General features: G+C 74.7%; 38 protein-coding genes. 25 read left to right on the plus strand and 13 right to left on the minus strand.

What is annotated here, in order from left to right:
- From DT057_RS16495 to fhuB, 3 genes are all read left to right on the plus strand, one after another.
- On the plus strand, nucleotides 1-693 hold a 693-nt coding region (locus tag DT057_RS16495; RefSeq protein WP_203236296.1), incomplete at its 5' end, for an MFS transporter.
- Nucleotides 686-1,645 (plus strand): ABC transporter substrate-binding protein, encoded by a 960-nt coding sequence (locus tag DT057_RS16500; protein ID WP_128563197.1) that lies wholly within the window; start codon nucleotides 686-688, stop codon nucleotides 1,643-1,645. The genes DT057_RS16495 and DT057_RS16500, both read left to right, overlap by 8 nt.
- The gene (gene fhuB / locus DT057_RS16505) at nucleotides 1,638-3,638 is read left to right on the plus strand and encodes a Fe(3+)-hydroxamate ABC transporter permease FhuB (protein ID WP_128563198.1); all 2,001 of its coding nucleotides are present in this window, start codon (nucleotides 1,638-1,640) and stop codon (nucleotides 3,636-3,638) included. The genes DT057_RS16500 and fhuB overlap by 8 nt, the downstream gene beginning before the upstream one ends.
- Before the next feature lie 40 nt (nucleotides 3,639-3,678).
- Here the strand turns inward: fhuB and DT057_RS16510 are convergent, their stop codons facing one another.
- From DT057_RS16510 to DT057_RS16520, 3 genes are all read right to left on the minus strand, one after another.
- A complete protein-coding gene (locus DT057_RS16510) occupies nucleotides 3,679-4,464 on the minus strand; it encodes an ATP-binding cassette domain-containing protein (protein WP_128563199.1) in 786 nt (261 codons plus the stop codon).
- A gap of 114 nt (nucleotides 4,465-4,578) precedes the next feature.
- The gene (locus tag DT057_RS16515) at nucleotides 4,579-6,429 is read right to left on the minus strand and encodes a CHASE2 domain-containing protein (protein WP_128563200.1); all 1,851 of its coding nucleotides are present in this window, start codon (nucleotides 6,427-6,429) and stop codon (nucleotides 4,579-4,581) included.
- Nucleotides 6,429-6,974, minus strand: coding sequence for a FecR domain-containing protein (locus tag DT057_RS16520; RefSeq protein ID WP_128563201.1), 546 nt, complete (start codon nucleotides 6,972-6,974; stop codon nucleotides 6,429-6,431). Before DT057_RS16520 ends, DT057_RS16515 begins: the two co-directional genes overlap by 1 nt.
- A gap of 674 nt (nucleotides 6,975-7,648) precedes the next feature.
- Between DT057_RS16520 and repA the strand changes: the two genes are divergently transcribed.
- From repA to DT057_RS16540, 4 genes are all read left to right on the plus strand, one after another.
- On the plus strand, nucleotides 7,649-8,851 hold the full coding sequence (repA, locus tag DT057_RS16525; RefSeq protein ID WP_238314221.1) for a plasmid partitioning protein RepA: 1,203 nt from the start codon (nucleotides 7,649-7,651) through the stop codon (nucleotides 8,849-8,851).
- On the plus strand, nucleotides 8,851-9,903 hold the full coding sequence (gene repB, locus DT057_RS16530) for a plasmid partitioning protein RepB (RefSeq protein WP_128563203.1): 1,053 nt from the start codon (nucleotides 8,851-8,853) through the stop codon (nucleotides 9,901-9,903). Before repA ends, repB begins: the two co-directional genes overlap by 1 nt.
- Before the next feature lie 214 nt (nucleotides 9,904-10,117).
- Nucleotides 10,118-11,332 carry a plasmid replication protein RepC gene (gene repC / locus DT057_RS16535; protein ID WP_128563204.1) on the plus strand — a complete coding sequence of 405 codons (1,215 nt, stop codon included), beginning with the start codon at nucleotides 10,118-10,120 and terminating at the stop codon, nucleotides 11,330-11,332.
- A 155-nt stretch (nucleotides 11,333-11,487) separates the two neighbouring features.
- Nucleotides 11,488-12,420 carry a dihydrodipicolinate synthase family protein gene (locus tag DT057_RS16540; RefSeq protein ID WP_128563205.1) on the plus strand — a complete coding sequence of 311 codons (933 nt, stop codon included), beginning with the start codon at nucleotides 11,488-11,490 and terminating at the stop codon, nucleotides 12,418-12,420.
- 172 nt (nucleotides 12,421-12,592) lie between these two features.
- On the opposite strand, the gene DT057_RS16545 is transcribed toward DT057_RS16540, so the two are convergent.
- Nucleotides 12,593-13,162 carry a MarR family winged helix-turn-helix transcriptional regulator gene (locus DT057_RS16545; RefSeq protein WP_128563206.1) on the minus strand — a complete coding sequence of 190 codons (570 nt, stop codon included), beginning with the start codon at nucleotides 13,160-13,162 and terminating at the stop codon, nucleotides 12,593-12,595.
- 95 nt (nucleotides 13,163-13,257) lie between these two features.
- On the opposite strand from DT057_RS16545, the gene DT057_RS16550 reads away from it, so the two are divergent.
- From DT057_RS16550 to DT057_RS16560, 3 genes are all read left to right on the plus strand, one after another.
- Nucleotides 13,258-14,454: a cytochrome P450 gene (locus DT057_RS16550; protein ID WP_128563207.1), complete on the plus strand. Its 1,197-nt coding sequence runs from the start codon at nucleotides 13,258-13,260 to the stop codon at nucleotides 14,452-14,454.
- A gap of 139 nt (nucleotides 14,455-14,593) precedes the next feature.
- The gene (locus tag DT057_RS16555) at nucleotides 14,594-15,793 is read left to right on the plus strand and encodes an ABC transporter substrate-binding protein (protein WP_238314212.1); all 1,200 of its coding nucleotides are present in this window, start codon (nucleotides 14,594-14,596) and stop codon (nucleotides 15,791-15,793) included.
- Nucleotides 15,794-15,971: 178 nt separating this feature from the next.
- Nucleotides 15,972-16,613: an HD domain-containing protein gene (locus tag DT057_RS16560; protein WP_128563208.1), complete on the plus strand. Its 642-nt coding sequence runs from the start codon at nucleotides 15,972-15,974 to the stop codon at nucleotides 16,611-16,613.
- Here the strand turns inward: DT057_RS16560 and DT057_RS16565 are convergent.
- Nucleotides 16,585-17,595: a GlxA family transcriptional regulator gene (locus tag DT057_RS16565; protein ID WP_128563209.1), complete on the minus strand. Its 1,011-nt coding sequence runs from the start codon at nucleotides 17,593-17,595 to the stop codon at nucleotides 16,585-16,587. The two genes, DT057_RS16560 and DT057_RS16565, sit on opposite strands and share 29 nt — an antisense overlap.
- Before the next feature lie 31 nt (nucleotides 17,596-17,626).
- Nucleotides 17,627-18,349 carry a GntR family transcriptional regulator gene (locus tag DT057_RS16570; RefSeq protein ID WP_128563210.1) on the minus strand — a complete coding sequence of 241 codons (723 nt, stop codon included), beginning with the start codon at nucleotides 18,347-18,349 and terminating at the stop codon, nucleotides 17,627-17,629.
- A 149-nt stretch (nucleotides 18,350-18,498) separates the two neighbouring features.
- Between DT057_RS16570 and DT057_RS16575 the strand changes: the two genes are divergently transcribed.
- The 12 genes from DT057_RS16575 to DT057_RS16635 all read left to right on the plus strand — a co-directional run bounded on the left by DT057_RS16575 (nucleotide 18,499) and on the right by DT057_RS16635 (nucleotide 33,184).
- On the plus strand, nucleotides 18,499-19,518 hold the full coding sequence (locus DT057_RS16575) for a TRAP transporter substrate-binding protein (RefSeq protein WP_128563211.1): 1,020 nt from the start codon (nucleotides 18,499-18,501) through the stop codon (nucleotides 19,516-19,518).
- A gap of 45 nt (nucleotides 19,519-19,563) precedes the next feature.
- A complete protein-coding gene (locus DT057_RS16580) occupies nucleotides 19,564-21,132 on the plus strand; it encodes a class I adenylate-forming enzyme family protein (protein ID WP_128563212.1) in 1,569 nt (522 codons plus the stop codon).
- 60 nt (nucleotides 21,133-21,192) lie between these two features.
- Complete coding sequence (locus tag DT057_RS16585; protein WP_238314215.1) at nucleotides 21,193-22,932, plus strand: thiamine pyrophosphate-binding protein; 1,740 nt, start codon at nucleotides 21,193-21,195, stop codon at nucleotides 22,930-22,932.
- A gap of 469 nt (nucleotides 22,933-23,401) precedes the next feature.
- Nucleotides 23,402-24,343 carry a LysR substrate-binding domain-containing protein gene (locus DT057_RS16595; protein WP_162501425.1) on the plus strand — a complete coding sequence of 314 codons (942 nt, stop codon included), beginning with the start codon at nucleotides 23,402-23,404 and terminating at the stop codon, nucleotides 24,341-24,343.
- 256 nt (nucleotides 24,344-24,599) lie between these two features.
- Nucleotides 24,600-25,781 carry a CaiB/BaiF CoA transferase family protein gene (locus DT057_RS16600; protein WP_128563215.1) on the plus strand — a complete coding sequence of 394 codons (1,182 nt, stop codon included), beginning with the start codon at nucleotides 24,600-24,602 and terminating at the stop codon, nucleotides 25,779-25,781.
- The gene (locus DT057_RS16605; protein WP_128563216.1) at nucleotides 25,778-26,635 is read left to right on the plus strand and encodes an HpcH/HpaI aldolase/citrate lyase family protein; all 858 of its coding nucleotides are present in this window, start codon (nucleotides 25,778-25,780) and stop codon (nucleotides 26,633-26,635) included. Before DT057_RS16600 ends, DT057_RS16605 begins: the two co-directional genes overlap by 4 nt.
- 28 nt (nucleotides 26,636-26,663) lie before the next feature.
- A complete protein-coding gene (locus DT057_RS16610) occupies nucleotides 26,664-27,773 on the plus strand; it encodes a zinc-binding dehydrogenase (RefSeq protein ID WP_128563217.1) in 1,110 nt (369 codons plus the stop codon).
- 57 nt (nucleotides 27,774-27,830) lie between these two features.
- Entirely contained in the window at nucleotides 27,831-28,850 is a 1,020-nt protein-coding gene (locus tag DT057_RS16615) for a TRAP transporter substrate-binding protein (RefSeq protein WP_128563218.1), read from the plus strand.
- A complete protein-coding gene (locus tag DT057_RS16620) occupies nucleotides 28,850-30,118 on the plus strand; it encodes a ribulose-bisphosphate carboxylase large subunit family protein (RefSeq protein ID WP_128563219.1) in 1,269 nt (422 codons plus the stop codon). Before DT057_RS16615 ends, DT057_RS16620 begins: the two co-directional genes overlap by 1 nt.
- Entirely contained in the window at nucleotides 30,115-31,482 is a 1,368-nt protein-coding gene (locus DT057_RS16625) for a four-carbon acid sugar kinase family protein (RefSeq protein WP_128563220.1), read from the plus strand. The genes DT057_RS16620 and DT057_RS16625 overlap by 4 nt, the downstream gene beginning before the upstream one ends.
- A 35-nt stretch (nucleotides 31,483-31,517) precedes the next feature.
- Nucleotides 31,518-32,312 (plus strand): SDR family NAD(P)-dependent oxidoreductase, encoded by a 795-nt coding sequence (locus DT057_RS16630; RefSeq protein ID WP_128563221.1) that lies wholly within the window; start codon nucleotides 31,518-31,520, stop codon nucleotides 32,310-32,312.
- 74 nt (nucleotides 32,313-32,386) lie between these two features.
- Nucleotides 32,387-33,184 carry an SDR family NAD(P)-dependent oxidoreductase gene (locus DT057_RS16635; protein ID WP_128563222.1) on the plus strand — a complete coding sequence of 266 codons (798 nt, stop codon included), beginning with the start codon at nucleotides 32,387-32,389 and terminating at the stop codon, nucleotides 33,182-33,184.
- Between the two features lie 39 nt (nucleotides 33,185-33,223).
- Here the strand turns inward: DT057_RS16635 and DT057_RS16640 are convergent, their stop codons facing one another.
- The gene (locus DT057_RS16640) at nucleotides 33,224-34,030 is read right to left on the minus strand and encodes an enoyl-CoA hydratase/isomerase family protein (RefSeq protein WP_128563223.1); all 807 of its coding nucleotides are present in this window, start codon (nucleotides 34,028-34,030) and stop codon (nucleotides 33,224-33,226) included.
- A gap of 335 nt (nucleotides 34,031-34,365) precedes the next feature.
- On the opposite strand from DT057_RS16640, the gene DT057_RS16645 reads away from it, so the two are divergent.
- Nucleotides 34,366-34,929 (plus strand): DNA-3-methyladenine glycosylase, encoded by a 564-nt coding sequence (locus DT057_RS16645; RefSeq protein ID WP_128563224.1) that lies wholly within the window; start codon nucleotides 34,366-34,368, stop codon nucleotides 34,927-34,929.
- Nucleotides 34,930-35,261: 332 nt separating this feature from the next.
- On the opposite strand, the gene DT057_RS16650 is transcribed toward DT057_RS16645, so the two are convergent.
- The 4 genes from DT057_RS16650 to DT057_RS16665 all read right to left on the minus strand — a co-directional run bounded on the left by DT057_RS16650 (nucleotide 35,262) and on the right by DT057_RS16665 (nucleotide 40,190).
- Nucleotides 35,262-36,668, minus strand: a complete 1,407-nt coding sequence (locus DT057_RS16650) for an amidase (protein WP_128563225.1) — start codon at nucleotides 36,666-36,668, stop codon at nucleotides 35,262-35,264.
- Nucleotides 36,669-36,788: 120 nt separating this feature from the next.
- The gene (locus DT057_RS16655; protein WP_128563226.1) at nucleotides 36,789-38,387 is read right to left on the minus strand and encodes an ABC transporter substrate-binding protein; all 1,599 of its coding nucleotides are present in this window, start codon (nucleotides 38,385-38,387) and stop codon (nucleotides 36,789-36,791) included.
- Nucleotides 38,388-38,505: 118 nt separating this feature from the next.
- Entirely contained in the window at nucleotides 38,506-39,267 is a 762-nt protein-coding gene (locus DT057_RS16660; RefSeq protein WP_128563227.1) for an ABC transporter permease, read from the minus strand.
- Nucleotides 39,264-40,190, minus strand: a complete 927-nt coding sequence (locus DT057_RS16665) for an ABC transporter ATP-binding protein (protein ID WP_128563228.1) — start codon at nucleotides 40,188-40,190, stop codon at nucleotides 39,264-39,266. Before DT057_RS16665 ends, DT057_RS16660 begins: the two co-directional genes overlap by 4 nt.
- Nucleotides 40,191-40,597: 407 nt before the next feature.
- Between DT057_RS16665 and DT057_RS16670 the strand changes: the two genes are divergently transcribed.
- Both DT057_RS16670 and DT057_RS16675 read left to right on the plus strand, forming a co-directional pair.
- On the plus strand, nucleotides 40,598-42,361 hold the full coding sequence (locus tag DT057_RS16670; RefSeq protein ID WP_308220166.1) for a methyl-accepting chemotaxis protein: 1,764 nt from the start codon (nucleotides 40,598-40,600) through the stop codon (nucleotides 42,359-42,361).
- A gap of 119 nt (nucleotides 42,362-42,480) precedes the next feature.
- The gene (locus tag DT057_RS16675; protein ID WP_128563230.1) at nucleotides 42,481-44,325 is read left to right on the plus strand and encodes a methyl-accepting chemotaxis protein; all 1,845 of its coding nucleotides are present in this window, start codon (nucleotides 42,481-42,483) and stop codon (nucleotides 44,323-44,325) included.
- 12 nt (nucleotides 44,326-44,337) lie between these two features.
- On the opposite strand, the gene DT057_RS16680 is transcribed toward DT057_RS16675, so the two are convergent.
- Both DT057_RS16680 and gabD read right to left on the minus strand, forming a co-directional pair.
- On the minus strand, nucleotides 44,338-45,204 hold the full coding sequence (locus DT057_RS16680) for an NAD(P)-dependent oxidoreductase (RefSeq protein ID WP_162501426.1): 867 nt from the start codon (nucleotides 45,202-45,204) through the stop codon (nucleotides 44,338-44,340).
- A gap of 41 nt (nucleotides 45,205-45,245) precedes the next feature.
- Nucleotides 45,246-46,718, minus strand: coding sequence for an NADP-dependent succinate-semialdehyde dehydrogenase (gene gabD, locus DT057_RS16685; protein WP_128563234.1), 1,473 nt, complete (start codon nucleotides 46,716-46,718; stop codon nucleotides 45,246-45,248).
- Nucleotides 46,719-46,854: the final 136 nt, after the last annotated feature.

The following is a 46,854-nucleotide window of genomic DNA, read 5'->3' on the forward strand; positions in this document are numbered from 1 at the left end:
CTGCCGCCGCAGGCGCCGGCCGGCGCGCCCGGGGCGAGGGGCGCCGCGGCGGCGACTGGCGCCGCGGCGGCGACTGGCGCCGCCGGCACCCTGCGCTACCTCGCCCGCACGCCCCTGATCGCCGGGCTGCTCGTCGCCGACCTCGCCGCCATGATCCTCGCCCTGCCCTACGCGCTGCTGCCGGAATTCGGCACCCGCGACCTGCACGGCGACACCGCCACCGTGGGGCTCCTCTACGCCGCCCCCTCGGTCGGCGCCCTCGCGGTCGCCCTGGGGGCGAGCGCCGCCGGGGCGAGCCCCCGGGCCGGGCGCTACCTCGTCGGCAGCGTCGCGGTCTGGGGCGTCGCCGTGATGGGGCTCGGCGCCGCCTCCGGCCTGTGGTCGGCCCTGCTCTGCCTCGCGGCCATCGGGGGAGCCGGCGTCTTCGCCGAGATCCTGCGGGCCGCCCTGATCCAGTCGCACACCCCCGACGCCCTGCTCGGGCGGGTGTCGAGCCTGTGGGTGCTCCAGGCCACGGTCGGCCCGGCGCTCGGCGGCCTCCAGGCCGGCCTGCTCGCGCACCTGACCTCGCCCCGCACCGCCATGCTGGCGGGCGGCGCCGCGTGCCTCGTCGCCACGGCCTGCATCGCGCTGTCCGTGCCGGCCCTGGTGCGGGCGAGCCTCGCCGGGACGCGCGGGGCCGCGGATGCCTGAGGGCCCCCTCACCCGGCGGCGGGCCCTCGCGCTGCTGTGCCTCGCGGCGGCAGGGTCCGGGGCGGCAGATCCCGCGGCGGCGGATCCCGCGGCGGCAGAGCCCGCGGCCGAGCCTGCCGCGCCAGAGCCCGCGGGCGCCGGGGCGGCGCCGCGCCGGGTCGCGGTGCTCGACTGGGGCGCGACCGAGACTGTGCTGGCGCTCGGCGTGCGGCCGGTCGGCGTGCCCCAGCCGGCGGGGTATTCCCGCACCGTGGTGGCGCCGGCGCTGCCGCCCGACACCCTGGACCTCGGCCTCGTGGTCGAGCCGAACCTCGAGCTGCTCGACGCGGCGAGGCCCGACCTGATCGTCCTGAGCCCGCTCCAGGAGGCGGGCCTGTCCCCGCTCCTCGCCCGGATCGCCCCGACCGCGGTCTTCGCCGTCTACGGCCCGGGCGGGGCTCCCTACGAGCGGGCCGGCGGCGAGACCCTGCGCCTCGCCGCCCGCCTCGGCCGGGAGGCGGCGGGCCGGGCCCTCGCGGCCGAGACCGAGGCGCGCATCGGGCGGGCCGCCGCCCGCCTGTGCGGGCCGCGGCGGCCGGTCTACCTCGTCTGGATCGTCGACGAGCGCAACGTCGTGGTGTACGGCCGCGGCAGCCTGTTCCAGGCGGTGCTCGACCGCTTCCGCGTGGCGAATGCCTGGGGCGGGCCCGCGAACCTGTGGGGCTTCACCAGCGTCGGCGTCGAGGCGCTGACCGCCGAGCCCGAGGCCCGCATCGTCCATGTCGGGCCGATCGTCTCCCGGGGCGCGAGGGCGCTCGCCGGCAGCGCGGTCTGGCGCAGCCTCGCCCCGGTGCGGGCGGGCCGCGTGGCGACGATCCCGCCGGTGTGGTTCTACGGCGGCCTGCCGGCCGCGGGACGCTTCGCGGAGCTCGCCGGGGCGGCCCTGGCGCAGGCGGACGGATGCGATGGCTGAGGCGGTGCTGGCACCCGGGCGGGTCGCCGCGCGCCCGCGCGGCACGCTGATCCTGATCGCCGCGCTGGCGCTGCCGGCCCTGCTCCTGAGCCTGCACGGCCTCACGGCCCAGCTGCCGCTCGCGCAGGCGCTGCGGGCCCTCGCCGCGCCCGATCCCGCCGACATCCGGCAGGTGATCCTGCGCGAGAGCTGGCTGCCGCGCCTCGTCAGCGCGTGGCTCGCCGGGGCGGCGCTGGCGCTCGCCGGCGCGGTCTTCCAGCAGGTCCTGCGCAACCCCCTCGCCTCCCCGGCGACGCTCGGCGTCTCGGCGGGGGCCGAGCTCGCCCTCGCGGCCGCGACGGTGTTCGCCCCGGGCCTCCTCGCGGCCGGCCGCGAGCCGGTGGCGCTCGCCGGCTCCGCCCTCGCGGCCGCCCTGGTGTTCGGCCTGACCTGGCGCCGGGGCTTCGCGCCGCTGGCCCTGATCCTGACCGGGCTCCTGGTCAACCTCTACTGCGGGGCCTTCGAGACCCTGCTGGTGGTGCTGCACCAGGACGCGCTGTTCGGGATCTTCCTGTGGGGCGCGGGCTCCCTCGCCATGAACGACTGGACGGCGCCGGCCTACCTCGCGCCCCGCCTCGCCGCCTGCGGGATCGGGGTCGCGCTGCTCGCCCGCCCGCTCGCGCTCCTCGACCTCGGCGAGGCCGCGGCCCGCAGCCTCGGCCTGCCCCTCGGGGCGATCCGCGCCGGCGCCCTCGCCCTCGCGGTGGCCCTCGGGGGCTTCGTGGTGGCGGGCGTCGGCGTGATCGGCTTCGTGGGGTTAGCGGCCCCGGTGCTGGCGGGCCTCACGGGCGCCCGGCGCCTGCCCGAGCGCCTGTGGCTCGCGCCCCTCCTCGGCGCCGTGCTGCTCTGGCTCACCGACGGCGTGGCGGCGGCGCTCGGCCCCGTCGCGGCGGTGCCGACGGGCGCCCTCGCCTCCCTGGTCGGCGTGCCGGTGCTGCTCTGGCTGCTGCCGCGCCTCGCCCGGCACCCGGCACCGCCACCGCCGCCCGCAGCACCCCTGCGGCGGGCCCGCCGGCCCGGGGCGCTCGTGGCGGGCTGCGCCCTCGCCCTCGCGTTCGCCCTGCCGGTGGCCTGCCTGTTCGGGCCGGGCCCGGCGGGCTGGCACTGGGCGGGCCTCGACGGCCCGTCGACCCCCCTCCCCTGGCGGCTGCCGCGGGTCGGGGTCTCCCTGGCGGCGGGCGCGCTGCTGGCCCTCGCCGGGACGGTGATCCAGCGCCTCACCGCCAACCCGCTGGCGAGCCCGGAGGCCCTCGGCATCAGCGCCGGCGCCGCCCTCGGGGTGCTGGTCCTGAGCCTCGCCCTCGGCGAGCCCGGCCGGGCCGCGCTGCTCGCCGGGGCGGGCCTCGGGGCGGCCGGCACGCTCGCCGCCATGCTGGCCCTCGGCCGCCGGAGCGGCCACAGGCCCGACCAGATGCTGCTCGCGGGCGTCGCCCTCACGGGCGGCTTCGGGGCGGTGCTCACCCTCCTGATGATCAGCGGCGACCCGAGCATCGCGCTCCTGCGCGGCTGGCTCGCCGGCTCGACCGCCCGGGCGGCGCCCGGCGACGCGCTGGCGGCCCTCGGCGTCCTCTGCCTCGCCGCCCTGGCGCTGCCGGCCCTGGTGCGCTGGCTCGACATCCTGCCCCTCGGCGACGTCCCGGCCCGCAGCCTCGGCGTCGACCTCGGCCGCGGGCGCCTCGCCCTCATGGCGCTGGCGGCGCTGCTCACCGCCGCCGGCACCCTCGCGGCGGGCCCGCTCACCTTCGTGGGGCTGATCGCCCCGCACCTCGCGCGCCTGCTCGGGCTCGCCCGCGCCGCCCACCACCTGGCGGGTGCCGCCCTGATCGGCGCCCTCGTGATGGTGGCGGCCGACTGGGCCGCCCGCACCGCCTTCTTCCCCTACGGGCTGCCGGCCGGCCTCGTCGCCACGGTGGTCGGCGGGCCGGCCCTGCTCTGGCTCCTGGCGCGGCGCTGAGCCCGGGTCGCGGGCCCCTGCCCGGCCGGCGGCCCGGCCTTCAGAGCGCGTAGCTGATCGGCGCGCCGCCGCCCGGGCGCGGCAGCACGCCGATGGGGATGCCGTAGATGGCCGCGAGCGCCGTGCCGGTCATGAGGTCGCCGGGCGTGCCGCGGGCGACGAGGCGCCCGGCCTGGAGGGCCAGGATCTCGTCGCAGAACCGGGCCGCGAGGTTCACGTCGTGCAGCACCACGACCACGCTCGTGCCGCGCTCGCGGCTCAGCCGCCGCACCAGGGCGAGCACCTCGACCTGGTGGGCGAGGTCGAGGGCCGAGGTCGGCTCGTCGAGCAGCAGGCAGCCGGCGTCCTGCGCGACCAGCATCGCGAGCCAGGCCCGCTGACGCTCGCCGCCCGACAGCGTCTCGACCAGGCGGTCGGCGAAGGGCGCGACGTCCGCAAGCGCCATCGCGTCGGCGATCCGCTCGCGGTCCCCGGGTCCGCGCCGGCCGAGGGGGCCGTGCCAGGGATAGCGGCCGAGCGCCACGACCTCGCGCACCAGCATGCCGGCCGCCGGCCCGGTCGCCTGCGGCAGGTAGGCGAGCCGGCGCGCGAGCGCCCGGCCGGGCCAGGCCGGGAGCGGGGTGCCGGCGAAGCGGATCGTGCCGGAATCGGGGGCCTGCTGCCGGGCGAGCAGCTTGAGGAGCGTGGACTTGCCCGACCCGTTGTGGCCGATGAGGCCGCAGACCCGGCCCGACGGCAGCGCCAGGCTCAGGGGCTCCAGGATTCGCCGGCCCGCGGCGGACGCCGCGACGCCGTCGAGGACGAAGATCGGTGCGTCGCCGCTCACGGGCCCCTGCCTCCACGCGGGTGGGCGAACCTCATAGCAACGCGGCACGGTCGGCGGAAGGGCGCCGCCCGGCCGCGGAGCGCCGCCCGGCCGCGGAGCGCCGGCCGGGGGGTGTCAGGCGGGCCTGACCCAGCGGACCGCGACCGCGAGGGGCTGGCGCCGCCCGCGGATCGCCACGGCGCGCCGGTCCTCGAAGGCGGCGATCTCGGCCCGCGAGTCCCGGCAGGCCGCCAGCAGGTCCTCGCTCGCCACGAGGGCGGCGCCGAGGGTCTTGGCGACCTCCATCAGGCGGCTCGCGACGTTGACGCTGTCGCCCGTGGCGGTGATGTGCTGGTGGTCGCGGGAGCCCAGGCGCGACACCACGACGGTGCCGTGGTGGGCCCCGACCCTCAGGTCGAGCGCGTCCGCCCGGGACTCGGCCCGGAGCCAGGCGCGCACCCGCGGCACCAGGGCGGCGGCGGCGGCGAGCGCGTGGTCGGCATCGTCCGGCCCGGGCTCGGGCAGGCCGAACAGGCTCATGGCCCCGTCGCCCATGAAGGTCATGACGAGGCCGCCCGCCCGGGTGACCTCCTCCTCCACGAGGGCGTGGAAGCCCTTGAGGAAGGCCTGGGTCGCGGCGGGCCCGAGGGTCTCGCTCAGCCGGGTGAAGCCGCTGAGGTCGACGAACACGATGCCCAGCACCTGCGCGACCGGCGCCGCGAGGTAGCCCGGATCCCCGGCGATGCGGGCCGCGAGCGCCGGCGGCTGGAACACCCGCAGGGCCCGCTCGGCCTGCGCGAGGCGGCCGGCGAGGCGGCGGTCGAGGATCATCCGGCCGGCGATCCCGAAGGCGACCACCGGCGCCATCGCGGCGAGCGGCAGCCCGGCGCCGAGCCACAGGCCCGCCTGCGCGAAGGCCAGCTGGGCGGCGGCGAGCCAGGCGACGGCCGCGAGGCCGACGAGGCTCAGGCCCAGGCTCGGCGGGGCGAGGGGCAGCAGCAGGGCCGCGCCCGCCGCCAGCGCCGCCGCGACCGCGGCGTCGACCCGGCGCACCGGCAGGTCGCGCACGAGGCCGTCCCCGGCGACGAGGTGGCCGAGGGCGGTCGCCAGCAGCTCGACGCCCGGGAGCACCGGGTCGAAGGGCGTCGCGAAGGTGTCGGCCCCGGCCGTCGCGGTGGCGCCCACGATCACCACGCGGTCGCGCAGGACCTCGGGCCCGGCCGCGCCGCGCAGCACGGCGGCGGCGCTCAGCGTCCGGATCGTCCCCCGCGGGCCGTAGAAGCGCAGCGGCAGGCTGAGCCCGAGGTCCGGGCGCAGGCGCGTGCGCCCGACGGTGAGCCGGCCCTCCGTCAGCACCGGCTCGGCGCGCGCCGCCCGGGCGGCGAGGCGGAGCGCGAAGGCCGGCAGCACCGCGTCGTCGGCGCGGATCAGCAGGGGCACGTGGCGGGGCGTGCCGCCGTGGTCGGTGGCGACGTTGACGAGGCCGAGGCCCGCGCTCGCGCGCAGGGTCTCGGTGGGCCAGAGCACCGTCTCGGCCCGCGGGACCTCCGCCGCCGGCTCGGACCCGTCCCCGGCCCGCGCGAACAGCGCCGCGCCGGCGATCACGGCCCCCGCCTCGCGCAGGGCCGCCGCCAGGTCCCGGTCCCCGGCCTCCGGCCCGCGCTCCAGGAACAGGATGTCGAGGCCGATGCCCCGCGCGCCGGCGCCCGACAGGGTGCGCACGAGGCGCGCGAGCGTCGCGCGCGGCAGCGGGTAGGTGCCCGCCTCGGCCAGGGTCGCGTCGTCGAGGGCGACGATCACCACCTCGGCGGGCGCCGGGCGCGGGCCCGCGAGGGCGAAGCGCAGGTCGAGGAGCGGGGCCTCGATCCGGTCGAGCAGCGTCGCGCGCCCCTCGAGGTGCAGGGTGGCGAGGACGCCCGACCAGGCGAGCGCGAGGGCGAGCGCGGCCGCCGCGTGCAGCCCCCGCGCCCCGACGGCGCGCGCCATCAGCGCCCGAAGCGTCCAAGGAGGCCCGCGGCGCGCTCGACGCCCCAGCGCTTGACCTCCAGCGGCGCCGTCCCGGCCTCGACGTCGACGCCGTCGCCCGCCCCCAGGATCACCGCCGGGCCGCCCGGCCGGCGCACCGACACCGCACCCGTCTGCACGAAGACCGAGGTCCGGCTCGCCGTGACGTCCACCGCCCAGACGGTGCCCCGCACCGACGCGATGGCGTGGGGCGTCATGATCTGGAACCCGCCCCGGCGCGGGGGCGCGTCGACGAGCAGGCCGCGCCCGTCGAGCTCCGCCGCCTCCGGCCGGCCGTCCCGGTTGCGGTCGATCAGGCGGTAGCTGCTGCCGCTCTCCGCGCTCAGGGTGAAGCCGTCCGGGCAGGACAGCACCTGCCGGGGCGGGTCCGTGTAGGGCGTCACCGTGCAGCTGCGCCCCTGCGCGGCCGCCGGGAGCGCCGCCAGATGCGCCGCCAGGACCGACAGCGCCCCGGCGAGGACGCCCGCGCGGGCCGGCCCGGCCCGGTGGGAAGCGGTGACGCTCATTCGTGCTGCTCCGAACTCGTTCAGCCGCCGCGACGGCCCGGCATTCTAGCGCAGTGGCGCGCGGGCGCACCTTCGCCGAGGGGAGGGCTTCACCGGGCCGCCGCCGCGGCGGTGCTCCGCGGCGGCGGCGGCCCGCGGCGGCCATGTCGATCCGGCCGCCGCGACGTGCGCGGCGGGGCGCCGGCCCGGTCCGCGAAAGGTGATTCCCCGCAGGGACTTGGCGCGGCCGGGGGATGACTCGCGGACGGGCCGGGTTTTGCACAGGAGTCTCGCCCGGTTGATTCCGCTCGACTCGCCGGGCCGGCCCCCGGACGCCGGCTCGACTCGGGATGATTCGGCCGCCCGCGGTTTTTCGGCGAACGAGACCTTCAGGGCCGCTAACGGGATGGAGACGCGCTCCCGAATCGCGATCGGAATCAAGGCTTTCAAGGCCAGTTGCCGGCCGGCAACTCGGGCCCGGCGACCGGCCCGGGCAGGCCGCCGCTGCCGCCAAGTGCTTGTTCGCGATTCGCTTTTCCCGGCGGCCGCGGAGCCCGGGCAAGGATGGTTCCGCGTCTCGTTGGGGATTGGCTAACCATTTCCGCCTTGCAACCCCGCGCGCCGTCGGGCGATGGTGTCACGCTTCGAAGCGCTCGGAGCGGGATGAAGCGTATGCACGAGACATCGACGTGACCCTGGCCGCCCCCTCCACGCCGACCCCGCGGCGCGCCATCCACACGCTGGTGGGCGAGCATGCGCGCGAATTGTCGGAGAAGCTGCAGGAGCACCGGCTCCAGCTGTTCCCGCCGACCGCCACCAAGACCCTGCGCCGCTTCACCTCGGGCGAGGTCGCGGGGCTGATCGGGGTCGATGCGGGCTACCTGCGGCGCCTGAGCCTCGAGGGCCGCGGGCCGCAGCCGGAGATGAGCACCTCGGGCCGGCGCTCGTACTCGATCGAGGACATCCGCGCGCTCCGGGCCTACCTCGACGAGAGCGGCAAGGCCGAGCGGCGCTACCTGCCGCACCGGCGCGAAGGCGACCACCTCCAGGTGATCTGCGTCGTCAACTTCAAGGGCGGCTCCGGCAAGACCACCACGGCGGCGCACCTCGCCCAGCACCTAGCGCTGCGCGGGTACCGCACGCTCGCGGTCGACCTCGACCCGCAGGCCTCGCTCTCGGCGCTCCACGGCTACCAGCCCGAGTTCGACGTCGGCGAGAACGAGACCCTGTACGCGGCCCTGCGCTACGACGGGCAGCGCCGGCCGCTCTCCCAGGTGATCCGCAAGACCTACTTCCCGGGCCTCGACCTCGTGCCGGGCAACATCGAGCTGATGGAGTACGAGCACGAGACCCCGAAGGCGCTCAACGACGGCGACGGCGGGGACCTGTTCTTCACCCGCTTCGACAGCGCCCTCGCGGAGGTCGAGGCCGATTACGACGTGGTGGTGGTGGACTGCCCGCCCCAGCTCGGCTTCCTGACCATGTCGGCGCTCTGCGCCGCCACCGCGGTGCTGGTGACGGTGCATCCCCAGATGCTCGACGTGATGTCGATGTGCCAGTTCCTGCTCATGACCTCCGACCTGCTCGGGGTGGTGGCGGAGGCCGGCGGCAACATGACGTACGACTGGATGCGCTACCTGATCACCCGCTACGAGCCCGGGGACGGGCCGCAGAACCAGATGGTGAGCTTCATGCGCTCGATGTTCGGCGAGCACGTGCTGAACTACCCCATGGTCAAGAGCACCGCGGTGGCGGATGCCGGCATCACCAAGCAGACCCTCTACGAGGTGACGCGGGATTCCTTCACGCGCTCGACCTACGACCGGGCCCTCGAGGCGCTGAACAACGTCAACGGCGAGATCGAGGCCCTGATCGCCAAGTCCTGGGGGAGGGCGTGATGGCGCGGAAGAACCTGCTCGCCGGCCTCGTGGCACCGAAGTTGCCGGCCGGCAACCCGGGCGACCCGCCCGGCACCGAGGCGCCGGATCCCGCCCGCGAGGCGCCCCGGACGCCGCGCTACGGCGGCTTCGGCAGCCGCGGCGCCATCGGGGCGGTGACGCGCTCGATCGAGAGCCTGAAGAGCGCGGCCTCCGATGCCGAGCAGATCCGGGCCCAGCTCGCGAGCGGCCAGGCCGTGGTCGAGCTCGACCCGGGCCTCCTCGAGCCGTCGCCCGTGGCCGACCGCATCCCGCACCAGGGGGGCGACCACGGCGACCTCGTGGAATCGATCCGCCGGTCGGGCCAGCAGGTGCCGGTCCTGGTGCGCCCGCATCCGGGGCAGGGCGGGCGCTACCAGATCGCCTACGGCCACCGCCGCGTGCGGGCGGCGGCGGAGATCGGCCGGCCGGTGCGGGCGGTGGTGCGCCAGCTCACCGACGCCGAGCTGGTGGTGGCGCAGGGCCAGGAGAACAACGCCCGGCGCGACCTCAGCTTCATCGAGCGGGCGCTCTACGCGGCGCGGCTCGAGGAGGCGGGCTTCGACCGCGAGACCATCATGGCGGCGCTGGCGGTCGACAAGACCGGCGCGTCGCGCCTGATCTCGGCGGCCGTGAAGGTGCCGCGCGACCTGATCGCGGCGATCGGCCCGGCGCCGAAGGTCGGCCGGGACCGCTGGATCACCCTCGCGGCCAAGCTCGAGCCCGAGGGCGCCGTCGCGGCGGCCCGGGCGGCCTCCGGGTCCGAGCCGTTCGCGGCGGCGCACACGGATGCGCGCTTCGAGATCGTGCTGCGGGCCGTCCAGGCGCCCCGGCGGGGAGGGGCGGCGAAGCCCGAGCCCGTCGTCGGCGCCCGGGGCGAGGCGATCGGCCGGCTGGAGCGGACCCCCAAGGGCGCGCGCCTCCAGATCGCCGACGTGGCCTTCGCGGAATTCGTCGCCGAGGCCATGCCGCGCCTGCACGCGGACTGGGCCCGGACGGGCGCGCCCCGCCAGAAGGGAGGCGCCAGCCGCTGAGCCGCGACCCTCGCGAACCACCCAGGAGCAGACGATGACGACATAAAAGAGCCGGCTCCCGACCGGCACAGGCGTCAGGGACGAGCCCCAAAACCAACACCAAATCGCGAACCGGCTCGATAGGTCTAGCAACCCCACCCTACCGCCCTGAAAATCAGAGGTCAAGAACGCCGGGTCGGCGAACGGCTCTCCCTTGTCGGCACAAGGAGAGACGATGACGCAGCTTGCAACGACGCCCTTCGGGCGGCGACCGCTTTCGCTCGCCATGGTGGCGGCGCAGGCGACCGCGAAGGCCTGCCCGGACGACGCGGTCGGCCACAAATGGCGGATCTTTCGCCACCTCACCGAGGCCAAGGAGGTGTTCGGGGTCTCGGACCGCGCGCTCGCGGTGCTGAGCGCGCTCCTGACCTTCCACCCCGACACGGCGCTCGTGCCCGGCGCCGACCTCGTGGTCTTCCCCTCGAACCGCGAGCTCGCGGTGCGGGCGCACGGGCCCGCGCCCGCGACCCTGCGGCGCGCCCTGGGGCAGCTCGTGGAGGCGGGGCTGATCCTGCGCCGCGACAGCCCCAACGGCAAGCGCTACGCCCGGCGCGGGGAGGGGGGCTCGATCGACCAGGCCTTCGGCTTCGACCTGACGCCCCTGGTGGCGCGGGCGGCCGAGTTCGAGGCGCGGGCCGGCGAGGTCAGGGCCGCGGCGAGGGCGCGCGCGCGGCTGCGGGAGGAGATCTCCCTGCACCGCCGGGACATCGCGAAAACCATCGAGGCCGGCAGCGCCTCGGGCCTGCCGGGAGATTGGGGGCGCCTCGCGGCCGCCTTCACGGGCACGGGCGGGATGCCGCCGCGCTCGGCCGACCTCGCGCGCCTGGAGGCCGTGGCGGCGAGCCTGCGGGTTCTGCGCCTGGATGTGGATAAGTTACTGACGGACGCGATCAAATCGGAGGAATCGAGCCCCACTGAGTCTCAGGTTGAGCGCCACCATCAGAGTTCTGAATCAGAGGTCCTTCTGGAATCAGAACGGACTTTGCGAGGACGCCCGGTCGTCCCGGCGGCGATCCCGGCGGCACCAGCCCTGGCCCCCAAGGCCTACCCGCTCGGCCTCGTGCTCCAGGCCTGCCCGGCGATCGCGGACTACACCCGGCACGGGATCGCGACGTGGCGGGACCTCGTCGCGGCGGCTGGCGTGGTCCGGGGCATGCTCGGCATCTCCCCGAGCACCTGGGACGACGCGGTCGCGGCCATGGGGGAGATCGAGGCGGCCGTGACCATGGCGGCGATCCTGGAGCGCGCGGAGGCGATCCGCAGCCCGGGCGGCTACCTGCGGCGCCTGACCGAGATGGCGGTCGCGGGCCGCTACTCCCTCGGGCCCGTCCTGATGGCGCTGATGCGGGCCAGGCCGGGAGGGGAGGGGAGCGCGAGGCGGCGGGCGTGAGGGGCTGTCGCGCAGGCCGGCGGGCGTCGGGAAGCGCCGCGGCCGCGATCGGCGCCCGGGCCCCTGCGGCGCGGGCGGCGCGACGCGCTATATCGACCACGCGCCGCGCCGGCCCGCCGGCGATGCGCGCCAACCCCCGACCGGGAGGACACACGATGACGACGGCACGGACGGGACGCCCCTACCGGGGCGTGTTCCCGGTGGTCCCGACCATCTTCGACGAGCGCGGCGGCCTCGACCTCGACGGCCAGCGCCGGGCCGTGGACTTCATGATCGATGCCGGGTCGGACGGCCTGTGCATCCTCGCCAACTTCTCCGAGCAGTTCGTGCTCACCGACGAGGAACGCGAGCGCGTCATGGACGCGGTGCTCGACCACGTCGCCGGGCGCGTCCCCGTCATCGTCACCACCACCCACTTCGCCACCCAGGTCTGCGCCGCGCGCTCGGCCCGGGCCGAGGCCGCGGGGGCCGCCATGGTGATGGTCATGCCGCCCTACCACGGCGCCACCATCCGGATCGGGGAGGCGGGCATCTACGGCTTCTTCCAGGCCGTCTCGGACGCGATCGCGATTCCGATCATGATCCAGGACGCGCCGGTGGCCGGCACGCCGCTCTCGGCCGGCTTCCTCGCCCGCATGGCGGGGGAGATCGCGAACGTCGCCTACTTCAAGATCGAGGTGCCGATGGCGGCGGCCAAGCTGCGCGAGCTGATCGCGCAGGGGGGCGAGGCGATCGAGGGGCCGTGGGACGGCGAGGAGGCCATCACCCTGATGGCCGACCTCGACGCGGGCGCGACGGGCGCGATGACGGGCGGGGGCTACCCGGACGGCATCCGGCGGATCCTCGACGCCTACGTGGCCGGCGACCGGGAGGGGGCGCTCACCGCCTACGAGCGCTGGCTGCCGCTGATCAACTACGAGAACCGCCAGTGCGGCCTCGCGGCCTGCAAGGCCCTGATGCGGGAGGGCGGGGTCATCGCCGCCGAGACGGTGCGGGCGCCGCTGCGGCCCCTCGACGGGGCGACCCGGGCCGGCCTGATCGAGGTGGCGCGCCGCCTCGACCCGCTCGTCCTGCGCTGGGGCCGCTAGGGCAAAGCCCGGGGACGCCGGTCCGTCGCCGACGAGGCGACCGGCGCGGGCGCGGCTCCGGAGCGCCCCGATCCCGCGCCCTCGGGATCGGCGAGGGAAACAGTTGCCACGGCAACGGATTCGCGTAGAGTGACCCGGAGCCGGCGTCCGCGCCGGCCTTCCGCGGGCGGGTTCAACCGTCCCGGGCCTTGGTGGAGGACGCGCGAGGATGCGCAGGCAGACGCTCCCGGCCCGGCGGGGTGACGGGCGGCACGTCGGGGATCGGCGCCGAGACGGCGCCGAGGTTGTCGTGCAGCCGGTTGAGCAGGCCGACGAGGACGCGGCGCTCCTCGGGGCTGAGGGGGGCGAGGAGCCGGCGCTCGCGCTCGAGCGCCACCCGGATGATGCGGTCGTGCAGGGCGAGGCCCGCCGCCGTGAGGGTGATGCGGTGCCGGCGGGCGTCCGCGGCGTCGGTCTCCACGGTCACGAGGTCCCGGTCCGCGAGGAACGCCACGCTGCGGCTCACTGGCCCCTTGTCGAACCCGATCACCTGGCAGATGCGGTTGGCGGTGATGCCCGGCTCCAGCGCCAGGAGCGAGAGGATGCGCCACTCCGTGATGCCGACGCCGAAGCGCGCCCGGTAGAGCGCCGAGCCGGTGCGGGTGAGCTTGTTGGCGAGGAACGTCAGCAGGGCCGGGACGTAGGCCGCGAGGTCCAGGCGCGGGGCCCCCGCGCCCGCTTCGTCCTCTCGCCCCCGATCCATCGCGCGCCCCGCCCACTCACCCGGCTGCCTATGCCCGAGCCGGCGGCCCCCGTCGATTCCCGCGCGCCGCGCCGCGCCACCCCACGGAGGAGCGCATGACCCCGTCCGGCATCCCGGTCTCGGACGTCGACCCGTTCTCGACCGAGTTCTTCGAGGACCCCCACCGCATCCACGAGGCCCTGCGGGAGGCCGGCCCGGTGGTCTGGCTCGCGCGCTGGGGCTGCTACGCCGTCGCCCGCTACGAGGAGGTGCGGACGGTTCTCAACGACCACGAGACCTTCTGCTCGGGCCGGGGCGTGGGCCTCAGCGACTTCGCCCGGGAGACGCCCTGGCGGCCGCGGAGCCTGATCCTCGAGACCGACCCGCCCGAGCACGGCCGCGCCCGCACGGTGCTGAACCGCGTGCTCTCGGTCGCCGTGATGCGGACCCTGCGGGAGCGCTTCCAGGCCGCCGCCGACGCGCTCGTGGACGACCTCGCGGCCCGCCCGGAGTTCGACGCCGTCGCCGACCTCGCCGAGGCGTTCCCGCTCTCGGTGTTCCCGGACGCGGTCGGCCTGAGGCGGGAGGGCCGCGAGCACCTGCTGCCCTACGCCAGCCTCGCCTTCAACGCCTTCGGGCCGCCCAACGCCCTGCGCCAGCAGGCCCTGGACACCGCCGCCCCCCACGTCGGCTGGGTGATGGAGCAGTGCCGGCGCGAGAATCTCGCGCCCGGCGGCTTCGGCGCGGCGATCCACGCGGCCGCGGATGCGGGCGCGATCACGCACGAGGAGGCGCCGCTGCTCGTGCGCTCGCTCCTGACGGCCGGCCTCGACACGACCATGAACGGGATCGGCGCCGCGGTGTACTGCCTCGCCCGCTTCCCCGAGGCCTTCGCGCGCCTCCGGGCGGAGCCCGGCCTCGCCCGGGCGGCCTTCGAGGAGGCGGTGCGCTTCGAGAGCCCGGTGCAGACGTTCTTCCGCACCACGACGCGGCCCGCCACCCTCGGCGGCGCGCCGGTCGGGGAGGGCGCCAAGGTGCTGATGTTCCTCGGCGCCGCCAACCGCGACCCGCGCCGCTGGGAGGACCCGGACCGCTACGACCCGACCCGCGCGACGGTCGGCCACGTCGGCTACGGCGCCGGCATCCACGTCTGCGTCGGCCAGCTGCTGGCGCGCCTCGAGGGCGAGGTGATGCTGTCGGCCCTCGCCCGCAGGGTCGGGCGCGTCACCATCACGGGGCCGGCCGTGCGCCGCTACAACAACACGCTGCGGGGGCTCGACCGGCTGCCGGTCCGCCTCGAGGCCGCGGCTTAGCGCGCGCCCGGCCGAAATGGACAGCGGTTCGGCGCGGATACCGGCCGGTCGCGGGCGGCGCGGGGAGCGGTCCGGCGGAGGCGTCGCCAGAGAGCAACGAGCGGATGGCACAGGGGAGGGGACTTTGAGGCGAGCGGGGATGTGGGCGGCGGCGGCCGCCATGATGCTCGGGGCCGCGGCGGCGCGGGCCGAGGTCTCGGACGGGGTGGTGCGGGTCGGCGTGCTCACCGACATGTCGGGGCCGTTCCAGGACACGAACGGCATGGGCTCGGTCGAGGCCGCCCGCCTCGCCGCCGAGGACTTCGCCGGCGGCGGCCGGAACATCCGCGTCGAGATCGTCTTCGCGGACCACCAGAACAAGGCCGACGTCGGGTCGGCCATCGCCCGCAAGTGGCTCGACGTCGACAAGGTCGACGCGGTGGTGGACGTGCCGAACTCCTCCGTCGGCCTCGCCGTCAACGCGCTGCTGCGCGACACCCGGATGGCGCTGCTCGCCTCGGCCACCGCCACCTCGGACCTGACCGGCAAGGCCTGCTCGCCCAACACCGTGCAGTGGGTCAACGACGCCTGGGCCACCGGCAACACCACGGCGGCCGCCATGATGAAGCGCGGCGGCCAGTCCTGGTACTTCCTGACCGTGAACTACGCCCTCGGCCAGGGCATCGAGGCGGAGGCGAGCCGGTACGTCGAGAGCCACGGCGGCGTGGTCAAGGGCGCGAGCCGCCACCCCCTCGGCACCGCCGACTTCTCCTCCCTGCTGCTCCAGGCGCAGGGCTCGGGCGCCAAGGTGGTCGGCCTCGCCAACGCGGGCCAGGACGCCATCAACATCGTCAAGCAGGCCGCCGAGTTCGGGCTGAAGGACGGCGGCCAGGCGCTGGTGGCGTTCCTGGTCTTCATCAACGACGTCCACGCGATGGGGCTGAAGGACGCCCAGGGGCTGCTCCTCACCGAGTCGTTCTACTGGAACATGGACGACGCCACCCGGGACTTCGCCCGGCGCTTCGCGGCGCGCCCGGGCCAGGCCGGCAAGGTGCCGAGCGGCAACCAGGCCGGCGTCTACTCGGCGACCCTGGCCTACCTCGACGCCGTGGCCCGCGCCGGCAGCGACGACGGCCGCACGGCGGTCGCCGAGATGAAGCGCCAGCCCCCGCGCGACGCCCTGTTCGGGAACCTGAGCGTGCGCCCGGACGGGCGGGCGATCCACCCGATCTACCTGTTCGAGGTGAAGAAGCCGGGCGAGTCGAGGGCGCCCTACGACTACTACACCCTCGTCGCCACGGTGCCGGCCGACCAGGCCTTCCGCCCCCTGGCGGAGGGGGGCTGCCCGCTGGTGCGCTGACCGCGCCCGGCATGGCCGGAAACGCGGCATCGTTGGCCGGATCCCGTGGAACCGGCCCGTTGCCGCCGCCGGGCGACGGGGCGCACGATCATCCATCGACATCGCCCGCGCCGCCGCTCGACCTCGGGAGCATCCCGAGGCCTTGCGCGGCGGGCGGCCACGAGATGGAGTGTTCGACATGACCGACATCGTCGCCGGTGTGGCGGTTCCCGACAGCGCCATGGCGCGGGCGGCGACCGAGCTCGTCCGCGAGACCGAGGATGATCTTCTCTACCACCACAGCCGCCGCGTCTTCTTCTGGGGAGCGCTGACGGGCGAGCGGCGCGGACTGCGCTTCGACCCGGAGCTCCTCTACGTCGGCGCCATGTTCCACGACATGGGCCTGACCGGCGCCTACGCCAGCCCGGACCTGCGCTTCGAGGTCGACGGCGCCAACGCGGCGCGGGACTTCCTGGCGAGCTACGGCGTCGGCGAGCGCGAGGTCGAGGACGTCTGGACGGCGATCGCGCTGCACACCACGCCCGGCGTGCCCGAGCACATGCGCCCGACGATCGCCCTCGTGACGGCCGGCGTCGAGATGGACGTGCTCGGCCTCGCCTACCACGATTTCAGCCACGCGCAGCGCGACCACGTCTGCGCCTGCCACCCCCGGGGCGACCACTTCAAGGAGGGCATCATCGACGCCTTCGCGCGCGGCACGATCGGCAAGCCCGCAACGACCTTCGGCAACGTGAAGGCCGACGTGCTCGCCCTCAAGGACCCGACCTACCGGCGGGTGAACTTCTGCAGCCTCATCCTGGCCTCGGACTGGCGGAGCTGACCGGCCGTCGCGGGCGGGCTTCCGGGCCCCGGAAGCCCGCCCGGTACTGCGCCGGCGAGACGCCGAGGCGCCTGACGAAGACGAGCCGCATGCGCTCGGCCGTGCCGAACCCGCAATCGTAGGCCACCGCCTTGAAGGGGAGCGCGCTGCCCTCGAGGAGGTTGCGGGCGACGTCGACCCGCGCGCCCTCCACGAAGGCGTGCGGGGTCATGCCGGCCTCCCGGATGAACAGGCGGGCGAGGTGGCGGGGGCTCGTGCCCGCGATGGCGGCGAGCCGCGCGAGGGTGAAGCGCTCGCCGATGTGGTGGAGGACGTGGGCCTGGACCCGCGCGAGGGGCGAGGCCTCGTCGGCGGGCGCGGCCAGGAAGGGGCTGAACTGCGACTGCCCGCCCTGGCGCTGCGCCACCACGACGAGGCGCTTGGCCACCGCCCGGGCGGCGGCCTCGCCGTGGTCCTGGCGCACGAGCGCGAGGGCGAGGTCGATGCCGGCGGTGACGCCCGCCGAGGTGATCAGGCGGCGGTCGCGCAGGAAGATGCGGTCGGGGTCGACCCGCGCGCGGGGGAACAGCGCCGCCAGGCGGGCGGCGTTCTGCCAGTGCGTGGTGGCGGCGTGGTCGTCGAGAAGCCCGGCGTGGCCGAGCACGAAGGCGCCCGTGCAGACGGAGCCGTAGAGGCCCGACCGGGCCGCCGCGCCGGCCAGCCAGGCGCCGAGCCCGGGATCGGGCGGGCTCTCCGGCAGGGACGGGCCGCCCGCGGCGAGGAGCACCGAGAAGCCGTCCCGGGCCTCCGCGAGGGTGCGGTCCGCCACGAGGCGCATGCCGTTCGAGGCGCGCAGCGCCCGGGTCGCGGCGACCAGCACGGTCTCGTAGCGCTCCCCCGCGGGCACGAACGCGTTCGCCTCGCAGAACACGTCGGCCGGCCCGGCGACGTCGAGCGCCTGCACGCCGTCGGGCACCAGGATCCCGATCGTCCGTGCGGCCATCCCCGCCTCCCGGGCGCCCGGCGCCGCGGCCTCAGCGGCGGACCCGCCGGCGCCGGACCTCCTCGGCGCAGGCGTCCTCCTGGGCCCGGAGCCGGGCCACGAACACCGTCGCGGCCCGGGCGATGTGCTGCTGGGAGAGCGCGTCCGCCCGCGCGCCGTCCCCCGCCATGACGGCGTCCAGGATGGCGGCGTGCTCCTCCCAGATCCGGCTCGGCATCGTCTCGTCCTCGCGCAGCACCTCGCCCATGACGCGCTGCAGGTGGTTGAGGTGGGGGGCGACCGTCTCGACGATGATCGGGTTGCCGGAGATCTCGCTCAGGAAGCGGTGGAAGCCGATATCGGCCGCGATGAGCCGGGCCACCGAGCCGCTCGCCACCGCGGCCCGGCCCGCCTCCACGAGGGGAGGGCCCTCCCGCCGCGCCCGGGCGGCGCCGCGCTCGGCCGCGAGCCGGCTCGTGAGCCCCTCCAGCACGCCCCGGACCTCGTACAGGTTGCGGACGAACGAGGCCTCGAGGGGCGCCACCACCAGCCCGCGCCGGGGCGCGTCCCGGACGATGCCGTGGTTGCGCAGGAGGAGCAGCGCCTGCTGCACGGGCTGGCGCGACACGCCGTAGGCCTCCGCCAGCTCGTCCTGGATCAGCCGCGTGTTCGGCGCGAGCCGCCCCTCGGTGACCTCGTTGAAGATGGCCGCGTAGACCTGCTCGACGAGCCGGTGGCGCGTGAGGCTCGTGCGCGTGTCCGCTTCACCGGCCATGGCCGGACCGCCTCCTCGGGGAAAAAATCCGCTGCCAGCCGTGTTGCGCAAACCGGCCGGTCATGCAATAGCGAATTCTAAATTCGAATTCCGAATTCGAAGCGCCACGGCGGGCTCAACCGCACCGTGTTCATCCAGGGAGAGAAGCGATGGTTGGCCTCGATCGGCGGCGCGTGCTCACGGCCGGCCTTGGTGCGGCGTTCGCCGCCGGGGCCTTCCCGCGCCCGAGCCTCGCCCAGGGCGCCCGGATGAGCTTCAAGCTCGGCACCGACCTGCCGGCGCCCCACCCGGTGAACGTCCGCCTCAAGGAGGCGATCGCGGCGATCGCCCAGGAGACGAACGGCGCGGTCGAGATCAACCTGTTCCCCTCCAACCAGCTCGGCAGCGATTCGGACATGCTGTCCCAGATCCGCTCCGGCGCCCTCGAGCTCGCGACCTTCCCGGGCACCGTCGTGTCGACGCTCGTGCCGGCGACCTCGCTGACCGGGCTCGGCTTCGCCTTCACGAGCTACGACAAGGTCTGGGCCGCCATGGACGGCGACGTCGGCGGCTATATCCGGCGGGCGATCGAGAAGGCGAACCTCGTGCCCTTCGAGGCGACCTGGGACAACGGCTTCCGGCAGATCACCACCAGCACGCGGCCGATCCAGTCGCCGGCCGACCTCAAGGGCTTCAAGATCCGCGTGCCCGTCGTGCCGCTCTGGGTCTCGATGTTCTCGGCCCTCGGCGCCGCGCCGGTGAGCATCCCGCTGAGCGAGGCCTACGCGTCGCTGCAGACGCGGATCGCCGACGGCCAGGAGAATCCGCTGGCGCTCATCAACTTCGCCAAGTTCTACGAGGTGCAGAAGTACTGCTCCCTCACCAACCACGCCTGGGACGGCTTCTGGATGATGGCGAGCGGCCGCGTCTGGCGCGGCATCCCGGCCGACGTGCAGCAGATCATGGCCCGGCACCTCAACGCGGCCGCGCTCCGGGAGCGCGACGACATCGCGCGGGCGAACGTCGACCTCCAGAAGGAGCTGGAGGGCAAGGGACTGGTCTTCAACGGCGTCGATCCCAACGCCTTTCAGGCGGCCCTGCGCAGCACGAAGTTCTACGGCCAGTGGCGCGAGAAGTTCGGTGCCGAGGCCTGGGGCCTGGTGCAGAAATACGCCGGCGACATCGGCTGAGCGGGCGGGCCGCGCCGCGGCCCCGGCGAGCGGGAGGAGGGAGCGATGGGGGAAGTGCTGACGCACGGGCAGATGCTCGCCGTCCAGGCGCGCTTGCAGCCCGACCGGATCGGGGCCCGCGACCTCGAGCGGGCGATGACCTTCCGGCAGTGGAACGACCGCGCCCGCCGGCTCGCCCACGCGCTCCTCGGCCTCGGACTGTCGAAGGGCGACCGCGTGGCGGTCCTCGCCTACAATTGCGTCGAGTGGGTCGAGATCTACGCCGCCGCCGCCAAGGCGGGCCTCGTCGTGGTGCCGGTCAACTTCCGGCTGGTGGGCCCCGAGGTGCGCTTCATCCTCGAGGACGCCGAGGTCGCGGCCCTGATCGTGCAGGACGCGCTCGGCGGCGTCGTCGAGGAGATCGGCGCCGACCTGCCGGTCCCGCCCGGGCGCGTGGTCTGGTTCGGGGCCGCCCCGTGCCCGGCCGGCCGCCGCGCCTACGAGGACCTGATCGGGCGCGCGCGCGATTCCGAGCCCGACGCCGCCGTGGCGCCGGCCGATCCCTGGATGCTGATGTACACCTCGGGCACGACCGGCCGCCCCAAGGGCGTCATCCGCAGCCACCGCGGCGCCGCCATGCTGTCGCTCGTGACCGAGATCGAGCTCGGCATCCACCGTGAGGACGCGGCGCTCCTCGTCATGCCGATGTGCCACGCCAACTCGCTCTACTTCTTCGGCGCGTTCAGCTATTGCGGCGGCTCGACCACGATCTACTCGCGCAGGAGCTTCGATCCGGAGCATTGCGTGCGGGTGCTGGCGGAGGGCGGCACGACCTTCACGTCGCTGGTGCCGACCCACTACGCCATGATGCTCGGCCTGCCCGCCGCGGCGCGCGCGCAGGACCTCGGCCGCGTCACCCGGCTGATGATCTCCTCGGCCCCCGCGCGCCCGGACACGAAGCGGGCCGTCATGGAGATGTTCCCGAATTCCGGGCTGTTCGAGCTCTACGGCTCGACCGAGACCGGCTGGGTGACGATGCTCCACCCCGAGGAGCAGTTCACGAAGCTCGGCTCGGTCGGGCGCGAATGCGTCGGGTCGGCGCCGATCCGGCTCCTCGACGAGGAGGGCCGCGAGGTTCCGGACGGCGAGGCGGGCGAGCTCTACTCGAGCAACCCCTACACGTTCGACGGCTACTGGAAGCTGCCCGAGAAGACCCGCGAGGCCTTCCGGGACGCGTACTGCACGGTCGGCGACATGGCGCGCCGGGACGCGGACGGCTTCATCCACCTCGTCGACCGCAAGAGCAACATGATCATCTCGGGCGGCGAGAACGTGTACCCGTCCGAGGTCGAGGCCCTGCTCGGCGCCCACCCGGCGGTGCGCGACGTCGCGGTCGTCGGGCTGCCCGACGCGACCTGGGGCGAGCGCGTCCACGCGGCCATCGTCCTGCGCGAGGGCGCGGCCCTGGACGAGGCGGGCCTCCTCGCGTGGTGCCGGGACCGGATCGCCGGCTACAAGCGCCCGCGCTCCGTCTCGTTCCTCGCCGACGACGAGATGCCCCGCACCGCAACCGGCAAGAATCTGCACCGCACGCTCAAGCAGCGCCTTCTCGGCCCGCCGCGCGAGCGTTGCTGACGGACAGGCGCGCGGACACAGGCGCGCGGACGACGCGGCGCGCACGAGAGGGAGGACACCATGAGCCAGACCGCCAACCCCGTCATGGACCTGAACGCGGACGAGCATTCCTGCGCGGCCTGGATCGCGCGCTTCCTCAAGGCGCGGGGCATCGACCGGATCTTCGGCCTCCAGGGCGGCCACATCCAGCCGATCTGGGACCACGCCGCCCGGCTCGGCATCCGCATCGTCGACGTGCGCGACGAGGGCGCGGCCGTCCACATGGCCCACGCCCACGCCGAGCTGACCGGCACCCTCGGCGTCGCCATGGCGACCGCCGGCCCCGGCGTGACCAACTGCGTCACCGGCATCGCCAACGCGTCGCTGGCGCGGGTGCCGGTCCTGCTGATCGGGGGCTGCACCTCGCGGCCGCAGGCGAATCTCGGCCCGCTGCAGGACATCCCCCACGTCGAGATCCTGCGGCCGGTGACGCGCCAGTCGCGCACGGCCCGGGTCGCCGAGCAGGTCATCCGCGAGCTCGACGAGGCCGTCAGCCGCGCCATGGGCGACCTCGGCGAGCCCGGGCCCGTCTACGTCGAGATCCCGACGGACGTCCTGCGGGCCCACGTGCCGCCGGGGCTCGTGCTCGCCGACTGGATGCGCCCGAAGGCGCCCCGCCTCCTGCCGCCCGACCCGGACGCCGTCGCGGCGGCCGTCGACGCGCTCTGGTCGGCGCGGCGCCCCCTCGTGGTCACGGGCCGGGGCGCGCGGCTGGCGGGCCCCGAGCTCGTCCGGCTCCTCGACGCCACGGGGGCGGTCTACCTCGACACGCAGGAGAGCCGGGGCCTCGTCCCGGCCGACCACCCGGCGACCGTCGGGGCCGTGCGGGCCGCCGCCATGACCGAGGCCGACGTCGTCCTGGTGATCGGGCGCAAGCTCGACTACCAGCTCGGCTACGGCTCGCCGGCGGTGTTCCCCGAGGCGCGCTTCGTGCGCATCGCCGACACGGCGGGCGAGCTCGTCGACAACCGGCGCGGCGAGCCCGAGCTCCTCGCCACCCCGTCGCTCGCCCTCGCGGCGATCGTCGAGGCGGCCGCCAACCGCGAGCCCGCCCTCGACCGGGCCTGGGCCGACGGGCTGCGGCGGCGCCACCGCGAGCGGATGGCGGGCGGCGGCCCCCGGACCGAGGTCGGTCCGGACGGCCGCATCCACCCGAACGCCATCTTCGAGGCCATCCGCCGGACGGCCGCGCCGGACTACATCGCCGTCGCGGACGGCGGCGACCTCCTGAGCTTCGCCCGGATCGGCCTCGAGGCGCGCACCTACATGGATGCGGGGGCGTTCGGCTGCCTCGGCGTCGGCGTGCCCTTCGCGATCGCGGCCTCCCTCGCGCATCCCGACCGGCAGGTCATCTGCGTCACCGGGGACGGCGCCTTCGGGATCAACGCCATGGAGATCGACACCGCCGTCCGGCACGGGGCCCGGCCGGTGATCGTGGTCTCGAACAACGCCGCCTGGAACATCGAGCGCTTCGACCAGGAGACCAATTACGGCGGCCGGGTCGTCGGCACGCTGCTCGCCGATTCGGACTACGCCGGCATGGCGCGGGCGCTGGGCGCCCACGGCGAGCGGGTCGAGCGCCCCGAGGACCTGCCGGCCGCGATCGAGCGGGCGCTCGCGAACGCGCCCGCCCTCGTCGACGTCGTGACCTCGCAGGGGGCGGTCTCCTCCGACGCCCGCAAGGGCCTCGGATTCGTGCCCGACTACCAGCCGCTGACCGCCTGGGACGACGCCGAGAGGCGCCGGCGCGGCGAGGGCTGACACGCCGGGGCCGGCGCGCGGCGCAGGCCGGCCCGGGCCGCCGACGGCCCGGGCCCCCGGGTTGCCGGTCCGGCGGCGTCAGTCCTGCGGCGTGCCGGAAAGCTCGCTGTCCCTCAGCTCAGTCAAGCGGCGGGCCGCGATATCGGCCGCGGAAGTCGAGTGATTGAGACGTTTCCATCTCTCGACCATGGTCGACTCGGGGTGTGACTTGCGGCGCTGAAGCCTCATCTTCAGGAGGCGTTCCGCGTCCGCGTCATGGGGCGGATCGGACTGGTTCGGCATGGCCCGAAGGAACACCCGCGCAGTTAACAGATGGTGTATTTCTGGCCTGCCGGAGCCTGTTCCCGCCCCCGGCGCATCCCCGCCGGCGGCGCGCGGCGCGGCGCCGGACGGCGGTTGCAAAACCCCGGTCCGGGATCCATCACGCTTGCGCCGGGGTGGGCGACGCAGTGGAGCCGCAGGGTCTCGCGTGACAGCGATCGGCAATCTCAGCCTCAAGCAGATCCGGTTCTTCGTCGCGGCCGTCGACTGGGGGAGCCTGTCGCGGGCCGCCTCGCAGCTCAACGTGGCGCAGCCGGCCCTGAGCCAGCAGATCGCCCAGCTCGAAGCGCGGCTCGGGACCCTGCTCCTGACGCGCACGGCCCGCGGGGTCCGCACCACCGAGGCCGGCGACCGGCTCTACCGCCACGCCCGGACCATCCTGCGCCAGGTCGAGGGGGCGGTGGCGGACGTGACCGGCCACACCCCGGAGCGGGGCAGCGTCGCCATCGGCCTGCCCACGAGCGTGGCGACGATCCTGGCCCACCCGCTCCTCGCCATCCTCCTCAGGCAGCATCCGGGGATCCGGCCCGAACTGTTCGAGAGCCTGTCGGGCTACCTGCACGAGCTGACGATGCGCCACAGGCTCGACCTGACCATCCTGTACCGCGAGACCCCGGCGCCGGGCCTCGGCGTCGAGCCGATCCTGCGCGAGGACCTCTTCCTGGTCGCCCGGGCGGGCGCCGTCGCCGGCAGCGCCATCACCATGCGGGACGCCGCCCGGCTTCCCCTCGTGCTGCCGAGCCGCACCCACACCCTGCGCAGCCTCGTCGACGCGCGCTTCGCCCGCCTCGGCCTGGAGCTGACCGTGGTGGCCGACGTCGACAGCCTGCCGACCATGCGCAAGGCCGCGGCCGCCGGCCTCGCGGCGACGATCCTGCCGATGTCGGCCCTCGTCGGCACCGGGGAGGGGGACCGGATCGACGCGCTGCGGCTCACCGAGCCCGGCATCTCCCGGCCCGTCAGCCTCTGCCGGGCGATCGACCATCCCCTCACCGGGGCGGCCCTGATCGCCGCGGACGCCATGCGGGCGGAGATGCGCCGCCTCGTCGGCGCCGGGACGTGGGGCGGCGCGACGCTGCACGAGCCATAAGTTTTCACGATACCCCCCACGGACAAAACGATTAGATTAGGGACCCGGCCCCCGCCACTCTGGGCCCGGACGGACCCCCGCGGGTCAGGCCCGCCGCGGGCCCGCCGCGGGGGCCGGCGAAGCGCCGGGCGCCCGTCCGGCACCGGCCCGGGAGCCCGCTCGAGACGGGCCCGGCGAGGGAGGGAGACATGGCCATCCGCGATCGACGCCCGTCCCGGCCGCTGCGCGACCGGCCGTCCGGCCGGAGGGCGGGCTGATGGGCGCCCCCCTCGAGGCGGCTGCTCCGGGCCCGCTCGCCGACGTCCGGGTCCTCGACCTGTCCCGCCTGGTGGCCGGCAACATGCTGAGCCTGCAGCTCGCCGATTTCGGCGCGGACGTCATCAAGCTCGAGCCCGACAAGGGGGACCCGCTGCGCCACTGGCAGGAAGAGGGCGTCTCGGCCTGGTGGAAGGTCTACAGCCGCAACAAGCGCAGCATGCGCCTCGACCTGCGCAGCCCCGACGGCAAGGCGACGCTGCGCGCCCTCGTGCCGGGCGCGCAGGTGCTGATCGAGGGCTTCCGGCCCGGCACCATGGAGGCGGCGGGCCTCGGGCCCGACATCCTCCACGCGCTCAACCCGAAGCTCGTCGTCGTGCGGGTGAGCGGCTTCGGCCAGACCGGGCCCTACGCCGAGCGGCCCGGATTCGGCTCGCTCATCGAGGCGATGAGCGGGTTCGCCGCCAAGAACGGCTTCGCCGACAAGCCGCCCGCCCTGCCGAACCTCGCCCTCGCCGACATGGTGGCGGGGCTCTCGGGCGCCTTCGCCACCCTGGTGGCCCTGCGGGTCGCCGAGCAGCCGGGGGGCCGGGGCCAGGTCGTCGACCTCTCGCTCCTCGAGCCGCTCCACGCCACCCTCGGCCCCGACGCCGCGATCCACCGCCTGACCGGGCGCTCGCCGTCGCGCCTCGGCAACCGCGTCAGCATCACGGCGCCGCGCAACGTCTACCGCACCCGGGACGACCAGTGGATCGCCCTGTCGGCCTCGACCCAGGACATGGCGGCGAGGCTCTTCGCCGCCATAGGCCGGCCCGACATGATCGCCGATCCGCGCTTCGCCACCAACTCGGCCCGGCTCGACAACGTCGACGCGGTCGACGCGATCATCGGCGGCTTCATCGGCGCGCGCGACCTCGCGGAGAACCTCGCCTACTTCGAGCGCCAGGAGGTGACGGTCGGGCCGGTCTACGATCCGGCCGGATTCGCGGACGACCCGCACGTGCGCGGGCGCGGCGTGCTCGTCGACGTCGACGACCCGGAGGTCGGCCCGCTGCCCATGCACGCCCCCTTCCCGCGGCTGTCCCTGACCCCGGGGCGCATCCGGCGCCTGGCGCCCGCCCTCGGCCAGGACGAGGCGGCGATCCGCGGCGCGCTCGCGGAGGCCCGAGAGGAGACCCGATGAGGCTCAGGACCCTGCTGTTCGCGCCGGCCGATTCGCCGCGCAAGGCCGAGAAGGCCCTCGCCTCGGGGGCCGACGCCGTCATCCTCGACCTCGAGGACAGCGTCGCGGCGCCCGCCAAGCCCGAGGGCCGCGCTGCCGCGGCCGCGGTGCTGCGCGCGCACCCGGACCGCCTGATCGTGCGGATCAACCCGCGCGACACGGAATGGTACCTGCACGACCTCGCCGCGATCGTGCCCCTGCGCCCGGCCGCGATCCTGCTGCCGAAATGCGCCGGCGCCGCCGACCTCCTGGCCCTCGCCCACCAGATCGACGTCCTCGAGGCCCAGGCCGGCATCCCGGCCGGGCGCGTCGGCGTGCTCGCCCTCGCGACGGAGACCGCGGCCTCCCTCGGGAGCCTGTCCTACGCCGGGGTGACCCCGCGGCTGCGGGCCCTGTGCTTCGGCGCGGAGGATTTGTCGGGGGAGTTCGGCATCGCGCCGCGGCGTCCCGACGGCGCCTACGCGGCCCCGATCGCGGCGGGCCGCGCCGCGCTCCTCACGGCGGCCGCGGCGGCGGGCGTGCCGGCCATCGACACGCCCTGGCCCGATCCCCGCGACCCGGAGGGCCTGCGGCGCGAATCCGCGGCCGCGGCGGCGGACGGGTTCTCGGGCAAGCTCTGCATCCACCCGGACCAGCTCGCCCCGGTCGCCGAGGCCTTCACGCCCTCGCCCGAGCGCCTGCGCTGGGCGCGCCAGGTGATCGACCTCCTGGGCGAGGGCCGGGCCGCCGGCGTGGCGACCCTCGACGGCCGGATGGTCGACATCGCCCACCTGAAGCTGGCGCGGCGCGTGCTCGCCATGGCCGACGCGTCCTGACGCCGCCACCGCTCGAGAAGGGTCCGCCATGAAGGGAATTCCAAGCGCCAGCCGCGCCGCCGTGGTCCGGCAGTTCAAGGCGCCGGTCTGCATCGAGGAGGTGCCGATCCCCCGGGAGCTGGAGCCCGGTGCCCTCCTCACCAAGATCGAGACCTGCTCGATCTGCGGCACCGACGTGCACCTCTGGCAGGGCTCGCTCGCCCTCAAGGTCGACCTGCCGGTCATCATCGGGCACGAGATGGTGGGCCGCATCGTCGCCATGGGGCCGGGAGCGGACCGGGACTCGATCGGGCAGGACCTGCGCGTCGGCGACCGCATCACCTGGACGCACACCTCCTGCGGCCGCTGCTTCTTCTGCACGGTGGCGCGCGAGCCCACCCTGTGCCAGCACAGTCGCAAGTACATGTACGAGTGCATGGAGGTCTTCCCGCACCTCCTCGGGGGCTTCGCCGAGTACGGCTACGTGATGCCGGATTCCGGGCGCGTCCGGGTGCCCGACAACGTCCCCAACGAGCTCGCCAGCATGGCGAGCTGCGCGTTCCGCTCGGTGATGAACGCCTTCGACGTGCTCGAGGGCGTCGGGACCGCCGACACGGTGGTGATCCAGGGCGTCGGCCCCCTGGGCCTCCTCGCGACGGCGGTGGCCAGGATCGCGGGCGCCCGGCGCGTGATCGCCCTCGGCGCGCCCGACGCGCGCCTCGACCTCGCGCGCGACTTCGGGGCCGACGAGACCCTGTCGGTCGAGCGCACCTCGCACGAGGAGCGGCTCGAGCGCGTGCGCGCCCTGAGCGACGGGCGCGGCGCCGACATCGTGATGGAGTTCACCGGCCACCCCGACGCCTTCGCGGAGGGCCTCGACCTCGCCCGCCGGGGCGGGCGCTACGTCGTGGTCGGCCAGCTCGGCCAGGGCACCACGACGATCAAGCCGTCGCTCATCGTGAGCAAGAACCTGCGGGTCCTCGGCTCGTTCTCGGGCCAGGCCAAGGCCTACTGGAAGGCGCTCGACTTCGTCTCGAGGCACGTCGCCGACATCCCCTTCGGGCGCATGGTCACGAATCGCTACAAGCTCGACGACGTCAACGTCGCCCTCGCGCGCATGAAGGCCTTCGAGGAGATCAAGCCGATCATCGAGCTGTAGCGGCGCGACCGCGCCCGCACCGGCCAGAACAACAGCCGAGCCGGACTGGAGGAAACCATGACCACGACCCTGACACGCCGCCGCCTCGTCGGCACCGCCGGCGCCGCCCTGGCGGGCCTCGGCGTGCCGCTGCGCCGCGCCCGCGCGGCCGAGTTCGTCTTCAAGCTCGGGACGGACGTGCCCGACACCCACCCGATCAACGTCCACGCCCGCAAGGCCGCCGAGGCGATCAGCCAGGAGAGCAACGGCCGCGTCGAGCTTCAGATCTTCGCGAACAACCAGCTCGGCGGCCAGAGCGACATGCTCTCGCAGCTGCGCTCCGGGGCGCTCGAATCCTTCGCCCTCTCCGGCGTCAACGTCCTCTCGACGATCATCCCGACCTCCTCGATCTACGGCCTCGGGTTCGCCTTCCCGGACTACGCCGCGGTCTGGCGCGCCATGGACGGCCCGCTCGGCGCGCACCTGCGCGGCCAGATCGAGAAGGCCGGCTTCGTCGTCATGGAGCGGATCTGGGACAACGGCTTCCGGCAGATCACCAACAGCGTGCGGCCCGTCCGGGAGCCGAAGGACCTCCAGGGGCTCAAGGTCCGGGTGCCGGTGAGCGCCCTGTGGACCTCGCTCTTCAAGTCCCTCGGCGCGGCGCCCACCAGCCTCAACTTCGCGGAAGTCTACTCCGCCCTGCAGACCCGGGTCGTCGACGGGCAGGAGAACCCGCCCGTCATCATCAACACGGCGAAGCTCTACGAGGTCCAGAAGTTCTGCTCGGTCACGAACCACATGTGGGACGGCTGGTGGTTCCTGATCAACCGCCGCGCCTGGAACCAGCTCACGCCCGACCTCAAGGACATGTTCGCCCGCAACGTCAACGCCGCCTGCCTGGGGGAGCGCCAGGACGTGGCGCGGCTGAACGCCGGCCTGCGCGAGGAGCTGACCGCGAAGGGGCTCGCCTTCAACGACGTCGACACCGCGCCCTTCAAGGAGGAATTGCGCAAGTCCGGCTTCTACGCCGAGTGGCGCAAGAAGTTCGGCGACGAATCCATGGGCCTCCTCGAGGCCGCGGCCGGGAAGCTCGGCTGATGGCCGGCCGGGCCGAGTTCCGCGCGCGCTACTGGATCGAGAGCGCGGCGCCCCTCGAGAAGGCGGCGGAGATCATCGCCGGCGAGCAGTCGAGCGGCACGTTCCTGGCCCTGCCGGGGGAGACCGACCTCCTGAAGGAGCGCTCCCGGGCGCGTGTCGTCTCGGTCGAGCCGGGCGACGCGCGGGACGCGCCGTCCCTCGCGAGCGCCCAGGACGCCCGCCGGGGCGTCGCCGGCCCCTACCGGGCCGGGGTGATCGAGATCGCCTTCCCGGTCGCCAATGTCGGCCGCAACCTGCCGAACCTCCTCGCGACGGTCGCCGGCAACCTCTTCGAGCTCGGCGAGATCACCGGGGCGCGGCTCCTCGACCTCGACCTGCCGGCGGACTACGCCGGCCAGTTCGCGGGGCCCCGCTTCGGCGTCACGGGCACGCGCGAGGCGGCGGGCGTGCACGGCCGCCCGCTCCTCGGGACCATCATCAAGCCGAGCATCGGGCTCTCGCCGGAGGAGACCGCGAGCCTCGTCGACGCGCTCTGCGCGGCCGACCTCGACTTCATCAAGGACGACGAGCTCATCGGCGACCCGCCCTACGCGCCGTTCGAGGCGCGGCTCGCCGCGGTGATGCCGGTGATCGCGCGCCACGCCGACCGGCGCGGGCGCCCGCCGATGTACGCGATCAACATCTCGGGCTCCGTCGACGAGATGCGCCGGCGCCACGACGCCGTGGCGCAGGCCGGCGGCACCTGCGTGATGGTGAGCCTCAACTGGGTCGGGTTCTCGGGCGTCGAGGACCTGAGGCGCCACGCCGCGCTGCCCCTGCACGGCCACCGCAACGGCTGGGGCCTCATGACCCGGCATCCCGCCCTCGGCTTCTCGTTCCCGGCCTACCAGAAGCTCTGGCGCCTGGCGGGCGTCGACCAGATCCACGTCAACGGCCTGCGCAACAAGTTCTGGGAGCCGGACGAGAGCGTGATCGACGCCGCCCGCGCCTGCCTGCGGCCCGAGCCGGGGCTCGCGCCGGTGATGCCGGTCTTCTCCTCGGGCCAGTGGGCCGGCCAGGCGCCCGACACCTTCCGGGCGCTCGGCAGCACCGACCTGCTCTACCTCGCCGGGGGCGGGATCATCGGCCATCCCGACGGCGTCGCGGCGGGCGTCGCGAGCCTGCGCGAGGCCTGGGAGGCCGCCGTCCAGGGGATCGACCTCGCGACCTACGCCAAGGACCGGCCCGCCCTGGCGGCGGCCCTCGCCCATTACGGCGGCCGCGCATGACCGGCCCTCCCGGCGCGCCCCGGCTGGTCTTCTACGGGGACGACTTCACGGGCTCGACCGACGCCCTCGAGGTGCTGGCCTTCGCGGGCCTGCGCACGGCGCTGTTCCTGGCGCCGCCGACGCCCGCGACGCTGGCGCGCTTCCCCGCCCTCGACGCGATCGGCGTCGCCGGGGACAGCCGGGGCATGGGCACGCCGGACCTCGAGGCCGCCATGCCGGGCATCCTCGAGGCCCTGCGCGACGTCGGCGCCGCCATCGTCCACTACAAGACCTGCTCGACCTTCGACAGCAGCCCGGAGACCGGCAGCATCGGGCGCGTCATCGCCATCGCGCGCGGGATCTTCCGCAATCCGAGCACGCCCATCGTCGGCGGCACCCCGGCGCTCGCCCGCTACTGCCTGTTCGGCAACCTCTTCGCCCGCTCGGGAACGGACGGCGCGGTCCACCGGATCGACCGCCACCCGATCATGAGCGTCCATCCGGTGACGCCGATGCGGGAGGGCGACCTCGCCCGCCACATCGCCGCGCAGGCCCCGCTCGCCATCGCGAGCCTCGGCTACCCGGACCTGGAGCGCGGCGCGGCGGCGGCGCGGGAGGCCTTCGCGGCGCTCGCGGCGCGCGGGCCCGACGCGATCCTGATCGACGCCGGCTCGGAGGCCCACCTGACCGAGGTCGGCGGCCTCCTGCTCGACGCGGCGGAGCGCGCGGGGCCGCTCTTCGTCGTGGGCGGGTCGGGCGTCGAATCCGCGCTCACGCAGTGGTGGGGACGCGGGGCGCCGGCGGCCGCGCCCGAGGCCTTCGCCCGCTTCGCCCCCGTCGACCGCCTGCTCGCGGTGTCGGGCAGCGCCTCCCGCCTGACGGCGGCGCAGATCGACGGCGCCGTCGCGGCCGGGTTCGTCGGGGTGCCGGTCGACGCCCGCGCCCTCCTGACGGACGAGGCGGCCGCCGGCGCCCTCGCGGACGCCGCCTGCGGGAGCCTCGCGGCCGGCCGCAGCGTGATCCTCCACACGGTCCGGGGGCCGGACGACCCGCGCATCGCGGCCCTGCGGGCGGCCTTCCCGGGCGAGGATCCCTCCTCGACCGGCCGCCGGCTCGGCCGGGCGCTCGGCGGCGTCCTCGCCGCCGTCCAGGCACGGGCCCGGCTCGGCCGCCTCGTCGTCGCCGGCGGCGACACCGCGAGCCAGGCCGTCCAGGTCCTCGCCCCCGACGCGCTCGCGGTCGCGGCGCGCCTCGCCCCGGGCGTGCCCCTGTGCCGGATGCACGCCGCCGGCCGCGCCCTCGACGGCGTCGAGATCGCCCTCAAGGGCGGCCAGATGGGCGGGGCGGACTTCTTCGACAGGGTCCGGGCCGGGCACTCCGGGTGAGGCCCGCCGGCCCGAGCAACGCGGGGAGACGATTCATGAAGCTCAGCGGACGCACGGCCCTCGTGACGGGCTCCGGGCAGGGCATCGGCCTCGCCATCGCGACGGCCTTCGCGCGCGAGGGGGCGACCGTCGTCCTCAGCGACGTGGTCGCGGACCGGGCCGAGGCGGCGGCGGCGGAGCTCGCCCGGGCCGGGCACGCCGCCGAGGCCGTCCGCCTCGACGTGGGCGACGCCGCGAGCGTCGCGGACGCCTTCGCGGCCGTGGTCGGGCGCCACGGCCGGCTCGACATCCTCGTCAACAACGCCGGGATCGGCATCAACGCGCCGTTCGTGGACTTCAAGCTCGAGGATTTCGAGCGCAGCCTCAGGATCAACCTGACCGGCGCCTTCCTGTGCGGCCAGGCGGCGGCCCGCCAGATGCTGGCGCAGGCGCCCGCGCCGGAGCGCCGGTCCAAGATCATCAACATCGTGTCCCTGTCGGGCCAGCGCGGCGGCATGGGCCGCGCCGGCTACGGCGCCTCGAAGGCCGGGCTGGAACTCCTGACCCGCGTCATGGCGACGGAGCTCGCGGCGCGGGGCATCAACGTCAACGCCATCGCGCCCGGGCCCATCGACACCGCGCTCTCGACGATCGTCCACGCGGCGGGCGGCACCCGCGACGCCTACCTGTTCCTGACGCCCCAGCGCCGCTACGGCGACGTGACCGAGATCGCCCACGCGGCGGTCTTCCTGGCCTCGGGCGACAGCGACTACGTCAACGGCCACACCCTGAACGTCGACGGCGGCTTCGGATCGGCCGGCCTGATGTACCCGCTGCCCTCCGGCGCGTAGGCGCCGCGGGCGGGCGGCGGCGCGCAAGGCCCCGCGGCGTCCCGAGGCCAGGATCCCAACCGGTGGAGGAAGCGATGGCGGACAGGAAGCTCGAGGGGCGGGTCGCCCTGGTGTTCGGGGCCGGGTCGGTCGGCGAGGGCTGGGGCAACGGCAAGGCGGCGGCCGTGGCCTACGCCCGGGCGGGCGCCGCCGTGGTGGCGGTCGACCGGAACGCGGAGGCCGCCGCCGCGACCTGCCGCATCATCGAGGACGAGGGCGGGGCGGCGCTCCGGGTCGCCGCCGACGTGACCCGCCTCCAGGAGGTCGAGGACGCGGTCGCGGCCGCGGTCGCGCGCTTCGGGCGCGTCGACATCCTCCACAACAACGTCGGCATCACCTCCCAGGGCGGCCCGGTCGAGACCAGCGAGGAGGTCTGGGACCGGGTCATGACGGTGAACGTCAAGAGCATGTTCCTGACCTGCAAGTGCGTCCTGCCGCTGATGGAGGCGCAGGGGCGCGGCGCGATCCTGAACATCTCGTCCCTCGCCAGCATCCGCTGGACCGGCTACAACTACTCGGCCTATTACGCCTCGAAGGGCGCGGTGAACCAGTTCACCAAGGGCATCGCCATCGCGTACGCGGCGAAGGGCATCCGGGCGAACTGCATCCTCCCGGGCCTGATGGACACGCCGCACATCTACCAGCAGATCTCCGGCTTCTACGGCGCGCGCGACGAGATGGTGGCGGCCCGTCACGCCGCCTCGCCGACCGGCCGGATGGGCGATGCGTGGGACATCGCCAACGCGGCGGTCTTCCTCGCCTCCGACGACGCGAAGTACATCAACGGCATCGAGCTCGTGGTGGACGGCGGCATGCACGTGCGCGCCGCCTGAGGGGAGGGGGATCGCCCGGGCGGCGGGCGGGGCGGGCCTTCAGCCGGGCGCCGGGTCGTCGAAGACGGGCGGGCGCTTCTGCGCGAAGGCGCGCACGCCCTCCCGCACCTCGGGTCCCTGCAGGCTGTCGCGGTGGCGCCGGTCGGCGGCGGCGGCGTCGAGGGTCCCCCGGGCGATCTCGTTGATCGTGCGCTTCATGCCCCGCGTCACCGTCGGGGCGTTCGCCGCGAGGGTGCCGGCCAGGGCCGCGACGGCGGCGTCGAGCCGGTCGGCCGGGACCGCCTCGGTGAGGTAGCCGATGCGCAGCATCTGCGCGGCGTCGAGGGTCCGGGCGGTCAGGAACAGCGCCTTGGCGGCGTCCGGGCCGAGCCGCGTGACGAACCGGACGAGGCCGCCCGCGTAGTAGTGCAGGCCGAGGCGCGCGGCCGGCATGAACATCTCGCAGGTCTCGACCCCGATGCGGAAGTCGCAGGCAAGCGCCAGGTCGGTGGCGCCGCCGTAGACGGGACCGTTGAGCCGGCAGATCGTCGGGACGGCCAGGTCCTCGAGGCGGTTCGCCAGCCCCTCGAAGCTCGGCGCGTCGGCGGGCGGGTCGCCGGCGGGCCCCGCCGCGTTGCGGGCCGCGATGTCGCCGAGGTGGTAGCCGGAGCTGAACGCGCGCCCGGTGCCGGTCAGCACGAGCACGCGCAGCGCCGGCGCCGCCTCGACGCGGTCGAGGATCGCGTGCAGCGCCGCCAGGTCCTCCGGCTCGATGCGGTTCAGGTGGTGCGCCCGGTTGAGGCGCACGGTCGCGACCGGCCCCTCCGTGGTCAGGACCGGTGCCGTGCTCTCGCTGCCGCTCGCCATGGGGGATCCTCCGCGCGGCGCTTCACACCACCGATCGCGCGCGGGGGTCAAGGCGCGTCCCCGCCGCGCGCCCCGCCTGCCCCGGGCGGCCGCGGCGCCGCTGGGGCGGTGCGTGTCCAACGCAAGCGGGCTTGGATCGGGGATGCGGTTCGGGGCTGCCGTCGATCGAAACCATGCGGTATCGTTCCGGCGGAACGATTCCCGCCGCCCCGCGGGGAGGATCTCCGCATGGCCCGCGACGCGGCCGGCCTCCCGGAGGCCGCCGCCACGACGGCCGGTCCCGCCCCCTGGAGCCCCGGAGCGCCGGGCCGGCCCTGTCGCCCCCCCGGAGGTCCATGGACCCGTCGTTCTTCGCCCGCCCCGCCCCGCGCGTCGCCCCCGACCTGATCGGGGCCCGCCTCCTCGTCGACGGGGTGGGCGGCCTCGTCGTGGAGACCGAGGCCTACGACCGGTCCGATCCGGCCTCGCACAGCTTCGCCGGTCCGACGCGGCGCAACGCCAGCATGTTCGGGGCGCCGGGGCACGCCTACGTCTACAGGTCCTACGGCCTGCACTGGTGCTTCAACGTCGTCTGCGAGCCCGGGAGCGCCGTCCTCGTCCGGGCGCTCGCGCCGACGGACGGCCTCGCGGCGATGCGGGCGCGCCGGGGCGGCGCCGGTCCGCGCCTCCTCTGCGCGGGTCCGGGCCGCCTCTGCCAGGCCCTCGGCCTCACCGGGCAGCACGACGGATGGCCGCTCGACCGCGCGCCGTTCCGGCTCGAGGCGCGGGACGGCCCGGCCGTCGTCACGGCCTGTTCCCGGATCGGCATCAGCCGCGGGGCCGAGACGCCCTGGCGTTTCCTCCTCGCCGGCTCCGCCTTCGTGAGCCGCCCGCCCGCCCGGGCCCGCCCGGCCGGCTGAGCGCCCGGCCGCGGCCCGCCGGCGGGGCCGTGCGGCCGGTCCTCGGGGGCCCGGACCGGATCCGCTGCCGTGTCGAGGCCCGCCCGGCGACACGGCGCGGCCCTTCGACGGCGGGCGGGCGCCCTGCCGGGCGATCCCCGTGCGTCCCGACGCGGCGAGAGGCACTAGGTCGAGCCGCGGAAGGACTGCCTGAGGGGTGGAAGGCGCCCGGTCCTCGGGCGTTGAACGCACGCTCCCGGTCGGACGCCCCCGCGGTCATCGAGAGGACGTTCACGAGGTCTTCGTTGTGACGCGCACCCCCGCGCCGGCCGGTGCCCGCGTGGCGGCGCGTCCTAGAGTTCCGGCGCCCGCAGGTGCCACTCCGTCGCCTGCTGGTAGGCCTGCCCGATGCGCAGCGCCGTCGCCTCGTCGTAGCCCCGGCAGGCGATCTGGAGCGAGAGCGGCAGGCCGCCGGCGGTGAAGCCGTCGGGCAGCGCCAGGGCGCAGAGCTCGAGGAGGTTGCCGAAGCGGGTGAAGCGCGAGGGCACCACCGCCTGGTCGACGGCGTCGAGGCGGATCGCCGCCGTCTCGGTGGTCGGGGTGAGCAGCGCGTCGATGCCCTCCATCGCTTGGGCGAAGGCCGCCTTCATCTCCTGCTGCATGCGCCGGGTGCGCAGGTACTCCTGCGCCGTGACGCCGGCCCCGGCGAGCGTGCGCAGCCGCACGTCCTCGTCGAGGCTGAGGCTGCGGTCCTCCGACAGGGCGCCGTTGAAGAAGTAGGATTCCGCCTGGACGATGGCCGAGGCGGCGACGAGGTCCACGAAGCGGAACGGCAGCGCGACGTCCACCACCTCGGCGCCGAGCCGCTCCAGCACCGCCAGGGCGCCGTCGTAGGCCGCCAGCATCTCGTCGCAGACGCCCGCCCGTTCGGCCGCCGGCATGCGGCCGAGCCGCAGGCCGCGCACGCCGCGGTGGAGCGTGGGCAGGGGGTCGAGGGGCTCGATCCCGCGGGTGTTGGGGTCGAGGGGATCGGGGCCCGACAGGATCGTGTAGAGCAGCGCCGCGTCCTCGACGGTGCGGGCCATGGGGCCGGGCGTGTCGAGGGTGGAGGAGAGCGGCACGATGCCGGCGGTGCTGACCCGGCCGATCGTGACCTTGAGCCCCGTGAGGCCGCAGAACGAGGCGGGCAGGCGCACCGAGCCACCGGTGTCGGTGCCGATGGCCCAGGGCGCCATCCGGGCCGCGACCGCGACGCCCGAGCCGCTGCTCGACCCGCCCGGAGTGCGGGGATGGGCGAGGTCCCAGGGGTTCCAGGGCGTCCCCATGTGCTGGTTGGTGCCCCAGCCGCCGAGGGCGAACTCGACCGTGTGGGTCTTGCCGAGCACGATCATGCCCTGGGCGATCAGGCGCCGGGCGATGGTGGCGGTCCGCGCGGCGCGGCGCGCGCGGAAATGGGCGGAGCCGCCCGTGGTGACCCGGCCCTCGAGGTCGATCAGGTCCTTGAGCGCCACCGGCACGCCGTGGAGCGGCCCGACCGCGTGGCCGGAGCGGATCGCCCTGTCGGCGCCCTCGGCGGCGAGCCGCGCGTCGTCGGCGTAGACCTCCACGAAGGCTCGCAGCCGGGGCTCGAGCCGCCCGATGCGGGCGAGCAGCGCCTCGACGGCGTCGACCGGCGAGAGCCGGCGCTCCGCGATGGCGCGGGCGAGCGGGCGCGCCGGCAGCAGCGCGGGGTCGGTGTCGTGCGCGAACGCGTCGGTCATCGGGTGGGGGGCCTCGTCCTCGAGCGTTCTCCGACGAAGTGGGTCCCGGTTCGTCGGAGAAGATGCGGCAAAACCAACGACCTGGAGCGGCGTCCGAGTGCAGCGCGATCGGGCGCTGCCCTACGGCACGCTGACCAGGGTCATGTCGACGAACCACGACTGGGGCGACACGAAGCCCTTCACCTTGGGCGACATCGCCCGCGGGTTGAGGTCGTGCACGATGTAGAGCCAGGGCGGGTCGTCGACCAGCCGCTCGTGCGCGGCCCGGGTGGCCGTGGCGATGGTCTCCGGGTCGGTCGCCTCGGCGAGCGTCCGCAGGGAGGCGTCGAAGACGTCGTCCTTCCACTGCTCGAAGTTGAAGCCCTTCGGCGAGATGTTGGCCGAGGAGAAGTAGCGCGCCATCACGGCGACGTCGGAGGAGGGCGAGCTGACGTTGAGGGCGTTCGCGCCCTGGAGCGTCGGCGCGTCGGGCGCGGCCCGCCCGGCGTTGAGCAGGACCTGCCACTCGACGACGTTGAAGGTGATGTCGACGTCGCAGGTCTGCTTGAGGTTCTCCTGCAGGAACTCGTTCATCGGCAGCGGCTGCATCTGGCCGGAGCCCGAGGTCGAGACCATCACCTTCAGGGCGAGGGGCTTCCTCGGCCCGTAGCCCGCCTCGGCGAGCAGGGCCTTGCCCCTGGCGGGATCGAGCCGGTAGCGGTTCTGCGGCGCGCCGAAATTCGGGTCGCTCGCCTTGAGCCAGCCCACCGACGGCTCGGCGGTCCCGTTGAGGAAGGTGATCAGCCCCTCGCGGTCGACGCAGTAGTTGAGGGCCTGGCGCACCCGCACGTCTTTGAGCGGGCTGCCCGCCGCCCCGATGTTGTAGAACCAGGGCCAGACGTGCGGGTAGGAGCCGGTGGTGATGACGAAGCCCGCCTGCTTGAGCGACGGGATCCCGTCGGGCGCTGGCGCCTCGATCCAGTCGACCTGGCCGGCCCGGAGGGCGGCGATGCGGGCATTGGCCTCCGGGATCGGCATCAGCCGCACCCGGTCGACCTTGGCCATGCGGGCCTTGTCCCAGTAGCCGTCGTTGCGGGCGAGGTCGACCGCCTCGCGCGGGCTGACGCGGGTGATGCGGAACGGCCCGGTGCCGGCCGCCGGCAGCGTGCCGACCTTGGCCCAGTCGCGGCCCGCCTTCTCGAACGAGGCCGGCGAGGTGAACAGGATGTAGACCGCCATGTAGGGGAAGTAGGAGGCGGGCGCCGAGGTGGTGATCGCCACCGTGCGGGCGTCGACCTTGCGGTAGCCCGCGACGAGGGGCGCCCGAGCCCGGGTGATGCCGGCCGCCGGCAGCTCGTATTGCGGGCTGTCCTGCTTGAAGTAGCGGTCGAGGTTCCAGATCACCGCGTCGGCGTCGAAGGGCGTGCCGTCGTGGAAGCTCACGCCCTCGCGCAGGTGGAAGATCCAGGTGTTCTTGTCGTCGGCCGCCTGCTCCCAGCGCTCGGCGAGCCCGGGCTTGACCGTGGCGAGCCGGTCCGTGCGGGTCAGGTCCCAGAGCACGAGCCCCTCGAAGATCGGGTAGCCGAGGAAGCGCATGCCCTCGAAGCCGTTGTTCGGCATGCCGGTGGTGGTCGGCGTGTCGGCGGCGGTCATGCCGATGCGCAGCACCGACTCGGCGCTGGCGGGGGCGGCCGCGAGGGCGAGGGCGAGGGCGGCGGGCAGGGCGGACGGGCGGGTCATGAGGGGCGCGGCGTGCTCCGGGGGGGACGTGGCCCGCGGCCCGCCGCAAATCCCGGGCCAGTCCGGCCCCGCCGGCCCGCGCGCCCGGGCAGCCCGGGCGCGCGGCGTCGGCTCTCTGTCAGCTCTTGAGCCGGTAGCCGGTGCGGAAGATCCACGCGATGGCGGCGAGGCAGGCGGCGAGGAAGACCAGGGCCATGCCGAGGCTCAGGGGCAGGCTGACGTCGGCGCGGCCGTAGAAGCTCCAGCGGAAGCCGCTGATCAGGTAGACCACCGGGTTGAGGAGGCTCACGGCCCGCCACACCGGGGGCAGCATGTCGATGGCGTAGAAGCTGCCGCCCAGGAAGGTCAGCGGCGTGACGATGAGGAGCGGCACGAGCTGCAGCTTCTCGAACCCGTCCGCCCACAGGCCGATGACGAAGCCGAACAGGCTGAACGTGACGGCGGTCAGCACCAGGAACAGCACCATGAACAGCGGGTGCTCGATGCGCAGCGGCACGAACAGCCAGGAGGTCGCCAGGATGATCAGCCCGAGCAGGACCGACTTCGTGGCCGCCGCGCCGACGTAGCCGGCGACGATCTCGACGGCCGAGACCGGCGCGGACAGGATCTCGTAGATCGTGCCGGAGAAGCGCGGGAAGTAGATGCCGAACGAGGCGTTGGCGATGCTCTGGGTGAGCAGCGTCAGCATGATCAGCCCTGGCACGATGAAGGCGCCGTAGGGCACGCCCTCGATCGTGGTGATGCGCCCGCCGATGGCGGCGCCGAAGACCACGAAGTAGAGCGAGGTCGAGATCACCGGGGCGACGATGCTCTGGAGCAGCGTGCGCCAGGTGCGCGCCATCTCGAATCCGTAGATGGCGCGGATCGCGGGCCAGTTCATGCGCGCTCCCTGACGAGGTCGACGAAGATGTCCTCCAGGGAGCTCTGCCGGGTCTGGAGGTCGCGGAAGCGGATCCCGGCCGCCGCGAGGTCGGTGAGCAGCGCCGTGATGCCGGTGCGCTCCGCCTTGGTGTCGTAGGTGTAGGTCAGGGCAGCCCCGTCCGGCGACAGGGCGAGCGGGTAGGCGGCGAGCGCCTCCGGCAGGCCGCCCAGGGGGGCCTGGAGCTGGAGCGTGAGCTCCTTCTTGCCGAGCTTGCGCATGAGCTCGGCCTTCTCCTCGACGAGCACGATCTCGCCCCGGGCGATCACCCCGACGCGGTCGGCCATCTCCTCGGCCTCCTCGATGTAGTGCGTGGTGAGGATGATGGTGACGCCCTGCTCGCGCAGGCGCCGCACGAGGCGCCACATGTCCTGGCGCAGCGCGACGTCGACGCCGGCGGTGGGCTCGTCGAGAAAGAGGATGCGCGGCTCGTGCGCCAGCGCCTTGGCGATGAGGACGCGGCGCTTCATGCCGCCCGAGAGGGTCATGATCCGGGCGTCGCGCTTCTCCCACAGCGAGAGGTCGCGCAGCACCTGCTCGATCCGCCCCGGATCGGCCCTCAGCCCGAACAGGCCCCGGCTGAAGGCCACGGTGGCCCGCACGGTCTCGAAGGCGTCGGTGGTCAGTTCCTGCGGCACGAGGCCGATGAGCCGGCGGGCGGCGCGGGGCTCGTCCAGGATGTCGTGGCCGCTCACCGTGACGCGGCCCCCGCTCGGCGTGACGATGCCGCACACGATGCTGATCAGCGTGGTCTTGCCGGCGCCGTTCGGCCCGAGCAGGGCGAAGATCTCGCCCTGGCGGATCTCCAGGGAGACGTCCTTCAGGGCGTGGTAGCCCGTGGCGTAGGTCTTCGCGAGGTTCGCGATGGCGATGATGGGCGGCATCAGGTCCCGGGTGCGATGTGGTGCGGCGGGCGGGTCCCGTCCGGGAGCCGGGCGGGCGGGTCGTGTAGCACGGCCCGCGGCGCCGGGCAGGGGGCGCGGCCGCGGCGCCCCGCCCGGCCCGGCCGGCGGCACCCGCGGGCGGCCCCGCGGGAGGCTCGCGGGCCTGCCTGTTTTAAGGCTTTGGTGACGGAGATTTGGCCTAATGACCTTGGGTCAGGAACCTTCGCGCCGAGCCTGTCCCGGACGCGGCCCCGAAGGCGGCGTCCGGGAGTGCTGCGGCCGAACGGCCGCGGGCGTGGAGAACGCTGCCGGTCGGGGTCGCTCCGGGCCCGTCCGGCCAAATGCTTCCGCACGCCGCCCGCGCGGCGGGCCCTCGCTGCAAGTGGAGATCCTGAACGATGTCGTGGATGGCCGATCGAAAGATCGCGACGAAGATCGGCGCGACCCTCGCGCTCGTCATCGGGGTGAGCCTGGCGGGGTCCGGGCTCGCGGTGCGCAACCTCGGCGTCATCGAGGAGACCAGCCAGTGGGTGTCCCACACCCATGCGGTCATCGGCGAGGCGCAGCGCCTCCAGGCCGCGATGATCGACCGCGAGACCGCGGTGCGCGGTTTCCTCATCACCGCCGACGAGGCGTTCCTGGAGCCCTACACGTCCGGCCAGGCGGCCTACGCGGACGCCCTCGGGAAGATCCGGGCCCTCGTGGCCGACAACCCGGCCCAGCAGGCGAACCTCGCCGCCATGGACGCCGTCGCCCGCACCTGGACGCAGTCGGTCGGCGAGCGGGAGATCGACCTGATGCGCTGGCCCGAGACCCGCGCGCAGGCGCGGGAGAGCGTCGCCACCGGCAACGCCAAGGCCGTGATGGACGCCTTCCGGGCCAAGGTGCGGACGATCATCGACACGGAGGCGGCGCTCCTGGCGGCGCGCGAGGCGGACGCGGCCGGCATGGCCGCGCAGTCGCGCCTCGTCACCCTCGCGAGCCTCGCCGCGATGCTGCTGACGGCCGCGGCCGGGCTGGCGATGCTGCATCTCGGCCTCACCCGCCCGATCCGGGGCATGACCGCCGCGATGGGTCGCCTCGTCGACGGCGACCTGGACGTGGCGGTCCCGGGCATCGGCCGGCGCGACGAGGTCGGCGCCATGGCGAGCGCCGTCCAGGTGTTCAAGGAGAATGCCAGCAAGGCCCGCGCCCTCGAGATCGAGGCGGAGCGGGCCCGGACGGACAACGAGGCCCAGCGCGCCTACGACGAGCAGGAGCGCCAAGCCCGCATCCAGGAGGAGGAGGCGAAGCGCACCCTGGACGCCGCCGAGGCGCAGCGGCGCGCCGTGATGCGCCAGCTCGCCGACACGTTCGAGGGCGCCGTCGGCGGCATCGCCGCGACCCTGAGCTCCGCCGCCACGGAGCTCCAGGCGACCTCCCTGAGCATGAGCGAGACGGCCCGGCACACCTCCGGGCGCTCGTCGGCCGTCGCCGCCGCCGCCGAGGAGGCCGGGGTCAACGTCCAGATGGTCGCCACGGCGGCCGAGGAGCTCGGCACCTCGATCAACGAGATCGGCCGCCAGGTCGACAGCTCGGCCACCCTCGCCGACAGGGCCGCGGCCGAGGTCAGCCAGACGGTCGACCTGGTGCGCGCCCTCAGCAACACCGCGGCCCGGATCGGGGACGTGGTGGGGATGATCTCGACCATCGCCGGGCAGACGAACCTGCTCGCGCTCAACGCCACCATCGAGGCGGCGCGCGCCGGCGAGGCCGGGCGCGGCTTCGCCGTGGTGGCGAGCGAGGTGAAGGAGCTCGCCGGCCAGACCGCCCGGGCGACCGAGGAGATCACCCGCCAGATCGCCGACGTGCAATCCTCGACCACCCGCGCCGTGCAGGCCATCGAGACGATCGCGGCCCGGGTCCAGGAGATGAACGGCGTCGCGACCTCGATCGCGGCGGCCGTGGAGGAGCAGGGCGCGGCGACCCAGGAGATCGTCCGCAACGTCGCCCAGGCGGCGGCCGGCACCGGCGAGGTGACGAGCAACATCGGCGCGGTCGCCGAGGCGGTCGAGACCACGGGCGCGGCGGCGACGCAGGTGCTGGCGTCGTCCTCGGAGCTGTCGATGCAGGCCGAGCGCCTCAACGCCGCGGTCAGGAACTTCCTCTCGGAAGTGCGGTCGGCCGCGTGACATCGGCCCGGGGGCGCGCCGCGCCGCCCGGGCCCCCGGTGCGACGGGCCTCGCGGGGGACCCGGACCCCACCGCCCTGATCGGCGCCCCGGCGACCCACCCCGAGAGGTTCTAGTCCCATGCTGTTGCAGCCAAGCAAGACGTCCGCGATCCTGAGCGCCCTGTACCGGTCCCAGGCCATCATCGAGCTCGGCATCGACGGCACGATCGTGTCGGCCAACGAGAGCTTCCTGTCGATCCTCGGCTACCGCCCCGAGGAGGTCGCGGGCCGCCACCACAGCATGTTCCTGGCCCCGGGCGAGCGCGAGGGCGAGGAGTACCGGCAGTTCTGGGAATCCCTCAAGCGCGGCGTGCACCAGACTGCGGAGTACCGCCGCATCGGCAAGGGCGGCCGCGAGGTCTGGATCCAGGCGACCTACAACCCGCTGCTCGGCCGCGGCGGCCGGCCCTTCGGCGTGGTCAAGGTCGCCACCGACGTGACGATGCAGAAGCTCCTCGCGGCCGACCACCAGGGCCAGCTCGCCGCCCTGCACCGCTCGCAGGGCGTGATCGAGTTCGGCCTCGACGGCACCATCCTGACCGCCAACGAGAACTTCCTCTCGGCCGTCGGCTACCGGCTCGAGGAGATCCGGGGCCGGCACCACAGCATGTTCGTCGAGCCGCTCGAGCGCCGCTCCCTCGACTACCTGCGGTTCTGGGAGGCCCTCAGGCGCGGCGAGTACCAGGCCGCGGAGTACCGGCGCGTCGGCAAGGAGGGCCGCGAGGTCTGGATCCAGGCGACCTACAACCCGGTCACCGACGCCTTCGGCAAGCTCCTGAAGATCGTCAAGTTCTCCACCGACATCACCGCCCAGCAGCGTCGCAACGCCGACCACGAGAACCAGCTCGCCGCCCTGCACCGCTCGCAGGGCGTGATCGAGTTCGACATGGACGGCCTCATCCTGACCGCCAACGAGAACTTCCTTTCCCTCGTCGGCTACCGGCTGGAGGAGATCCGGGGCCGGCACCACAGCCTGTTCCTCCGGGACGAGGACAAGCAGGGCAGCGCCTACCGGATCTTCTGGGAGAGGCTGAAGCAGGGCGAGCACCAGACGGCCGAGTACAAGCGCGTCGGCAAGCAGGGCCGCGAGGTCTGGATCCAGGCGACCTACACGCCGATCCGCGACAGGGCCGGCGAGCTGCTCAAGGTGGTGAAGTTCGCGAGCGACATCACCGCCGAGATCGAGAGCCGCATGCGCCGCAACGCGCTCCAGAAGGTCATCGACGGCGACCTCGACGGGATCGCCCGCTCGGTCTCGCAGGCCTCCCAGCAGGCCGTGATCGCCGCCCAGGCCTCCGTCACCCTGTCGGGCAACGCCCGGTCGGTGGCGGAGGGCGCGCGCGAGCTCGCGACCTCGGTGGGGGAGAGCAGCCGGCAGGTCAACTACGCGCTCGACGTCACCCGGCAGGCCGTCGACCAGGCCAACGCCACCTCGACGGTGGTGGCCGGCCTCGCCACGGAGGCCCAGCGGATCGGCGAGATCGTCAGCCTGATCGAGGGCATCGCCTCCCAGACGAACCTGCTCGCCCTCAACGCCACGATCGAGTCCGCCCGGGCCGGCCACGCCGGCAAGGGCTTCGCGGTGGTGGCCGCCGAGGTCAAGAACCTCGCCCTGCAGACCGCGCGGGCGACGGAGGAGATCAGCTCGCAGATCGCCGCGACGCAGGTGGTCGCCGCCCAGGCCGCCAACGCCATCACGGAGATCGGCGCCACGATCGCGCGCGTGAACGAGGTCTCGGCGACGATCTCGGTCGCGGTCGAGCGGCAGGCGGCCGTGGCCCGGGACATCTCGGACAGGATGAAGTTCGTGACCACCTCCGTCTCCGAGATCTCGCAGAACATCACGGTGATCGCGGGCTCGACGCAGCACATCGACCACAGCACCACCCAGGTCCGCGAATCCTCGCGCGCCATCGCGTCCTGAGCGCGGGCCGCCTCACCCCGGCTCGCGCGTCCCGAGGAAGCGGTCGATCGTCCCGGTCTCGGCCCGGGGCCCGGCCGCGTCGGCGGCGAGCCGCGCGTAGAGGCCGGCCGCGCCCGCGAAGACCGCGGATTCGGGGAAGTCCCGGCCGACGAAGTCGCGGATCGCCTCCATCTCGGCCACCCAGCGGTAGGCCTTGCCGTACATGTCCGGCAGGGTCTTGCCGAAGCGCGCCAGGAGCTCCGGCTGGCTGAGGGCGAGCTCGGCGTGCAGGGCCGGCCCGGCCCCGGCCCGCTCGGCGGCCAGCACCATCGCGCTCGCCACCGCGGTCAGCCCCTTGGTGATCCCCGCGTAGGAGAGCTTGAGGGCCGAGGCCGCGCCCACGGGCGCCCCCGCCATCGGGCGGATCGCGAGGCCGAGCCCGGCCAGCAGGCCGAGGTCCCCGGCCTCCGGCCCGGAGAGGTAGAAGGCCGGCCCCGCCTCCCCGGGCTTCGGCGGCAGGCCGATGATCGCGCCGTCCACGAAGCGCCCCCCGGCCCGGGCGATGGCCTCGCCCGCCGCCCGCACGGTCTCGACGCCGACGGCGTTGCAGTCGACGAAGACCGGCCCGGCGCCGGCCGCCGCCGCGAGGGGGGCGGCGAACCGCTCCGCGAGCGCGAGGGCGTCGGCGGGCGGCACGATCGACAGGATGACCGCCGCCCGCGCGACGATCTCGTCGTCGCCGGCCTCCTGCATGCCGGCGGCGGCGGCCCGCCGCCGCGACGCCTCGCCCCGCCCGGCCAGGGAGGTCAGGACCGTGCCGCCGTGCTCGGCGACCCGGCGCGCGACGGCGCTGCCCATCGCACCGGGTGCGACGATGGCGATGGTCATGCGCGCGCTCATGGGGCTCTCCGTCTCGGTCCGGGCGGGGCCGGGCCGGCCCGTCAGATCCCGCCCATGCACAGGTACTTGATCTCGAGGTAGTCATCGATGCCGTAATGGGAGCCCTCGCGGCCGAGCCCGCTCTCCTTCACGCCGCCGAAGGGCGCGACCTCCGTCGAGATGATGCCCTCGTTGATGCCCACCATGCCGTAATCGAGGGCCTCCGCCACCCGCCAGACCCGGCCGATGTCGCGGCCGTAGAAGTAGGAGGCGAGGCCGAACTCGGTGTCGTTGGCGAGGGCCACCGCCTCCTCCTCGGTGCGGAAGCGGAACAGCGGCGCCACCGGCCCGAAGGTCTCCTCCCGGAAGATCCGCATCTGCGGGGTGGTGTCGGCGAGCACGGTCGGCTCGTAGAAGCTGCCCCCCCGGGCGTGGCGCCGGCCGCCCGTGACGATGCGGGCGCCCTTCTCGAGGGCGTCCGAGACGTGCTCCTCGACCTTGGCCACGGCCTTGGCGTCGATCAGCGGGCCGATCACCGTGCCGGCCTCGAACCCGTCGCCGACCGCCATCGCCTGCACGGCCCGGGCCAGGCGCTCCGCGAAGGCGTCGTAGACGCCGTCCTGGACCAGGATGCGGTTGGCGCAGACGCAGGTCTGGCCGGCGTTCCGGTACTTCGACGCGATGGCGCCCTTCACGGCGAGGTCGAGGTCGGCGTCGTCGAAGACGATGAAGGGCGCGTTGCCGCCGAGCTCCATCGAGGTCTTCTTCACGGTCGGGGCGCACTGCGCCAGGAGCTCGCGGCCGATCTCGGTCGACCCCGTGAAGGAGAGCTTGCGCACCACCGGGCTCGCCGTCATCGCCCCGCCGATGGCCTGGGCCGAGCCGGTGACGCACGAGAGGACGCCCTTCGGGATGCCGGCCTCCTCGGCCAGCACGCAGAGCGCCAGGGCCGAGAACGGGGTCTGGCTCGCGGGCTTGAGCACCATGGTGCAGCCCGCCGCGAGGGCCGGGCCGGCCTTGCGGGTGATCATCGCGGCCGGGAAGTTCCAGGGCGTGATCGCCGCGCAGACGCCGATGGGCTGCTTGATCACGACGATGCGCTTGTCGGGCCCGTGAGCCGGGATGACGTCGCCGTAGATGCGCTTGGCCTCCTCGGAGAACCACTCGATGAACGAGGCCGCGTAGGCGATCTCGCCGCGGCTCTCGACGAGCGGCTTGCCCTGCTCGGCCGTCATGATGGCGGCGAGGTCCTCCTGGTTCTCCATGATCAGGGTGAACCAGCGGCGCAGGATCGCGGCGCGGTCCTTGGCGGTGCGGGCCCGCCAGGCCGGGAGCGCCGCCGCGGCGGCCGCGATGGCCCGCTCGGTCTCGGCCGCCCCCATCCTCGGCACCGTGCCGAGGGTCTCGCCGGTGGCGGGGTTGTCGACCGCGACCGTGCCGCCGCCGTCCGCGTCCACGAAGGCGCCGTCGAGATAGGCCTGGTTGCGCAGGAGGCCGGGCTTCTTCAGGGGCTGCGGCCGGCCCTGGATCGTCATCACGCTCATCGCCCGTTCCTCCTCCGACGCGTCGTCCGCGGCCTCGTGGCGCGGCCCCGCTGCGTGCGGCCTCTCGCGGGCCGCGGCACCGTGACGACACTTGTAGGCGCCGCGGCGCCGGCGGCAATGCGCCCGC

This window comes from Methylobacterium crusticola, assembly GCF_003574465.1.
In the GTDB taxonomy this organism is placed as follows: domain Bacteria; phylum Pseudomonadota; class Alphaproteobacteria; order Rhizobiales; family Beijerinckiaceae; genus Methylobacterium; species Methylobacterium crusticola.

What these genes read in the sequence shown, in the direction of transcription:
- DT057_RS16575 (WP_128563211.1), top strand. Translation starts at nt 18,499, where the DNA reads ATGGTTGGCCTCGATCGGCGGCGCGTGCTCACGGCCGGCCTTGGTGCG.
- DT057_RS16635 (WP_128563222.1), top strand. Translation starts at nt 32,387, where the DNA reads ATGGCGGACAGGAAGCTCGAGGGGCGGGTCGCCCTGGTGTTCGGGGCC.
- DT057_RS16680 (WP_162501426.1), bottom strand. Translation starts at nt 45,204, where the DNA reads ATGAGCGCGCGCATGACCATCGCCATCGTCGCACCCGGTGCGATGGGC.
- DT057_RS16605 (WP_128563216.1), top strand. Translation starts at nt 25,778, where the DNA reads ATGAGGCTCAGGACCCTGCTGTTCGCGCCGGCCGATTCGCCGCGCAAG.
- DT057_RS16515 (WP_128563200.1), bottom strand. Translation starts at nt 6,429, where the DNA reads ATGGCGCGCGCCGTCGGGGCGCGGGGGCTGCACGCGGCGGCCGCGCTC.
- DT057_RS16520 (WP_128563201.1), bottom strand. Translation starts at nt 6,974, where the DNA reads ATGAGCGTCACCGCTTCCCACCGGGCCGGGCCGGCCCGCGCGGGCGTC.
- DT057_RS16545 (WP_128563206.1), bottom strand. Translation starts at nt 13,162, where the DNA reads ATGGATCGGGGGCGAGAGGACGAAGCGGGCGCGGGGGCCCCGCGCCTG.
- DT057_RS16640 (WP_128563223.1), bottom strand. Translation starts at nt 34,030, where the DNA reads ATGGCGAGCGGCAGCGAGAGCACGGCACCGGTCCTGACCACGGAGGGG.
- repC (WP_128563204.1), top strand. Translation starts at nt 10,118, where the DNA reads ATGACGCAGCTTGCAACGACGCCCTTCGGGCGGCGACCGCTTTCGCTC.
- repB (WP_128563203.1), top strand. Translation starts at nt 8,851, where the DNA reads ATGGCGCGGAAGAACCTGCTCGCCGGCCTCGTGGCACCGAAGTTGCCG.
- DT057_RS16650 (WP_128563225.1), bottom strand. Translation starts at nt 36,668, where the DNA reads ATGACCGACGCGTTCGCGCACGACACCGACCCCGCGCTGCTGCCGGCG.
- DT057_RS16560 (WP_128563208.1), top strand. Translation starts at nt 15,972, where the DNA reads ATGACCGACATCGTCGCCGGTGTGGCGGTTCCCGACAGCGCCATGGCG.
- DT057_RS16555 (WP_238314212.1), top strand. Translation starts at nt 14,594, where the DNA reads ATGTGGGCGGCGGCGGCCGCCATGATGCTCGGGGCCGCGGCGGCGCGG.
- DT057_RS16600 (WP_128563215.1), top strand. Translation starts at nt 24,600, where the DNA reads ATGGGCGCCCCCCTCGAGGCGGCTGCTCCGGGCCCGCTCGCCGACGTC.
- DT057_RS16500 (WP_128563197.1), top strand. Translation starts at nt 686, where the DNA reads ATGCCTGAGGGCCCCCTCACCCGGCGGCGGGCCCTCGCGCTGCTGTGC.
- DT057_RS16675 (WP_128563230.1), top strand. Translation starts at nt 42,481, where the DNA reads ATGCTGTTGCAGCCAAGCAAGACGTCCGCGATCCTGAGCGCCCTGTAC.
- DT057_RS16625 (WP_128563220.1), top strand. Translation starts at nt 30,115, where the DNA reads ATGACCGGCCCTCCCGGCGCGCCCCGGCTGGTCTTCTACGGGGACGAC.
- DT057_RS16655 (WP_128563226.1), bottom strand. Translation starts at nt 38,387, where the DNA reads ATGACCCGCCCGTCCGCCCTGCCCGCCGCCCTCGCCCTCGCCCTCGCG.
- DT057_RS16565 (WP_128563209.1), bottom strand. Translation starts at nt 17,595, where the DNA reads ATGGCCGCACGGACGATCGGGATCCTGGTGCCCGACGGCGTGCAGGCG.
- DT057_RS16585 (WP_238314215.1), top strand. Translation starts at nt 21,193, where the DNA reads ATGAGCCAGACCGCCAACCCCGTCATGGACCTGAACGCGGACGAGCAT.
- DT057_RS16610 (WP_128563217.1), top strand. Translation starts at nt 26,664, where the DNA reads ATGAAGGGAATTCCAAGCGCCAGCCGCGCCGCCGTGGTCCGGCAGTTC.
- DT057_RS16620 (WP_128563219.1), top strand. Translation starts at nt 28,850, where the DNA reads ATGGCCGGCCGGGCCGAGTTCCGCGCGCGCTACTGGATCGAGAGCGCG.
- DT057_RS16580 (WP_128563212.1), top strand. Translation starts at nt 19,564, where the DNA reads ATGGGGGAAGTGCTGACGCACGGGCAGATGCTCGCCGTCCAGGCGCGC.
- fhuB (WP_128563198.1), top strand. Translation starts at nt 1,638, where the DNA reads ATGGCTGAGGCGGTGCTGGCACCCGGGCGGGTCGCCGCGCGCCCGCGC.
- DT057_RS16570 (WP_128563210.1), bottom strand. Translation starts at nt 18,349, where the DNA reads ATGGCCGGTGAAGCGGACACGCGCACGAGCCTCACGCGCCACCGGCTC.
- DT057_RS16665 (WP_128563228.1), bottom strand. Translation starts at nt 40,190, where the DNA reads ATGCCGCCCATCATCGCCATCGCGAACCTCGCGAAGACCTACGCCACG.
- DT057_RS16540 (WP_128563205.1), top strand. Translation starts at nt 11,488, where the DNA reads ATGACGACGGCACGGACGGGACGCCCCTACCGGGGCGTGTTCCCGGTG.
- DT057_RS16660 (WP_128563227.1), bottom strand. Translation starts at nt 39,267, where the DNA reads ATGAACTGGCCCGCGATCCGCGCCATCTACGGATTCGAGATGGCGCGC.
- gabD (WP_128563234.1), bottom strand. Translation starts at nt 46,718, where the DNA reads ATGACGATCCAGGGCCGGCCGCAGCCCCTGAAGAAGCCCGGCCTCCTG.
- DT057_RS16630 (WP_128563221.1), top strand. Translation starts at nt 31,518, where the DNA reads ATGAAGCTCAGCGGACGCACGGCCCTCGTGACGGGCTCCGGGCAGGGC.
- DT057_RS16615 (WP_128563218.1), top strand. Translation starts at nt 27,831, where the DNA reads ATGACCACGACCCTGACACGCCGCCGCCTCGTCGGCACCGCCGGCGCC.
- DT057_RS16550 (WP_128563207.1), top strand. Translation starts at nt 13,258, where the DNA reads ATGACCCCGTCCGGCATCCCGGTCTCGGACGTCGACCCGTTCTCGACC.
- DT057_RS16645 (WP_128563224.1), top strand. Translation starts at nt 34,366, where the DNA reads ATGGACCCGTCGTTCTTCGCCCGCCCCGCCCCGCGCGTCGCCCCCGAC.
- DT057_RS16670 (WP_308220166.1), top strand. Translation starts at nt 40,598, where the DNA reads ATGGCCGATCGAAAGATCGCGACGAAGATCGGCGCGACCCTCGCGCTC.